A 57,671-nucleotide genomic window follows, 5' to 3' on the forward strand; every position below is an offset into this window, starting at 1 on the left:
ACCGAAGCCCTGTTGACCACCGTGAATGGCGGCGATGAACGCGCGGTCGAGCAAGCCGTTACTGCCGCAACCAACGCCTTCGCCGACTGGTCGAAAACCACTGGCGCCGAGCGCGGCGCGATCCTGCGCAAAATCGCTGCGGGCGTGCAGGCCGGTCGCGAACAGTTGATGCATCTGCAATCGAGCAACAACGGCAAACCGCTGTTTGAAGCGGCCATCGATGTCGACGACGTGATCGCCACCTTCGAGTACTACGCAGGTCTGGCCGAAGGCCTCGATGCCAAGCAAGACAGCAACGTCGAGCTGCCAACCGACGACTTCAGCGCTCGTGTACGCCGCGAGCCGTGCGGTGTCGTCGGCCTGATCGTGCCGTGGAACTTCCCGATGGTCACCACCGCCTGGAAACTCGCCCCGGCCCTGGCCGCCGGTTGCTGCGTGGTGCTCAAGCCGTCAGAAGTGACGCCTCTGCCGGAGCTGGAACTGGCAACGATCATCGCCGAGGCCGGCCTGCCCAAGGGCGTGTTCAACCTGGTCTGCGGCACGGGTCTGGCGGTTGGTGCGCCGTTGTCGGCCGACCCGCGCATCGCCAAGATTTCCTTCACCGGCAGCAACGCCGTCGGTGTTCAAGTCATGCAACGTGCCGCAGAAACCGTAAAGGGCGTGAGCCTGGAACTGGGCGGCAAATCCTCGCTGCTGGTGCTCAAAGATGCTGACATCGAGCTGGCCGTGGAAGTGGCCTGTGGCGGCGGTTTCTTCAACGCCGGGCAGATGTGTTCGGCCACCAGCCGCGTGCTGGTCGCCGATGAACTGGCGGACGAATTCCTCATCCGTTTGAAGGCCCGCGCCGAAGCCATTCGCGTGGCCGACCCGTTCGACCCGAACGTGGAAATGGGCGCACTGGTCAACCAAGCGCAATACCAGCGCGTGCTGGGGCACATCGATCGCGGTTTGAGTGCTGGCGCCAAACTGGTGTGCGGCGGCAATCGTCCGGCAGACCTGCCGCGCGGTTATTTTTTGCAGCCGACAATTTTCACGGACGTGCCCCCAGGCAGTGCGCTGTGGTGCGAAGAGATATTCGGCCCGGTGCTCTGCGTGCGCAGTTTTGCCAGCGAAGCCGAGGCGATTGCCCTGGCCAATGACAGCCAGTTCGGCCTGGTGGCCAGCGTGGTCACCCGCGACGCCGAAGCGGCAGATCGGGTCGCCAACGCCTTGCAGGCGGGGCTTGTGTGGATCAACGCGCCGCAAGTGATCTTCCCGCAGACCGCTTGGGGTGGCTACAAACAGAGCAGCATCGGCCGCGAATTGGGGCCTTGGGGCTTGCAGGCTTTCCAGGAAATCAAACACGTGATTCGGGCTGTCTGACGGCACGAAAAAGGTGAGCGCATGCCTCGTGATGAGGCATGCGCTGGCGTCATGGCTTCGATGAGTTTTTATCGATAGTCAGGTGTTTTACACGACCTCAGGATGAACTCGCTGGCTCAGCCAAACCCCCGAAAATACGGGGGCTAATGCTGAATCGGTCGCGCGGATGCAACAGTTTCGACCTGCCTTATACCTACAAAAACAAAGGGAGTCCGTAATGGGCGAACATGATCTGAACAGACGTCAATTCATCAAGACCGTAGGCGTAGCCTCGGTGGCAGCGGCCGCCATGAGCATGCCGTTCATCAAGGCCAATGCCAGCGACACACGCTTTGCGGGCAAGACCCTGCGTTTGCTGACCTGGTCCGATGACACCGGCCTGGCAGCCCTGCGCAATATCGCCGCGACCTTCGAAGACAAATACGGCTGCAAGGTCATCGCTGACCGCACCGGCAGCACCTCGGAAATGGTCGCCAAACTCAAGGCCGGCGGTGATCGTCCGCAGTACGACATCATCACCCTGGCCGGCGTCGGCGCCGAAGGTCTGGCCGCCGCCAACCTGCTGGAAAAACCCGACCTCAACCGCATTCCCAACCTGGTCGACGTGCCGGAGAAATACCGCACCGGCGCCAATGGCCACGGCATCGGTTACCTGCTCTGGTGCAACAGCCTGGTTTACAGCACGCGTACTCAGAAAGAAGCGCCGGACAGCTACGCCGCCCTGTGGGACGCGGACCTGGCACCGAACATCTTCCTGCCGCCGCCAAACTGGACCGAGGCCATGGACCTGATCATCATCGCCGCCAAACTGGCCGGTGGTGACGAACACAACATCGAACCGGGCTTCAAGAAACTCGCCGAGCTGAAAGATCGCGTAGTGACCCTGGGTGAAAACCCGAACCAGATCGCCGAACTGTTCCGCACCGGTTCGCTGGACATGGGCGGCCTGTACGCGCCGGCATTCTTCCCGAAACAGATCCGCGATCCAGCCTACGGTCTAAGTGCAACCTTTGGCATGAAGGAAGGTTTCTACACCGACTTGATGCAATCGGTGATGCCGAAGAACCGTCCGGGCGACACCGACATGGCCTACGCCTTCATCAACCACTCTCTGGACCCGTTGGTGCAGGGCAAGATGGCTGAAGACATCTACAACGGCCCGGTCAACGCCAAGGCGATCATCTCCGCCGAAGCGCGCAAGAGCCCGTTCATCCTCACGCCTGAGCAGATTGCCGAGAAGGCGATCATGCACGACAACGCCTTCCTGGCCACCGTGCATGACCAATGGATTCGTCGTTACACGGAAATCTTTTCTTCCTGATCGAGTGACGACCACAGGATCTTCAGCCACTGAAGATCCCCTGTGGGAGCGAGCCTGCTCGCGATTGCGGACTGACATTCACCGATGATGTTGGCTGACACACCGCTATCGCGAGCAGGCTCACTCCTACAGGGGGTCGATGTGGTTTCCAGGACTTGTGTTTGTCAGCTGCTTTCCATTGACGAGACCCTTTGCTATGGAACACCAACCTCTGACTCATCCGGTCGTCGCCGCTGCAGTGCGCACCAATCGGGGTGTTTCGCCGACGACGCGTGCCTGGATTTTCCTCTCGCCGTCGATGCTGTTTCTGGGCGTACTGATCGCCGCCAGCCTGCTGGTACTGCGCATGAGCGTGGGCACCAAAGGCGCGGAATGGACCGGGTTCAGCCTGGCCAGTTACGCCCAGCTGCTGGAACCGTACTACCTCAAATCCTTGCTGCTGACCCTGCGTCTGGCACTGATCAGCGCGGTGATCGCGGTCGTGTTGGCGATCCCGGTGGCCTACACCATGTCGCGGCTGACCTCGCCGTTCGTGCGGCGAATCTTCCTCGCCGCGGTGCTGTTGCCATTGCTGGTCAACCTGCTGCTGCAAAGCTATGGCTGGCTGGTAATTCTGGGACCTGGCGGGATGCTCAATCAGGCGCTGATGGGCCTGGGCCTGATCAAGCGTCCGATCATGCTGCTCTACAACCAGAACGGCGTACTGATGGGCCTGGTGCAAACCGCGTTCCCGTTGGCTGTGCTGCCGATTGCCAGCGCCATGCGCGGCGTTGCCCGTACCTATGAAGAAGCCGCTGCAACCCTGGGCGCCAGCCGTTTGCAGGTATTCCGTCAGGTGGTGCTGCCGATGAGCATGCCGGGGATCATTACCGGTGCGACGTTGGTATTCGCCTACAACGCCAGCAGCTTCGTGGTGCCCTTGCTGCTCGGTGGCCGACGCGTGCCGATGCTGGCCGTGATGGTCCATGACCAGATCGCCCCGCTGATGAACTGGCCCGCCGCCTCCGCTGCCGGTGTGGTGCTGATTGTCACCACGCTCGCAATCATGACCTTGTCTGAATACATCACTGGCCGTCGTCGGCGCATGCTGGAGGCTTCCCAATGAGCACCCTGATCAAGAAACGTTATGGGCTGCTGCCCGGCGAGACCGGCAAGTTTGCTGGCATCCTCTCGGGCTTCATCCTGCTGCTGGCGGTGTTGCCGATCCTGACCATGATTGTGATGTCGTTCAGCGGTGCGTCGAACCTCGACTTCCCGCCGAGCAGCTACAGCCTGCAATGGTACAAGGCTGCCTGGCACACCTTCGTGTCGCCGGATGCAAGCGATGTGCTGAGCCTCGGCAAAGCCATGACCACCAGCCTGATGGTGGCGTGCCTGACCATGGTGTTTGCCACGATTGTGGCGGTGCCGGCCGCTTACGCGCTGACCCGTTGCGAGTTCCGCGGCAAAGCCGTGGCGCTGCAACTGATGTCGCTGCCATTGGTGTTCCCGATGGTGGTGTTGGGGTTGGCGTTATTGCTGGTGTTTGACAGCCTGCCCTTTCAAATCACAACGTCGCGGCTGGTGATTGCCCACGTGATCCTGGCGCTGCCGTTCGTGGTGAAAAACTGCACCGCGGCGATGCTCTCCATCGGCAGCGAAGTCGAAGAAGCCGCGCAGATGCTGGGTGCTTCACCGACCCGGGCGATTATCGATGTGGTGGTGCCGTTGATGAAGTCGGGGATTCTGGCGGGGATGCTGCTGGCGTTCATCGTCTCGTTCAACGAATTCACCGTGACCTACTTCCTCTACACCATCGACGTCATGACCGTGCCGATCTGGATGTACAGCCGCACCGTGTCTTCGCTCGACCCAACCGTATTTTCGTTTGCCGTGCTGATCGTGCTGATCGACTTCGTGCTCATTTGGGCGCTGGAAAAGTTGGTTGGCGAAGGCGGCGTTTCGTTCTGATTTCTTGAGGTGATTCAAATGACTGGTCTGATTCTGGAAAACGTCGAGAAACATTACGGCTCGGCCTGCGCGGTAAAGGATGTAAACCTGCATTTGCCTGAGGGCAAACTGGTGTGTTTCCTCGGCCCGTCGGGCTGCGGCAAAACCACCTTGCTGCGAATGATTGCAGGGCTCGAAACCCTGAGCGGCGGCGAGATTCGCCTGGACGGTGAAGACATTGGCCACACGCCGGCGCATCAACGTAATTTCGGCATGGTGTTTCAATCCCTGGCGCTGTTCCCGCACATGACAGTGGGGGAGAACATCGCCTATCCGCTGAAACTGCGTGGTGTCAGCAAGGCTGATCAGCAGGCGCGGGTGGTGGAGTTGCTCGAACTGATTCAGCTGAGCGAGATGATTGATCGCCCGGTGGCCAAACTCTCCGGTGGTCAACGTCAGCGCGTTGCGATTGCCCGGGCGATTGCCTCGCGGCCGAAAATCCTGCTGCTGGATGAGCCGCTGTCGGCGCTCGACGCCAAGCTGCGCGAATCGATGCAGGTGGAAATCCGTCAGCTGCAACAACGCTTGAACATCACCACCATCATGGTGACCCACGACCAGCGTGAAGCCATGACCATGGCGGATATCGTTGTGGTGTTGGGTGAACATCGGGTGCAGCAAGTGGGCACGCCGATTGAGATTTATCGTCATCCAGCGAACGAGTTTGTTGCGGACTTTATTGGCTCGGGCAACATTTTCCCGGCCACCGCGTTGGGCAACGGCAAGATCGGGTTGCCGGGTGGCGATGCGCTGGAAGTGCCGATCTGCAGCAGCATTGTGGTCGGTGAGAAGGTGAAGATGCTGATTCGCCCTGAGGACCTGCAACTGTCGCATCCACAGGCGACGGCGGGGAATCGGCTGCTCGGTAAGGTGACGTTTGTGCGTGATATTGGCGCGACGATTGAAACGACCGTGGAGTGTTCCGGGGTGTCGTTTACGGCGTTGAGTACGCCGTGTCAGGGGTTTGGGTTGAGCATTGGCAATCCGGTGTCGGTGACATTGCCGGCTGAGGCGTGCCGAGTACTAAGCGCCTGACTTGCTGGCCCCATCGCGAGCAGGCTCGCTCCCACATTGGGTCTCCTGTGAACACTGGATTTGTGAACACCACTGATCCACTGTGGGAGCGAGCCTGCTCGCGATGAGGCCGGCACAAACAACACAAAATCAGCTCAAACCGTCAACCGCAACCGCGCCAAATCCCTTAACGGCGGAGCCCCGAACAATCGGCTGTACTCACGGCTGAATTGCGACGGACTTTCATACCCCACCCGATACCCCGCCGCCGAAGCCTCCAAGCCTTCCGCCAACATCAACCGTCGCGCTTCTTGCAGGCGCAGTTGCTTCTGATACTGCAACGGACTCATCGCCGTCATCGCCTTGAACCGGTGATGCAACGTCGACACGCTCAGGTTCACTTCCTTCGCCAGATCATCGATGCGCAACGGCTGTTCATAGTTGCCGTTGAGCCATTTGATCGCCTGGCTGATGCGATGGCTCTGGCTGTTGGCGATAGCGATTTCGTACAGCCGATGGCCCTGCTGACTGCGCAACAACCGATAAAGAATCTCCCGGCGAATCAGCGGCGCGAGCATGGCGATGTCTTTCGGCGTATCTAGCAAGCGTGCCAGACGCAGCACGGCGTCGAGCATCGCGGTGTCGATCCGTTCGACGTACAAACCGCGCCCCGTTGGCCGGGTGGGCACACCGAGAGGACCGGCATCGGCAATCAGCGCGGAGATTTCCGCCGGGTCGATATCCAGCCGCACCGCGAGGATCGGTTCTTCAGACGTGACGTTCACCACGCGTCCGCTCAATGGCATCGAGACAGAGACCACCAGGTAGTTCAGCGGATCGTAATTGAAGTACTCATCGGCCAACCTGACCTCTTTACGGCCTTGCGCCATGATGCACAGCGCGGGTTGCGCCAGTACCGGGGCAAACTCATGGGACTGGCTATGGCGAGACATGAAAAGCGAGCCGACGGCAGTGGCATAAGTGCCATCCTCCGCCGTGTTATGGCGAATGATAGCGGCCAGTTCCGCGCGCTGTTTCTCCATGTCGGCGTCCAGCGGGGCTTGAAAATGATCGAGCGACGACATGCAAGGCATCCTCGGTGGGGCGTCAGTAATGAGGTGAGCTTAAATTTGTGCAAGACGAAGCGGTAGACACATCCTGCCTCAACCTTGCCTGATTCTGCACGGAGTGAATTGACGGCACCTCTATGACAGGCCAACCCAAGGAAAACTTGCTTGAAAGCCCTGTTTCATTGGCACCAGAGCTTTAACTGGTTGTTACAGGTTTTTCGAGAAGCCGCGCAGGATTGTGCAATAAGCCGGCAGGAATCGACTAACCGCGCTTCCACCGGCGCGCTTAACCTTTGATCCTGTCGCAGCCCGTCCCACGGCTGCCACTCGAGTACCTGGGAGGGTTAACCATGTCTACGCAGATCCCCGTCAGTCATATGGCCTTTGTACGCGCCCGCGCCGGGCGTTCGGCGGAACTCGGTGCGCGCCTCAGCGCCTTGATCGAGCCGTCCCGCAGCGCACCGGGTTGCCTGAATTTTGCCCTGCAACATTCGCAGTGCGATCCGGAGTTGTGGCTGGTGTCCGGTTTCTGGATGAACCAGCAGGCCATGACCGCTTACTTCAGCACCCCGGCCATGCAGATTTTTGCCGGGTTGGTGCAAGACCTGGTGGTCAACAGCCTGGATTTTCATACCTTCAAGGACGTGTCGGCTGCCCAGGCGCAGGGGCAGTCCCAGTCGTGGGTACACAAAATGGCGGGTTGAGGGTTTAATGGCTCAATTCTCCATTCAGCAGGATCCGCGACATGGCACGCAAAGCCTTTGAAACCTTCGAAGCCGTATCGGCCGTAGTACCCCGTGAAGGCGGTTATAACGCCGCGATTGCCACCAAGGCCATCGGTGGTTCGGGTGCACCGCGCTTTCACAAGCTGCTCGAAGAGCAGACCTTCAAAACTGCCCGCGAGGCCGATGAAGCCGCCGCGCTGCAACTGACCCACCTCAAAGATGTCAGTGAAGACGGCGACCTGATCTGGTAATTACCTTTTCGCCCCCGGGCGATACATCTTGAACAACGCCTCAGGCCCCAGCTGGAAATAATCCGCTGGCCCGCCGCCGCGCAGAATCGGTTCTGCCGCGGCGGTGTCGTACACCCCATCCTTCAACAGCCACTTGGCGATATGCACGGCGACCACTTCTCCGAGAATCAGCCAGCTCGGCACCACTTCGCCGTTCGCCCGCTGCAACTGAATGATCTGCGTGACCTTGCACTCGAAGGACACCGGACTTTCGGCGACGCGCGGCACCTGGATGATTTTCGACGCTGCCGGGGTTAGCCCGGACAGCTCGAACTCGTTGACCTCAGACCCGACCATCGCAGAGCACTGGTTCATCTGCTCGGCCAGCGGACGGGTCGCCAGGTTCCAGGCGAACTCGCCGGTTCGCTCGATGTTATTCAGGCTGTCTTTGCGCCCGACACTGGAAAAACCAATGATCGGCGGAATGTAGTTGAAGGCGTTGAAGAAGCTGTAGGGCGCCAGGTTCAAGCGGCCATCGGCATCCTGAGAGGAAATCCAGCCAATGGGGCGCGGGCCGACGATGGCGTTGAACGGGTCATGCGGCAGGCCGTGGCCGTTGGCGGGTTCGTAGTAGTGGATGTCGTCGGGCATGGAAGGCTTTCCTGAGGCTTATTTGGAGATCGCGCCATAGTGCTGGGACGAATGGATAATTTCCAGCGATGAGATCCTAATAATGTGGGAGTGAGCCTGCTCGCGATAGCGGTGTGTCATTCAGCATTAATGTCGACTGACAAACCGCTATCGCGAGCAGGCTCACTCCCACAGGGGTTGGGTTGAGGCATTTAAAAAGGGGCAGACCGGTTAAGGTCTGCCCCTGTTTTTATTGCGCGGGCGGAATCAGTCCGTCTCGATCCGCGAATGCTTGCGGGTGTCTTTCATGGTCACGTAGACCAGCAACGACACGGCAATACACGCGGTGACATACCAGTAGTAACCGGTTTCCATGCCGATGCTCTTGAACCACAGTGCGATGTATTCAGCGGTGCCGCCGAAGATCGACACGGTCAGCGCGTACGGCAGGCCGACGCCCAGCGCGCGGATTTCGGTCGGGAACAATTCGGCTTTGACCACCGCGTTGATCGAGGTGTAGCCGCTGACGATGATCAGCGCTGCCATGATCAGGAAGAACGCGCCCCACCAGGTCTGCACGGTGTGCAGGGTGGTCAGGATCGGCACGGTGAACAGCGTCCCGAGAACACCAAAGGCAATCAGGATTGGCCGGCGACCGACTTTATCCGAGAGCCCGCCAATGATCGGTTGCAGGCACATGAACAAGAACAGCGTGGCAGCCGAAATAGTGGTGGAGTCGGAGATGCTCATGCCGACGGTGTTCACCAGGTATTTCTGCATGTACGTGGTGTAGGTGTAGAACGCCAGGGTGCCGCCCATGGTCAGGCCGACCACGGTCATCAGTTCCTTCGGATGGCGCAACAAGGTGCGCATCGCGCTTTCCTTGGCCTTCTCTTTCTTGGTGAACGACTCGGTTTCTTCCATGCCACGACGCAGGTACAGCGCGACCACGGCACACAGCGCGCCAATGGCGAACGGGATGCGCCAGCCCCAGGCATACAGCTGCTCGGTGGTCAGGGTCTGTTGCAGCACGATCAGCACTGCCAACGCGATGAGCTGGCCGGAGATCAGGGTCACGTACTGGAAGCTGGAGTAGAAGCCGCGACGATCCTTGGTCGCCATCTCGCTGAGGTACGTCGCCGAGGTGCCGTACTCGCCACCGACCGACAGGCCCTGCAGCAGGCGGGCGAAAATCAGCAGGATCGGTGCGCCAATGCCGATGGTTTCATAACCCGGGCTCAGGGCAATCAGCAGCGAGCCGAAGCACATCAGATACACCGAAGCCATCAGTGCTTTCTTGCGCCCGGCCTTGTCGGCGTAGAGGCCCATCAGCCAGCCACCGATCGGGCGCATCAGGAAGCCCACGGCGAAGATCGCGGCGGTGTTCAGCAGTTGCGCGGTGGTGTCGCCTTTGGGGAAAAAGGCCTTGGCAAAGTACAGGGAGAAGGCGGCGTAGACGTACCAGTCGTACCACTCGACCATGTTGCCGACGGAGCCGCTGAAGATCGATTTGATGCGACTGGCAGTGGTTCTTTCTTTGGCAGGCGAAGCTGCCGACCCAAGAGGCAGGGTTTGTGAGTTATCCATGACGGATCCTTCATTTAATTGTTTTTGTGGAGCGCGTTGAAACGCAGCCTGCTTGGGCTATAGCAGGAGATGTGCCAAGGGGAGGAGGGCCGGTTTAGAGGGGGTGGCGGGGTTTAGTGAGCGGAAATCCGCTTATTCTGGCTTGGTTGTAGGCGGAAATTTGCTTATTGCGGGAGAGCCACCCCTCACCCTAACCCTCTCCCCTGGGGGGAGAGGGGACTGACCGAGGTGTTCTCTCGAGGTACATCGACCTGGAAAATCGAGTCGAACTCAGGTTTGAAAAGCATGGAGATCGGCTCCCTTTCCCCCTCTCCCCGGTGGGGAGAGGGCTGGGGTGAGGGGATGGATTTCAGCATCACTGAAAATCCCGCGTGAAAACTCACTCCCTCAAAAACATCTCGCGGGTCAGGCCATGGCGCTGCATCTTTTCATTGAACGTCCGGCGCGGCAGTTGCAGTTCTTCCAATACCGCTTTCACATCGCCCTTATGCCGGGTCAACGCCGCACGCAAACAATGCGCTTCAAACGCTTCCTGCTGCGCCGCCAGCGACTGCCCGGAGTCGATCCCCATCGGTTCAGGCTCGCCCAGGCCCAACACTTGTCGCTCAGCGACGTTCGCCAATTCGCGCACATTGCCCGGCCAGTCATGGCTCAACAGATGGCTCAACTGCGGGCCGCTCAGCGGTGGAAACGTGCGCCCCAACCGCTCGGCGGCATTTTGCGCGAACGACTCGAACAACAACGGAATGTCTTCACGCCGCTCGCGTAACGGTGGCAGCCGCAACTCGGCCACGTTTAACCGATAGGCCAGATCCTCGCGAAAGCGTCCGGCCCGGGCTTCGTCCAGCAAGTCGGGTTTGGTCGCGGCGATGATTCGCAAATCCACGCGGATACTCTGATTGGAGCCCAACCGCTCCAGCTTCTGCTCCTGCAACACCCGCAGCAATTTCACCTGTTGGGCCAGCGGCATGCTTTCGATTTCATCGAGAAACAGCGTGCCGCCATCGGCGTATTCGAGCTTGCCGATGCGTTTGCCCGAGGCGCCGGTGAACGCGCCGCTCTCGTGGCCGAACAGCTCGGCCTCGAACAGCTGCTCGGGGATCGCCGCACAGTTCAACGCCACAAACGGTTTGTCGGCGCGCGGACCAAAGTCGTGCAGGCAACGGGCGACCAATTCCTTGCCGCTGCCGGTTTCACCGCGAATCAACACATTGACCGGCAGCGTCGCCAGGTCCAGCACTTGCCGACGCAGCGTCTGCAAACCACGGGACACGCCCAGCAACGTCGCATCGAGTTTGGCGCGGTTGTCCGCCTGCTCATGCAGGGCGCGGTTTTCCAGCACCAGCCGCCGCTTGTCCAGCGCACGACGCAGACTGCCGAGCAGGGTTTCGGGGCTGAAGGGTTTTTCAAGGAAGTCGTAGGCGCCATCGCGCATCGCTTCGACCGCCATCGGCACATCGCCGTGACCGGTCAGCAGAATCACCGGCAAGTCGGCATCGCGGCGCTGAACCTCGGCCAACAGTTCCAGGCCGGTCATGCCAGGCATGCGCACGTCGCTGAGGATCACCCCGGGGAAATGCTTCGGCAGCTGCGCCAGGCACTCATCGGCGCGGCTGAACAACTGCACCTCGAACCCCGACAGGCTCAGCCATTGTTCGACGGCACTGCGAATGCTGCTTTCGTCGTCGACCACCATCACTGAATTCAGCATGAGCCAGGAGCCTCCAGGTCGATGGGCAAGGTCACGGTGAACACCGCGCCGTTGGCATGATTGTCGGCGCTCAGGCGTCCGCCCGATTCGTGAACGATGGCAAAGGATACGGCCAGCCCGAGGCCCAGGCCATCACCCACCGGTTTGGTGGTGAAAAACGGATCAAACACGTTGGCCAAGTGCTCTTGGGCAATGCCGCCACCGTTGTCGGCGACCGTCAGGCGCCAGAGTTGTTCGTCGGCTTCGAGACGGATTTCCAGGCGTTTGCAGGGTTTGTCCTGCATGGCGTCCAGGGCATTGCGCAACAAATTGATCAGCACCTGCTCCAGGCGAATCGCATCGCCACGCACCCAGGCCGGGCGCGTCAGGTGCAGCACGGTGCTGATGCGCTCGTCACGCAGGCGGGCATCCAGCAACTGCAAGGATTGATCGACCACCGCCGCCAAATCCAGGCGTTCGCGCAAGCCGCTGGGGCTTTTGCGGGCGAAGGTTTTCAGGTGGCCGGTGAGGGCGGCCATGCGCGTCAGCATGTCATCCACCGGTTTGAGCGCCTTGTAAGCGTCGTCGACCCGGCCGTGATCGAGCAGCAGCCTCAGCGTAGCAAGCTGCATGCGCTGGGCGGTCAACGGCTGATTGATTTCATGGGCCAACGCGGCAGACATCTGGCCGAGGGCGGCGAGTTTGGCCGATTGCACCAGACCGTCCTGGGCGGTGCGCAGGTCGCGAGTGCGCTCCTCCACCAGTTGTTCGAGTTCTTCACGACTGCGCTGGCGCAGCTTGGCCAGACGCCAGCGCTGATTGAGGAACAGCAACAGAAACACCACCGCCAGCCACAACCCGGCAGCGGCGAGCCCGGCGTTGCGCCTGTCTTCGAACGCGATTTGCGGGCGACGCAGCAGGTGCAAGGTCCAGCCTTCGGTGCTCAGCGGCAGCGATTCCCACAGGTAATTGGCCGTCCCGTCCGGCCCCACGACCCGCGTCAGGTCACTGTTGTCGTCGAAGCGCCGCACCGATTGATATTCGAGCGGTGTCAGCGGTTGTTTGTCGTATTGGCGGGTGACCTTGAGTTCGGCGTGATCGCTGTCACTCAGCGGTTTCAACAGGCGATAGCGCCAGCCCGGCTGGTTGGCGATAAAAACAATTCCGCGTGCATCGCTGACCAGCAACGTGTCGCTGCCCTGACGCCACTCGCGCTCCAGTTCCGGGAACTCGAGTTTCACCACCATCGCGCCGAGGAACTGACCGTTGTCGCCGGTGACTGCACTGGACAGGAAGTAACCGGGAATCCCGCTGGTCACGCCCACCGCGTAAAAACGCCCGGTGCCCTGGGTGCGTGTCTCGCTGAAGTAGGGGCGAAAACCATAGTTGTGGCCGACATAACTGCTGGGCAAACGCCAATTGCTGGCGGCCACCGCCAGACCGGTGTGGTCGAGCAGTTCCAGGGTCGAGGATTGCGCAGCGCCGTTGATCTTTTCCAGTTTGCGGTTCAGTGCGTCCTGCTGTTCAGCGGATACCGAACCCTTGAGCGCGGCGCGTAACTCCGGGTCCAGCGCAAGGACTGCCGGCAGGGCGCGGTAGCGGTCGATCAGGGTGTGCAGGGAATTGGCGTAGAGCGCCAATTGCTGATTGGCGCGGGCGGCGTCTTCGACCAGCGCCTGGCGTTCGGTGTGGCGGATGGCAAGCACTGCCGCCAGCGCGGCACCGGCCAGGATCAGCAAGGTATACAACGTCAAACGCAAGGTACGAGAGGTCGGCAGCATGCTTGTCGCAAACGCATAGAAGGTCGGGGCCGGCACCATAACATGGAGTGACGGCGGCTAATCGGTCTATGCGATTGATTCGCTGTTTCTTCGCTGTAGCTTCTGTATCAGTTTCCTCGGTTTGGGAATCGGCCTCTCGGAAACAGGATTCGCGACTTCGTCAGCCAGTTGTGCCAGCCGCTGACTTGCACCCTCTGCCTCGCTTGGCCTCTCACCGATGGTTTGGGCTGTCTCCAGCACCTGAGTGATTGCCGCAAAAGGATCGATACCGATGCCGCTATTGAGCAGTTTCATCACGTCACGTTGTCTTTCGGAGGTGAGTTCCTCCAGCTGCTTGTAAAACAGGTCCTGCATTTGCGTTGGATAGGCATTGATGGTGTCTGCGAAATTCTTGATTTTGTCGATCAGGTCTTGGCCACCATTGGCAATGCTTTTTGCCCCGTCGATCACTTTATTCGTGGTGTCGACCGCTGTGTTCAGGCCATTTTTGATCTCTTGGGTATGCAGTGTCTCTGCCAGCTTCAGGCCTTTCTTGAAAAAGTAGTAGCGCAGTAGCGGCATCGCTATGGCGCCGACAAACATGCCGATCGCCGCGCCAATTCCGGTGCCGACACCGGGGACGACACTGCCGATCGCCGAGGCCACTGTGCTACCCGCAATCGCACCTTTCAAAATTGATTTGACGCCGTGTTTGGACAGAAGGAATTTACCCAGCGTCATGTTCTGCCGTACCTCGGCAATATCGGCGTCTTCGGGAACGAGGCCGTCGAATTCAGTGGCAAGGTTGTGTATCTGGTCGGCCGCGTTTTTGGCTTTACCGAGCACACCGACGAAATCCTTCGCCAGTTCAAACACCGCTTTTGATGTGCCTGACTTGTCGATGTACAGAAGCGGGTTATTTCCGACCATCGCATACAGGTTCAGGCCATCTACAGCCCCCGCCGGGTCGGCACTCACCCAACGCTGCAACCACGGCGCGTAGTAACGTGCACCGTAGTAATACAACCCGCTGTCATCCATTTCCTTGCCCGAATAGCGGATGGTTTTGTAGTCGACGTCCACCTCGCTGCCCCGCGCATACCAGGCCGTGGCGCCGAACGGGTAATAACCTTCCTGGCTGATCACTTGCGCCTGTTGATCGAGTTCCAGCGTGGAGGAACCCAGGTGGTCATCGAGGCTGTAGCGCACTTGATCGGCGGCGATGGTCGCGGGTTGGCCGCTGACCCAGTGCAGGCAACGCACACTGCCGTGCCCGCCGGGCAGGGTGATCACGTGCAGTTCTTCGCCGTTGTCGCGGGTGCGGATTTCCAGGCCAGGCAGGTAGATCACCTGCTGGAAGTGAGTCAGCGAGGAGGTGTGGGTTTCATGGCGTTTGAATATGCGCACGCCCTGGCTGTAGCGGTAGAACTCTTCGTCATTGGGGCCGTTGGTGCGTTTGACCAGCGTCACCGCCTCCAGCTGATCCAGGCTGTTCCAGTGCAAGGCTTGGCCCGGTTGCAAGTCCTGGAGGTTGCCATGAACGTCGAACAACGCGGGGAAAACCGGGGCAGGATCTCCCTCTTTCCAGCGCACACCACGGTTGCTGGCAGGGTCGATGAACATCGCGCGGGTGTGTGAGGCGCCCGCCCGCACGTGCCGCAGTTCGATCAAGTTGTTACCGGCGTCGTACTCGTAGTGTTGCGTGTAATTGAGACGATTGTTCGGATCCCCAGGCAGGGGCCGGCCCGGAACATCCGATGGCGGCGCATCGTCGTAACCGCTGGCGCGGGTCAGGCGGTACAGCGAGTCATAGGTGAAGTCGCGGTGGCCGTCGACCAGCTGGTTGGCGAAAAAGATCGGCTGGAAGGTGTGGTCTTCGAGACGGGTGATGTTGCCGATGCGATCGTAGAAATACTCCAGGTCCTGCAGCGCCGGCTCGGCGTTTTTTTGTGCCCGTTGCGTAGCCAGACGCCCATCGGCCGGGTCGTAGGTCCAGGTGCTGAGCACCTCGTTGCCAGCGCGTTGTTCGATGATCTGGCCGGCGGCGTTGTATTGCGCGTCTTTGAGCACCGGCTGCCAGTCGGGGCTGCCTTTGATCCGCAGCTCAACCTGTTTGAGCTGCCCGGCGATGTCGTAACGCGACTGTTGCTGGTGGTCAGCGGCATCAGTCTGGCTCAGCACCGTGCCGAGGGGGCCATAAATCCGGCTGCTGCGGTAGGGCTTGTCCTCGACCAGGGTTCGGGTTTCGCGCAGAGGTTGTCCGAGCAGGCTGTAGCTGTCGAAACTCAAGGTGCCGGAGCGGTCGAGTTGCCCGGTCAGTTGGCCACGCAGATTAAATGCGGGATCGGCGGAGTCATCGGCATAGGAGAAGGTTTCGACGTTCGGCGTATCAATTTCCTCGACGGCTATCGGACGCAACTGACGGTCGTAGGTGGTGCGCCAATGACTGCCACGTTGGTCCCAGCGCTGGAGCTCTTCCCCCGACAGCCCAGGCAGGCTCAAACGCCAACCGGCATCGACGGAATCGACTTTCAACGGCTCACCGGACAGGCGATAAACCGTAGCCATGTTGGGGGCGACACCGAACAGCCGCGGATCCCATTGTTCGAGCAGTCGCCCGGCAACGTCGTAGCGCTGGCGGCCGATCAGGGTTTCCACGGGGTCGGCAGCGACCTTGCGCAAGTACGCGACCTGGCGAATCGACAAGCCCCGACTATCGATGACCGTCAGGTTCGGGGTGCGCGTATGCAGGATCGGGTTCATGGCTCGGCGCTCAAGAGTTCGGCATCCGGCTGGAAAGTGCTTTGCACGAATCGTCCATCATTTTTTTGCATGTTGTCGTTGAGCACTGCGGGCTTGCTTTAACAAATATTGGTTGTCTGTCGTGCCCATTTCCTTGTAGTGCGCCAAGCCGCTTTTTGCTCGCCTTATCAGATCCTGAGTTTTGTTGTGCCGGTCTTTCAACACGCTGTGATGAATCGGCTCAAGCACGCTCGGGTCGGTCATGGCATTGACGTTGGGAAACAGGACGGCTGGGTAAATGAGATGAACCCCAGCGCCCTTAAAAGCTTTTTCGGCTTCGGCGTAGCGTTGATTGTCGATAGTTTCCCACTCGTCCAGCATTTTCTCGATTTTGGTGATCTTGACTGGATCAAGTCTGTTATTGATGTCCTCGGCCTCCTGGACCCTGGACCCCATGTTGAGTGCAGCTCCCACCGCAGGGACGACTGAGCCGACCACATTATTCAGGAAAATACCGATTCCGCTGCCAAGCCAGTCAGTGGATTCTTCAGCGAGGCCGAGCTGACGATCAATGGCTTCGATGCTCATTGCCGATGTCTGCGGTATCAAGGGTCGGATCAGGCTTGCTGTGGGAAGGATCGATCCAGCAACCGCGCCGGCCAGTTCGCCACCCATATTGCCGCCGGTCAAGCCTTCGGAAAAAGGAGGTCTGCCCTGCTTTATTAAATTGGCGAAATGTTTCGACTCAGGCAACAGCACCTCGCTTGCCTTCGCACCGTAGTACCCGCCCGCAAAGCCGATTGCTGCATTGATTGATTCGCCGGTGAGGTTTTTCAGCAGGTCCAAAGCGATGTTGGTTTGGTTGAAGACGTTGTCGAGTTGTTCAAGTGCCTGAGCGGCATGGCCTCCCAAAACCGAAATAAAATTCGAGTAGTTATAAATAACTGCTTCTGCGCTGGCCTCTCCGTTCTCATCCACATACTGCATCGGATTGTTCCCGACAAACCCATACAAATTCAGCCCATCTACATCCCCCGCCGGGTCGGCACTGACCCAACGCTGCAACCACGGCGCGTAATACCGCGCACCGTAGTAATACAGCCCGCTGTCATCCATTTCCTTGCCTGAATAACGGATGGTTTTGTAGTCGACGTCCACCTCGCTGCCCCGCGCATACCAGGCCGTGGCGCCGAACGGGTAATAACCTTCCTGGCTGATCACATGTGCCTGTTGATCGAGCTCCAGAGTGGAGGAACCCAAGTGATCATCGAGGCTGTAGCGCACTTGATCGTTGGCGACGTTGGCCGGTTGGCCGCTGACCCAGTGCAGGCAACGGACGCTGCCGTGCCCGCCGGGCAAGATGATCACGTGCAGTTCTTCGCCGTTGTCGCGGGTGCGGATTTCCAGGCCCGGCAGGTAGATCACTTCCTGGAAATGAGTCAGCGAAGGTGTGTGGGTTTCGTGGCGTTTGAACACGCGCACGCCCTGGCTGTAACGGTAGAACTCTTCGTCATTGGGGCCGTTGGTGCGTTTGACCAGCGTCACCGCCTCCAGCTGATCCAGGCTGTTCCAGTGCAAGGCTTGGCCCGGTTGCAAGTCCTGGAGGTTGCCATGAACGTCGAACAACGCGGGGAAAACCGGGGCAGGATCTCCCTCTTTCCAGCGCACACCACGGTTGCTGGCAGGGTCGATGAACATCGCGCGGGTGTGTGAGGCGCCCGCCCGCACGTGCCGCAGTTCGATCAAGTTGTTACCGGCGTCGTACTCGTAGTGTTGCGTGTAATTGAGACGATTGTTCGGATCCCCAGGCAGGGGCCGGCCCGGAACATCCGATGGCGGCGCATCGTCGTAACCGCTGGCGCGGGTCAGGCGGTACAGCGAGTCATAGGTGAAGTCGCGGTGGCCGTCGACCAGCTGGTTGGCGAAAAAGATCGGCTGGAAGGTGTGGTCTTCGAGACGGGTGATGTTGCCGATGCGATCGTAGAAATATTCCAGGTCCTGCAGCGCCGGCTCGGCGTTTTTTTGTGCCCGTTGCGTAGCCAGGCGCCCATCGGCCGGGTCGTAGGTCCAGGTGCTCAGCACCTCGTTGCCAGCGCGTTGTTCGATGATCTGGCCGGCGGCGTTGTATTGCGCGTCTTTGAGCACCGGCTGCCAGTCGGGGCTGCCTTTGATCCGCAGCTCAACCTGTTTGAGCTGCCCGGCGATGTCGTAACGCGACTGTTGCTGGTGGTCAGCGGCATCAGTCTGGCTCAGCACCGTGCCGAGGGGGCCATAAATCCGGCTGCTGCGGTAGGGCTTGTCCTCGGCCAGGGATCGGGTTTCGCGCAAGGGTTGTCCGAGCAGGCTGTAGCTGTCGAAACTCAAGGTGCCGGAGCGGTCGAGTTGCCCGGTCAATTGGCCGCGCCGGTTAAACGCGGGATCGGCGGAGTCATCGGCATAGGAGAAGGTTTCGACGTTCGGCGTATCAATTTCCTCGACGACTATCGGACGCAACTGACGGTCGTAGGTGGTGCGCCAATGACTGCCGCGTTGGTCCCAGCGCTGGAGCTCTTCCCCCGACAGCCCAGGCAGGCTCAAACGCCAACCGGCGTCGACGGAATCGACCTTCAACGGCTCACCGGACAGGCGATAAACCGTAGCCATGTTGGGGACGACACCGAACAGTCGCGGATCCCATTGCTCCAGCAGTCGCCCGGCAACGTCGTAGCGCTGGCGGCCGATCAGGGTTTCCACGGGGGCGGCAGCGACCTTGCGCAAGTACGCGACCTGGCGAATCGACAAGCCCCGACTATCGATGACCGTCAGGTTCGGGGTGCGCCAATGAACCGAGGTCGTCATGGCTTGCCTGCCTTCAGCTCACCTTCAGGCGGCGCAACGTAGGTGTCGTTGAAATCCAGGCTGGTGGTGTACCAGGGATGGATGATCTCGAGCGCGACATCTCCTTTGGCGTTGATGACTTTGTACAGGCGACCCAGCACGTCGTAAAAGTTCTGATCGTGATGACCGAACTCCCGGAAGGAATGGTCATTGATATAGCAATGTCTATCGGCGAAATAAGGGCGAAATACCCGAACGGCCGACCCCTTGTTGTTGTATTCCACACGTTCGCTGACGCGCCAGCGTGGGTCGGCGTGCGCAACCTTGGGCTTGCCGTCTTCAATCACCAGCTCACCGTTTTCCACCACAAAAGCCAGCCCTGGCTCGACCAACTGTTTGGTCTGCAGCGTCCGGCCGAAACCGTCCACAAAGACTTTGACGATCTGGATTTGTTGCAGCTCATCATCCCAATAGCGGTCAGCGGTGAGGACGACGCTGTGCACCGGTTCGCGGGGCACCGTGCGGATCAGGTCGAGCAGTGCTTGTTCAGGCGCGGTCAGGGACTTGAGCCGGGACAGGCGACGGCGGGCGCTGGCGCAAATGTGCAGGCTGGGTAGCACGTAACCCTGGTCGATCCAGGTGGCCAGCCAGTCAGGTGTCTGGCTGACGGACGGGGGGAGTTCGCCCATCCAGCTGAACAGGTCCTTGCGCAATACGCTGGCTGCTTTTTGCAGGGCGCCTTTGGGATCTTCGATGGCCGGGTCTGGACGATGGTCAATGGGACGTTCGTGTTCGTCGAGGGGGCGAAAACCAACTTTTTCGCCGCCTTCAGTGCCATAAAAACTGATGGCAAGGGGTTGTCCGGACGGCTCGTAAAGGGCTTCCTCGACATTGTCATTGGCATCGAAGCTGCGCATGAGTTGCAGCGCGTGGTAGTCATATTCGAAACGGGCTTCGCACAAGTCCGGCTGGGTGATGCTTTTCGGCAGCAGACAGTAGGCGTCGTATTGGGCTTTCGTGATGCCGTAACTGGGCGTTTCGTTGTACTCCATCACTTTGTAAAAGCTATCGAGCTTGCCGTATTTGGCAAAACCGTACCGGGACGACCATAGATTTCTCTCCTCGTCCTCTTCCCGGTCTGCCGCCGGGTTTATCCCCAGCACCAGAGGCATGGCCGAATAACCGATTTTTCCCAGTTCGTCCCGAATATCCAGCGACTCCACCGTGTCATAGGCTTGCAGTGCGATCTTGTCCAGTTGGGCAATTTCCAGCGGCGCCCGCAGTGCCTCGAAATCGGCCTCGCCGTCGGCAAGCAGTGCCCGGCCGTCAGTCTTGACGTAGCGATAGACCGACTGCGTGGTCAGTAGCCGCTGAGCGACCCATTCGGGCGAGGCGTACAGTTCGAGCAAGCCCTCATAAGAAATGTCTGCGGGAGCGAGCCCCCCGGCGGCTGGCTTCTTGGGCAGTACCAACGCATTGCCCCGTTGCAGATAGGGCAGACCCAGTCGCCAGCCTTGCCAGTCCTCCAACTTCTGCAAATGAATGAACTTGGCGCGGGTTTCGTTCAGGTAATAAGACTGTTGCGCCGGGTCATGGGCATCAAGCCACCATTTCTGTTCATCGACGTCGTCAAAGGGCGGTTCATCCTGCTCGGTCTGGCGCCGCGCATAGCTGACCGTGATGGCATGCACAGGCAGACCGAACTCGTCGTGGCTCAAGGTGATTTCATGTCGGCACAGCGGGTCATTCTCGAAGCGTTCGTACTGGTAGCTGATCGTTTCCAGTTGCAAGGGGAGCATGACCGGGTACGCGTCATGGTCTGCCTTTTTGCGCAGTTCGCGAACCTTGTAACGGCTTTCCTCCACCGCGAACGGCACCGCCGTGGCCAGGTCATCGTCGGCGGCGTAGGTCTCCACGCGCAACACCGAACCGGCCAGGGCGTGGGCGATGGCGTGGGCGGTGGCTTCATCGGGCGGCGGGATCGGCTCATCGAAAGCGTCGTTGCGGTGATACTGGCAGAACAATGTGGGTTTTAAATCACAGGCTTCGGAGTCACGGTTGAAATAGCCATCGCGTGGCAAGTCGATTTGCCGTCCGGTATGAAACCAGGTGCAGACCAGCGCCGGGGCGGTAAAACCGGTGTCATCTGCCCGTGTGGCCGTTTCGCTGTCGGTCTGGCGCAGCAGGCCAAAGCCGCGAAATTCGCGGTTCCGGCCATCGTAATAACCCTGCAAATACTGGAAAAACTGGTTCAGGCAGTTGCTGGTGATTTCATCGAGCTGGCTTTGTTGCTTGACCACGGGCACCGGGAACGGCAAGTAGGAAATCGGCAGACGTTTGAACTTGAGTATCCGATTTTTTTCATCCAGCCATTCCTGCGCCGAACTGCGATACACCACCTGGGTGCTGCAGCCCATGTTGTTATTACTGGCGACCAGCATGTACGGCTTGGCACTGACGAAATCGTAGCGCCAGTGCCGCGGTTTCATGTGCGGCACGGTCAAGATCAGGCTCGCGCACCCCAAGCCCTGCAAGTCGGCGAGGGTGACCTGGCACAAGTTGTCGTAGCGGATTGCTTCGGGCCAAGGGACCGTTACCGGGGTTTGCTCCAGACCATTGCCGCCGTGATTGAAATAGATCTCGAAACAGTCGGACTTCAGATAAATCAGTGCCGGTGCACCGGAGCCGTCCAGGTCGGCAATCCGCACCCGCGCCGCGTCGAATGTCGCGTAGTCGAAGGGCAGGGCACTCATGACAAAGCCTTTGCCGAACCGACCGTGCCCGAGGTTTGGCCAGCATTTGATTTCGTCGTGCCGGATGCGGCACAGCTCGGTCATGTCGCTGCCCAGTAAATTACCGAGCAACACCAGTTCGCTGCGAGCGTTGCTGAACAGCGGCAGGCGATCGGTGTCCGGTGTGTGCTCGACATCCTGGCCCGGCGCGAAACCTTCCTCACGCCGATTGGCGTACAGGCGCACGCTGCGCGGGCCGATCAGCGCCATCGAGCTGAGCCCGTCGCCCATCAAATCGCCAGACTGTGTAAGCGTTTGGAAAAACTCCACCGGGAATGCTGTAAAGGGAATGAACCCTGACCAGCTGCGATCGGGGTTGAGGGTGTGGAAACCGCTCGCACCGGGGGACGCGAGGATCCAGTCCAGCCGACCGTCGCCGGTCTGGTCGGTCAACGCCTGATAGGTCGGTTGATTGCGATCGGCCACGGGGATTCGGGACAGTTCTGTCCACGGACCGTAGTGGATGTCATCGGCCCCTGTCAGCGCGCGCAAGGGTTCGCGGTAATACCAGCTCTGGTCGTAACGACAGAGAAACCCCGGCACACCTTCACCGAACAGATCAACGCATTGGTGGAGCGCACCGTCCTCGATGCCGGGCATGTTTTCGAACGGGAAAAACGGGCTCGACTGCTTGTTCAGTTCGAACTCTGAATAGTCGAACTCTATTGGCGGCATGTTTTCCACGGCGCCGCTGGCGTCGTATGACTGATAGTGCGCCTCACACAGTTGGGTGTACTCCAGCGCAGTCGGCTGGTACTTGAGCAACAATCGCCGAACCAGCGCCGGTTTTGCGCCCAGCTCTGGAAAGTGATGAAACATCAAGACCTGATGGCACCGGCGGCGGGTCCCTAGTTCAAATCCGTAGGTGTAGCTGTGGAAGGGATCGCTGCGCAATTGCCACTCACCATGACCATCGCCGGGAGCATCAAAGGGCGGGCCGTAGATCGGCTTCTTTTCACGGTCGAGAGTGCGTTCGCCGTAGTCGAACAGCAGGTGGAAATGCCACGAAGGGGGTGCCAGTTTCAGTACATTCCAGCCATACAAGTGGCTGCTTGCCTCGAAATTGCCATACAGCACGCGCTGCAAGTAACGCTGAGCGCTGTAGTCATGTGCATTGTCTGGATCATGAGGTTCTTCTGGCTTGTACTCGAAGCAAATGTGCTCGCCATGAGCATTCATGCTTTCCTGCAGAAGCCAAGCGCCCACCCGGTCTTCGGCCTGAGGGTCTGCTCGACGGGATGCCGCAGTTTTGCCATAAAGATGCAGGTTTCCGTCGGCACCATGCACTAGCCAGAATCCTTGAGGGGTGACGTCAGAACGCCACAGCTCGATCAGATCGAACGAACTCTCGACCCGTGGCCAGTAGCGCACCACGCTGTGCTCGCCAATGGGAAGCCCGCGGTAGTGGGTTTCGATCCTGGTCTTTGGCTTGCCCTCGGCATCCAGTTCGGGCATCAACTCCTCGCCACCTGGGCCGACCATGATGTCGGTGGCGAGGTAATCGGGCACGCCCTTGCTGGTCTGGCGAGTGATGGCACTGGAGCCCAAACGCCAGCCAATGCCGAACGGACCGTTACCGCCCTGGCTGTCATAGCGCAGCGTCATGGCGGGGTCGAAACCGCGCCCTGCTGAAAGGGGCAGCGGCAATTCGAATGAAGCACTGCCCGTTACGCCGACCGAACCCCAGCTTTTGCCGATCGTGGCAATGGAAGCACTCTTGGCGATCGAGGGTTCAGTGATGCTCAGGGACGCTTGCTCTTCCATGGGGCTGATCCTGTATCGGCTTTGCGCTCTCCCATAGCAATGGAGTCGCGTGATAGAGCGACGCTAACAAAATCATAGGAAGGTGTGACCTGTCACATCTGACAGGTAGGGCGGGGTTTTCTAGACCGAATAGGTTGAAAAACGCTGTGCGTTATAGCGAGTGGTAAAAGTGGCGCACAAAAAAACGGCCGGGGCATCTGAAAGACGACCCGGCCGTATAGGCAAGCTGAAGCGTTTACTGCACTTCTACCGCCAGGCTTTCACTGATCTTTTTCTGCCAGATGGCAGGACCGGTGATGTGTACCGACTCACCCTTGCTGTCTACTGCAACAGTCACTGGCATGTCCTTGACGTCGAACTCGTAGATCGCTTCCATGCCCAGTTCGGCGAAAGCCACCACGCGGGATTTCTTGATGGCTTGTGCCACCAGATAAGCCGCGCCGCCAACAGCCATCAGGTAAACGGCTTTGTGGTCCTTGATCGCTTCGATCGCAGTCGGGCCGCGCTCGGATTTGCCGATCATGCCCAACAGGCCGGTTTGCTCGAGAATCTGACGGGTGAACTTGTCCATCCGCGTCGCGGTAGTCGGACCGGCAGGGCCCACCACTTCTTCGCGCACCGGATCAACCGGGCCGACGTAGTAGATGAAGCGACCCTTGAGGTCCACCGGCAGGGTTTCACCCTTGTTCAGCATCTCGACCATGCGCTTGTGCGCCGCGTCGCGACCGGTGAGCATCTTGCCGTTGAGCAGGACGGTTTCGCCCGGCTTCCAGCTCTGCACGTCTTCAGGCGTCAGGGTATCGAGGTTGACGCGACGGGCCGACGGGCCGGCTTCCCAGACGATTTCCGGGTAGGCGTCCAGCGGCGGCGCTTCCAGGGAGGCCGGTCCGGAACCGTCGAGCACGAAATGCGCGTGACGGGTGGCGGCGCAGTTGGGGATCATGCACACCGGCAACGAAGCGGCGTGGGTCGGGTAATCCATGATCTTTACGTCGAGCACGGTGGTCAGGCCACCCAGGCCCTGGGCGCCGATGCCCAGTTGGTTGACCTTCTCGAACAGCTCCAGGCGCATTTCTTCGATACGGTTGGACGGGCCGCGCTTTTTCAGCTCGTGAATGTCGATGGATTCCATCAACACTTCCTTGGCCATCACCGCGGCTTTCTCGGCGGTGCCGCCGATGCCAATGCCGAGCATGCCCGGTGGGCACCAGCCGGCGCCCATTTCCGGAACGGTTTTCAGCACCCAGTCAACAATCGAGTCGGACGGGTTGAGCATGGCCATTTTCGACTTGTTCTCGGAACCGCCGCCCTTGGCCGCCACGTCCACTTCCACGGTGTTACCCGGAACGATGGAGTAGTGGATAACGGCCGGGGTGTTGTCCTTGGTGTTTTTACGAGCGCCCGCCGGGTCGGCGAGGATCGAGGCACGCAGAACGTTTTCCGGCAGGTTGTAAGCCCGGCGCACGCCTTCGTTGATCATGTCGTCCAGGCCCATGGTGGCGCCATCCCAACGTACGTCCATGCCCACGCGAACGAAGACGGTAACGATGCCGGTGTCCTGGCAGATCGGGCGGTGGCCGGTGGCGCACATCCGCGAGTTGATCAGGATTTGCGCCATGGAGTCACGGGCCGCTGGCGATTCTTCGCGCAGGTAGGCTTCGTGCATCGCCTGGATGAAGTCAACGGGGTGGTAATAGGAAATGAATTGCAGGGCGTCGGCAACGCTCTGAATCAGGTCGTCTTGCTTGATCACGGTCATGAGTCGCGCTCCTCTAAAAGACGGGAACATTCAATAAGGTGCTTGCAGCTTGGGTGCATCGGTCGGTTGCAAGCACCTTTACAAGGCACGCCGGGGCTGCTGGCGCGACGCTAAAAAGGCGCGGCAGTATAACGCGCCTCGGTTCCGGGCACACCCGCCGGTAGTCAATCTCGTGGCGAGGGGATTTATCTGTGGTGAGGTGGATTCAACTGTGGTGAGGTGGATTCAACTGTGGTGAGGGATTTATCTGCGGCGAGGGATTTATCTGTGGCGAGGGGATTTATCCCCGTTCGACTGCGAAGCAGTCGTCAATCCGACACACGCGGTATACCTGAACCAACCGGGGTGCAGGTTTGGGGGCGGCTTCGCCACCCAACGGGGATAAATCCCCTCGCCACAGATAAATCCCTCATACCAGATAAATCCCTCATTCCAGATAAGTCCACTCATCACAGGTATTGCACTTGGCGATAAACAGGGATCGGGAGGTCATGCCTTTGACGCCAGTTTTTCGCCCTAAAAATTGAATGGTCATTTATCAGGCACGCAACTAAAGTGGCATTCGGTCTGTAGAGTAGGACACTCAAGCAGCCTCCCTTCGCACGGTGAGTCAACGATTGACCCATAACGCCATCCAGCGCTTGTTGCTCAAACGCTTCGCCCTCGCAGCCGGCACCTACGCCCTGGCTCTGTTGCTGTTGTGGCTGGCGTTTTTTACCGGTCATTACGATGAATCCCTGTCCAACGTGGTCATCGGCAGTGCGCTGGTGGTCATCAGCCAGGCCGCGTTGTTTGCGGTGTTTTACAGCGGCTGCAACCTGCGTTTTTCCGATCCCAGCCTGACCGAAGCGCAAGTGTTGCTGGGGCTGGGTTGGCAAACCTGGCTGATCGCCCATCTGGACGAAGCACGCGGCGCGTTCCTGGTGTTCTACGTGCTGATTCTGCTGTTCGGCTTGTTTCACCTTTCGCGCTTTGCCTTCTTGCGGTGCGCGCTGTTGGTGTTCGTCAGTTTCAGCGCGATCACGCTGTGGGAGGGCTACCACTTCCAGTTGCCCGACCCGGCACTGGCCGCGTTGCAGGTGTGCGTGCTGCTCATCGTGCTGGTCTGGCTGGAGCTTTATGCCCGTCACGTCCAGGCTTCCCGTCAACGCATGCGCCAGCGTCGATTTGCCTTGCAGGCGCATCAGGACACCCTGCGCGGGATGATGCGCCAGCTCGAAGACCTGGTGGCCACCGACGAGCTGACCGGGCTGTTCAATCGCCGGCATTTCCTGCGCCTGGCCTCCCGGGAGCTGAGGGCCATGGACGCCGATGTCATGCATGGCCTTGCGCTGATCGACCTCGACCATTTCAAACGCATCAACGACGTGCACGGCCATGCCGCCGGTGATCAGGTGCTGCAAGCCTTTGCCGCCGTGGCCACCGCCTGCTTGCGCGATGGCGATGTTCTGGCCCGTTACGGTGGCGAAGAATTCGTCGTGCTGTTGCCCGATTGCAACCCCGAGCGCTTGACCTCCTGCTGCGAGCGTCTGCGCATTGCGTTCACCGATGTACAACTGATCGGACTCGACGTCGCCCATCTCAGCTTGTCGGCGGGCATGACATTGCTCGAAGTGGGCGATGATCTCGACGAAGCCTTGCAGCGCGCCGATCAGGCGCTTTATCGCGCCAAGCGTGACGGCCGCAATCGTTGCGCGGCCGCGTGGGAGAACGTCGATGCCTGAGTTACGCGTCGGCGAACGCCAATGGTCGGTGGCGGCGGGCAGCAACCTGCTCGATGTGTTGAATCAGAACGGCGTGTCGGTGCCCTACAGCTGTCGCGCCGGCAGTTGCCATGCCTGTCTGGTGCAATGTGTCCAAGGGCTGCCGAGCGACAGCCGCCCCGACGACCTCAGCGCAGAGCAACGACACCAAGGCTGGCGCCTGGCGTGTCAGTGCCAGGTGGTCGAGGACTTGCAAGTCCACACGTTCGATCCGCTACAGGACGGCCGCCCGGCCGAAGTGGCGGCTGTCGATTGGTTAAGCGCCAACGTGTTGCGTTTGCGCCTGATCCCCGAGCGTCCGTTGCGCTACAGCGCCGGGCAGCATCTGGTGTTGTGGGCAGGCAATGTGGCGCGCCCGTATTCATTGGCCAGCCTGCCGGAAGAAGACCGTTTTCTGGAGTTCCACCTCGATTGTCGCCAGCCTGGGGAATTCAGCGACGCGGCCCGTCAGCTGAAAATCGGTGATGCGATCCGCCTCGGCGAATTGCGCGGCGGAGCGCTGCATTACGACCCGGACTGGAACACCCGACCACTTTGGCTGCTGGCCGCCGGCACGGGGTTGGGCCCGTTGTTCGGCATCTTGCGAGAAGCGTTACGGCAAGATCACCAAGGTGCCATTCGCGTCATTCACCTGGCCCATGATGCCGAGGCGCATTACCTGGCCAAACCCCTGCAAGCCATGGCCGCCAGCCGCCCTAACCTGAGCATTGAGCTGTGGACAGCGGCCGAGTTGCCCGAGGCTTTGGCGCAACTGCGGCTTGTTTCACGGCAAACCCTGGCCTTACTCTGCGGGGCCCCTGACAGCGTGGACGCCTTTGCCCGGCGCTTGTACCTGGCGGGATTGCCGCGCAATCAACTGCTGGCGGACGTCTTTGTTCTGCGCGGTTGAGCGCTGATTTTTCAGACGCGAGACCGACCATGAGTGATGCCATCCAGTTTGAACGCGAGCGCGGCCTGCTGACCCTGCGCTTCAACCGCCCAGACAAGAAAAACGCCCTGACCCGCGCCATGTACAGCCACTTGGCCGAAGCGCTGCAACTGGCGGATACCGACCCTGAAATCAATGCCGTGCTGATCACCGGGACTGCCGAGTGCTTCACCGCCGGCAACGACATCGCCGACTTCATCCAGCAACCACCGAGCAACCTCGACAGCCCGGTGTTTCAGTTCATGCTCACCTTGCTCGAATGCCGTAAACCGGTGATTGCCGCCGTGGCCGGTGCAGCCGTGGGCATTGGCACGACGATGTTGCTGCATTGCGATCTGGTGTTTGTCAGCCGCGATGCGCGCCTGCGCATGCCGTTCGTGAACCTCGGGTTATGTCCGGAATTTGGTTCCAGCCTGATCCTGCCACGACTGCTCGGGCAGGCCAAAGCGGCGCAATTGTTACTGCTGGGTGAAAGCTTCAGCGGTGAACAAGCCGCGCAGTGGGGGATTGCGACCGAAGCCCTGGACAGTGGCGAAGCTACGTTGGCCAAGGCGCGGGAGGTGGCGTTGCGTTTCGAGTCGCTGCCGCCGGAAGCGGTGCGCATCAGCAAGCAATTGATGAAAGCCGCGGACCGCGAACAACTGCGCAAGGCCATAGAAGAAGAGAGCGCACAGTTCACCCAACGGCTGCGCTCGGCGGAAGCGATTGCGGCGTTGACCGGGTTCATCAAACGGCATTGATTCGGCGGTGGCTGGGCGGGCCTCATCGCGAGCAGGCTCACTCCCACATTGATCTGTGGCGTACACAAAACCCGAGGCCAGTTCAACCAAACCCCTGTGGGAGCGAGCCTGCTCGCGATGAGGCCTGGTCAGGCAATACACATCCCGGATCAAAAACCAAAAAGCCCCGCCATTCACATGGCGGGGCTTTTTGCGTATGTGCGCCCAAAAACTGAAAAAACACGGGCCGTCTACTGTCAAGTCTGACAGTAGACGGCCCCCACCTTCACTGTTCAGATGCTTTGACCCGGCACAGTCTTTAAAACACCCGGTGATCATTCATTTTTTGAAGGAGAACACTATGTCAGCACAAGACCTGCTCTCTGGCACGCTCGATCCTGCCTTTGGGGTAAACGGCAAGGTCCACCTTGACTTCGACGCAGCGACAAGCGCCACCATCAAGGGACTGACCGTGGCGACCGATGGAAAAATCTATTTCACCGGGAGTTACATCGCTAACGAACAGGCCGGGTACATGCTCGGACGCCTTAATGCCGATGGATCGCCTGACCCGACATTCGGCACCCATGGTCTTGTCATTGACTCGTTCGCAGGTGAACCCGACTCAGCTGGCAGTACCATTACCCTTCTTGAAAACGGGAGCATTCTTCTTCAGGCCTCAACCCGTGTAGATCAGTACCCCGCGTACGTCCCGGCGTTGGCCCGCTACAACCACAACGGCAGCCTTGATCCAGATTTTGGCACTGGGGGGAAAGTCATCATCGACACCCCGCTTGCCACTGCCATTGACCCACCGGGTCAAACGGCAATGACCACGACAAGCCCGGCATCAGACATTGCCCAGGTACTTCCCGACGGTAAAATCCTGGTCTGCACCTATCGTCCCCGGGTAGGAGCGATTTTCAGACTCCAGAGCAACGGTTCACTTGATCTGAGTTTCAACGGTGTTGGCTACATTACCTTGAGCCACCCTGACGCACCTGCTCAGCCGGTATTGATCGACAATGTATTGCTTCAAGCAGACGGCCAGTACCTGGCCTGTGGCAGTTTTAACCAATCAAAAAATGCGTTTGTCGCTCGTTACAACACTGACGGCAGCCTGGATCGCACCTTTGGTAAAGAGGGCTTCGTTCTCGTTGCTTCCTCTCCCTCTGACGACAAACGCCTGCGCTTCACACAGATGTCGATGCAACCTAATCAACGAATTCTCGCTATTGGCGAAGTTATCTCCAGCCCCTCTGAAGGCGTGATGGTGAGTCTTGAGCCTGATGGAAGTCCAAACATTCAGTTCAATGGCGCGCGCCCGGTTTACACGCAACTGGATGACAAACCGACCAGCTGGGTAGGTGCTGCGATGCAAACCGACGGGAAGATCGTCGTGGCGGGAGCCATACAGGGTTCAGACGCCATTCACTTCGACGGCGTTGTCGCTCGTTTCCAGAGCAATGGCACCTTGGATCCTGTGTTCAACGGATCGGGTTGGACCCGTACCGGTTTCGACAAAGGTGATGGTGTCACTGCGATGACGCTGCAGACCGACAATAAGACGCTGCTCGCGGCTGACGATCAATCGCAAAAATCAGCCATCCTGCGTTACCTGGCGTAGCCCTTCACCCGGGCCCGAAAGGGCTCGGGCACGATTGTCATCATCCTCAGTCGGGAGAGCAGGACCATGTCCAACGTACACAACCAGTCACCTTTAGCTTCTGGCGATCTAGATCCCGGCTTCGGCGATGGCGGCCGAATTTACCTGAGTGTTGAGGGCTATGGCGAAACTGTAAAAATACAACCCGACAATAAAATCGTCGTTGGATTTCGCACTGGTCCCGGCTTCGGGCTGGCTCGTCTCCAGCCAGATGGCTCGCCAGACATGACCTTTGGTATCGATGGATACGTCATTGGAGAGTTCGGCCAGGATAACGAGATCACCCCGGTGACTGATCTGCACCTGCTGCGCGATGGTCGAATTCTACTCGTCGCAGAGAAGACGACATCAATGGGCACGTACCCGGCACTGGCCATGTTCCATCGCAATGGCAGTGCAGATACGACCTTTGGCCAGAACGGACAACAAATCGTCCAGCTCAAACCTGCCGGACAAGACGAGTTGCAAACAGGATTCTGCCGCCATTCAACGGTGTTGGCCGGCGATAAAATACTCCTGACACTCACCCCCCAAAGGATATTGAACGACCGATACGAGGGATTGCTGATTCGACTGGAACCCGATGGTTCGCTGGACACCACATTTAATAGCCGAGGCTATGTCCCTGTCCCTTACAAAGACACTGGGCTGACGACGCTTGAAGGTGTTGCCGTGCAAGCCGATGGCCGTTACCTGGTCGCCGGTACGACGCGAATACGTACACACACGTTCAGTTTTATGACACGAGTTCATGAGAACGGGGGCATCGACGCGACATTCGGAGAGCTAGGTTATGCCACGGTCGAGATACCAGGGGTAAACACTTATCTGGGACCGATAGCCCTCACCCAGGACGGCAAAACGGTCGGCGCAGGACATCTGGGCGGGGCGTGGTATACCGGCCGTGGGCTTCTATCGGTTATCGACACCGAAGGCCAACCGGATGCGCAGTTCAACAATGGAATGCCTGCCCTGCTATCCATCCCGCAAATGGATGTGATGTGGCGCGATGTCATCGTCCAGAATCAACACCTCACACTGGTCGGCGGCGGTCAAACATCGGAAGGCATAACCCGGTATGCCATCGCCCGCTACCTGCCCTCCGGACAATTGGATAGCCGTTTTGGACAAGAGGGCGTTATCCGAGGGGAACCCAGGGTATCTATCGCTGCTGCAACGCTACGACAGCACGACGCGAATATCATCACCGTCGGTACCACTGAAGGTAACGGTGAACGTGTGACGGTCAGTTGTTATTCAGGATGAGCCGGCCATAGAAGAAGAGAGCGCACAGATCACCCAGCAGCTGCGCTCGGCGGAAGCGATTGCGGCGTTGACCGGGTTCATCAAGCGGCATTGATTCTGCGGTGCTGGGCGGGCCTCATCGCGAGCAGGCTCACTCCCACATTGATCTGTGGCGTACACAAAACCCTGTGGGAGCGAGCCTGCTCGCGATGAGGCCAGGTCAGGCAATACACATCCCGGATCAGAAGCCGGTCACTCCCACATTGGAACTGTGGCGCACACAAAACCCTGTGGGAGCGAGCCTGCTCGCGATGAGGCCAGGTCAGGCAATACACATCCCGGATCAGAAACCAAAAAGCCCCGCCATTCACATGGCGGGGCTTTTGTTTTTCAGCAACCGATCACTCAGACCATCTTGTCGCCAACGTGCAGGATTTTCATCCCGTTGGTGCCGCCGATGGTGTGGTAGCTGTCGCCCTTGGTCAGGATCACCCAGTCGCCTTTTTCGACGACACCGCGCTTGAGCAACTCGTCGATCGCGGCCTGGCTGACTTGCTCAGGCGGCAGCGATGCCGGGTCGAACGGCACGGTGTAGACGCCACGGAACATGGCAGCCCGAGCCTGGGTTTCGCGGTGCGGGGAGAACGCGTAGATCGGGATCGAGGAACGGATGCGCGACATGATCAACGGCGTGTAGCCACTTTCGGTCAGCGCGATGATCGCTTTAACGCCCGGGAAGTGGTTGGCGGTGTACATGGCCGCCAGCGCGATGCTCTGGTCGCAGCTTTCGAAGACCTTGCCGATGCGGTGGCTGGAGGTCTTGCTGGTCGGGTGCTTTTCAGCGCCGATGCAGATGCGCGCCATGGCTTGCACCGCTTCCAGCGGGTACAGGCCGGCAGCACTTTCCGCCGAGAGCATCACGGCGTCGGTGTAGTCGAGCACGGCGTTGGCTACGTCGGACACTTCAGCGCGAGTCGGCATCGGGTTCTGGATCATCGACTCCATCATCTGGGTCGCCACGATCACAGCCTTGTTGTGGCGGCGTGCGTGCAGAATGATTTTCTTCTGAATGCCCACCAGCTCGGCGTCGCCGATTTCCACACCCAGGTCACCACGGGCCACCATGACGGCGTCGGAAGCCTTGATCAGCGCGTCGAGGGTTTCGTCGTCAGCCACGGCTTCGGCGCGTTCGATCTTCGCCACCAGCCAAGCGGTACCGCCGGCTTCGTCGCGCAATTGACGGGCGTATTCCATGTCGGCGGCGTCACGCGGGAAGGACACGGCGAGGTAGTCGACCTGCATTTCCGCGGCGAGCTTGATATCGGCCTTGTCTTTTTCAGTCAGGGCCGGAGCGGTCAGGCCGCCACCGCGACGGTTGATGCCTTTATGGTCGGACAGCGGGCCGCCGATCAGTACGGTGCAATTGAGTTCGGTGGCATTGGCGGTATCAACGCGCATCACCACACGGCCGTCGTCGAGCAGCAGCTCGTCGCCCACGCCGCAGTCTTTAACCAGGTCCGGGTAGTCGATGCCGACGACGGTCTGGGTGCCTTCGGTCAGAGGATGGCTGGTGGAGAAGGTGAATTGATCACCGATCTTCAGCTCGATCTTCTTGTTGGCGAATTTGGCGATACGGATTTTCGGGCCTTGCAGGTCACCCAGCAGGGCGACGAAGCGGCCGTGCTTGGCAGCGAGGTCACGCACCAGCTTGGCGCGAGCCTTGTGCTCGTCGGGGGTGCCATGGGAAAAGTTCAGGCGGGCGACGTCCAGGCCAGCCAGAATCAGCTGTTCGAGAACTTCCGGCGAGTTACTGGCCGGGCCAAGGGTAGCGACGATTTTGGTGCGACGGACGGACATGCATAGACTCCTGAGTTCAAGCGCTGGGTGAGGCTACTATGGTCTCTGGTTGTAGTCATTGTTCGTTTGCACTACTTATTCGTTTGTTTCTTGAAACGAACAATCCTGAAGATTTCCGCCAACGGGTCGATATAGAGCTCAAGACAGGAGAACCCCCATGCGATTCGTGCTCATTGCCGCCCTTGCCCTCAGCGTCACGGGCTGCACCCGTTGGTCGATGAACCATCATTTGAATAACGCCTACAGCGCCTACGACCGTGGCAATTGCGAGCAGGTGATGCTCGAACTGTCCAAAGTCGAACGCGCCAGCCGAGCGCGGCCTTACGTGTGGCCGGAAGCATCGATGATGCGCGGCTTGTGCCTGGAACGGCAGAAACTGTTTGTCGATGCGGCGCAAACCTACCAGTTCATCATCGCCTCGTACCCGCAAAGTGAATACGCCTACCGCGCCCGCGCCCGCCTGGAAACCTTGCAGTCGCTGGGCCACTATCCGCTGCGCAGTGCGGCTGCGGTCGTGCGCCCGACGCAGTTCTGATTGTCCTGATCGTTCAAAGGCTGGCTCACCGGCGGTGGTGAGCTATAGTCGAATAGATCGATTCAGAGCCTTGCCTCTGATCGACGCAACACCTGTGATCGGCAGGCGTAAGCGGCAGCGGCGTTATGGACTGTCGCACCGGGATCGGGGAGAGCGCGCCCATGCCTCTGTATAAAAGAAGCCGGCCCGTTCCGAAGCATTAGTGCGGCTCTGCTGAAGAGCCTTGCTGGGCCATTTGCGCATGTTTACTGACCGCCGGATCGAGCGGCATCAACTGCCGTATTTTCTAAGAGTGTTCAACAGCGTCACCGACAAACCCATCGGCTTTCTGGGCAATGTGTCCGAAGACGGGCTGATGCTGATCAGCCAGCTGCCGATGATGATCGGCGCCGATTTCGATTTGCGTCTGAAAATCCCCGACAGCGATGGCTGCATGCAGGTCATCGATCTTCAGGGGTGTTGTTTGTGGTGCCATGAAGACACGACCCCTCACCATTACGACGCCGGGTTCAGCCTGCAACGGGCACCGCCGGAGTATGGGCAACTGGTCAGCGCCTTGAAGCAATACTTCAGTTTTCAGCCGCTGCCTGCCTCAGCCTGAATTCACAACCTGTAGCAGCTACGCTGTGGCGAGGGGATTTATCCCCGTTCGGCTGCGAAGCAGTCGTAAAATCAGCGCTCACGGTGAAGCAGGCAAACCGCGTGCGCCGAATATGCGACTGCTTCGCAGCCGAACGGGGATAAATCCCCTCGCCACAGCGCCTGCTGCTACATGGGTTTAGATCGTCTTGATCGCCGCCTCGTTCGCCAGCGACCGTTCCACCAGCATCAACCCCAACTCACTCAACTGGTAAATCGCCATCGCCAGATGCCGCGGCTTGTCCTCCAGGCTTTCGGCCAGGTCGAGCAGCAGAATGCTGACCGAGGAAAAGGTTTCGTAGGTCTGGATGGTCAGGGCTTCGGGGTTTGCATCGGGGACGACGGTGAACATTTCCATGGCACGGTCCTGGGATGAAGGGAGGCGGTTGATGTGGGGTTTGAGGTAATGGTCCAGCGCCTTGTTGGCGGCGGCGTTGAGCTTTTTTGAATGGAGGGTGGAATAGGGGGAAACCGGGTCGGCTTCGGGGGGATTGGGTGTTGCCTTGAACATGATCATTGTTCCTTTTAGTGAAGCTGCCACCGTCTCGCGACTAAACGAGGGGTGGCGGCTGGACGCAGGTTAGTCGACCGGGAGGAACATGAAAAAACCGGCGCGCCCGAGGGCGCCCTGCGCACAGCCACCATTGAGTGCGGGGATAGGGAATACCCGACTGAATGACGCTTATGCACCTTCATGTTACCTACCGGGCGACTAAACCCGATCGCTGATTGGCAGCGACGCGGATCAAGTTACGGGGCAAGACCAAGGCGCACAAGCCGGCGGATTCTGGCGGATCTGTAGGCAAAGGCGCAAGGCGCTGTAGCCGCGAACTGAAGGGTTGAAAACATTAGGAAAAGTGACGAGGTAGAGGGTTGCCGTTCGTCGGTACTGTCATATCTGACAGGTAGAAGGTGTGTGAGGAATGGCATAGAAATAAACCTGAGTCGTTTATCTCTAGAGAAATTAACTTAGGGGGTGTTGTATGTCAGGCAACTCGGACGAGAAAGAGTCTGCTGTGGGGGGCGTGGATTCTGCCAGTAAAGAGGCGCGTAATCTTGAAGACCCTTTGTCTGGAAATACCTCGCAAGCCCCCGCCGAAATCACGGTTGCTGGGGAATTTGAATCGCCTGGTCCATTAGTGGGTGGGTTGCAAATTCTTCTGCCAACACATAAATCTATCGTCAATCAAACAGACGGTTTTATACAGTTTAATGTTGCACAGCAAGGTAGTCATCGGGTCTTTATTTACTATGTAGTGGATAATTCAACAATCATTTCACATGAGAACGTGTTGTATGAAGGACGCAAATGGAACTTCTTATACAGCACTAGTCCACGTCCTGGCAGGGGGTTTTACACGACATGGTGGTATTATGGCGGGACGAAATCTGACATTGTTGATAGGCATGTCTATGTAAGTGATTTACCTGTCATCGATTTTCCGGCTAATAATGCCGTAATCTCCACCCGCAGACCGAGAATTTCAGGCACGGGAGGGGGAGATTGCTCCCTGAAAGTTGTATTCAATCGAGAGGGATACTTTTTTGGCAACTTTAGTGCGGCCAGTGATCAGTGGTATACATATCCCCTCAATGATTTGCCATATGGGCAACACTCATTTCAAATTGAGCAATCCAAGAGCGAATTTATTTCTCGTAATTCTGCAGTTCGAACATTCAAATTGTACGGTGCAACGCTATTAAAACCGCGCGCGGGTGAAGTACTGCTCCAGGACAATATCATTTTCAAGGGGGAATCCGTTGCAGGTGCTACTGTTCAGATAGTCAATGCGGATGATCATGATGTTGTGTTCAGCCCTCCGATTACTGTTCCAAGTTCCGGTGATTGGGAAGTGTTGCCGGATCCAGTGCTGCCAATTGGAAAACTTAAGGTACAGGTTCGATGGCGAGTGCCTGAGGGGAACTCCAACTATTCGGACGCCGTGACTTTTTTAGTGGCCGGTGTGCCGCCGGTCATTACCAGTCCCGTGAGTAGTAGTACTCAGGAACAAACCTTTACCCTAAGCGGCCACACCGGATTGGCAGGTGCCACCGTCGAGATTCTTAAGGAACAGGGCGACCACAACGTTCTTGGCACCGATCCAGTGAAGGCTAACGGAAGCTGGGACGTCACTGTCACCGTACCACCGGGACCTATTTCCCTGGTGGCGGAGCAGTTCATTGGCAGCGGTGAGCATTCCCCGCGGAGTGTGGCGCGCGGCTTTAAAATCCGCCCACCTAAATTGGCGAATATCAAAACGGAATTTCCGACCACACCTGTAGGAAACGTGAAATTTTCAGGTGCTGGTCATGATGGCGCCACCGTCGAGATCACCATTAAAGAACCTGAAGAAACGGCACCACCGCCCGTTGTACAGGTGAGAAACGGCCAATGGGAAACCACGGCGACGAACTGGACCTTTGGTACGTACAAGCTGACCGCGGTTCAGAAGGTGCCCGACAATGCCAATGGCTGGATACCTTCCCTGTCGCTCGATTTCGACGTTGTCAGGAAAGTACCGACGCCCACTGATGTGAAGTACACCGTGGACAACCGCACGCCGATGTTCAGCGGTAATGGCGTGAATGGGGCAACGATTGTCATTACGGGCGTTGCTGGCAGCCCTGTGAATGTTCCGAATGCTTCCGTCGCCGCCGGAACCTGGTCAACCCGTGCCACGGCACCTTGGGAGCCGGTGAACTCGCGAACCATCAACGTGGTGCAGAAAATCGGAACGGAGACCTCTGATCCCGTTCAGATCAGGGTCACCATCGAAAATCTTGCGCCACCGACCGAGGTGGACTATAGCGTCTCGGACTACACGCCAACCTTTACCGGCAAAGGCATTGTCGGGGCGACGATTCACGTTCTGGACGCGGGCGGTAATGATGTCGTTCCCCCCCTTCTGCTGACCACCTCGAACTGGACAATCCGTGCGTCGAGTCTGTGGGGGCCGATCAAGTCGCTAAAAGTCACCGTTGTGCATAAACAGGGTGGGCTGTCTTCTACGCCTGTTGAACTGAATGTGACCAACCCGTTGCTGGCACCTGACATCTCCCGTGTCACCGTCGATGAGTTACAGGCAGAAGTAGCCGGCACGTGCTGGGCCGGGGCGGTGCTCACCCTAAAGTTCAGCGACAGCGCCGATTTGCATCAGCCTGTTGTCAGCAACGGCACCTGGGTCTTTGAACGCCCGACTCCGTTCACCCCGGGTGGAGATTACACGGTCACTGCATGGCAGGATTATGCCGGGCTGGAGCCATCACCCGTTGCCTCGAAAGCCTTTACGATCAAATTGCCAACACCGCGCATTACCGGTCCGAGAGATAAGGCAGAGGTGTGGCGCGACTTCACCGTAACGGGTGACAAGGGTTACAAGGACTCGACGATGCAACTGCGCGACGCTCAATTCGGCAATGATCTGGGCCAGCCCAAGGTATTGACCGAGAACGGTGAATGGTCAATCGATCTCACTGGGCTGGACTTTCGTGGTTACACCATTGACGCGCAGCAATCGCTTGGTCAGCGGGAGTCCGAGCGCAGCGAATTCCGTGCATTCGAGGTGGTGCTGGTGCCCCCGATCATTGAGGTGCCGATGGAAAACGGCGATCTGCCGCGAACCTCGACCCTGTCGGGATGGGGCGCGCCGGGGGGGAGGGTAGAGGTTTGGTTGAAGGACACTGCCGAGCCTTTGCTTGAAAATATTGAAGTGGATGATGACTGCTGCTGGAAAGCCGAGGTGACCTTGCCGGTCGGAGCCAAAACCATCCGGGCCAGGCAAACCTTTGGGGGGCGAACATCCAAGGACAGCCAGCCTCTGAATTACAACGTCGTGCCAGCGGCCCCGGTTATCGAAACCCCTGTTACGGGCGAGCGCATCGGCCGGCGGGTGGTGGTGTCAGGCTTCGGTGTTGCGGGGGACAGCGTGGCGGTGAGGCTCGGCGATGTCGCACAGACGGTGCTGGGGCGAAGCCCGGTGCTGGAGGACCGCACCTGGTCGGTAACTGTGGAATTCGATCAGCCCGACGGGCGCTACCCACTGTTGGCTGTAGCGTCGAGCGAGGGGTTCGACTCGGCAGATTCCGCCATACGCCAGGTGGTGTTGGGTACTTATCGGCCCTCTGTCGATGTGCCTGCGCAAGGACAGTGGGTCAGTCACCCGGTCGAGTTCAAAGGCCAGGGCAGGCCGGGCGTCGGGCAAGTGGTGAGCTGGTTCAATCCGGATCACGTATGGGCACCCGATCTTCCCGTCACGGGTGGAGGCTGGCAGGGGGACGCTCAGCAATCGCTGCCCCGGGGTGGCCAATGGTGCCGGTTCAGGCAAAGCCTCAGTGACAGTGCCGATGGCGCGACGGTTTCCGACTGGGTCGAAAGTAAACGCTTTGAAAGCGAGCCGCCGACAGCGGAGTCCTGACACTCGATTTCCGATGAGTGGTCACAAAGACTGTCATTTATGACAGTAGACGATGACCGCCTTCGGAGGCCAAATCTCTTCAGTCGAACGCACGGCCTGCGAATTTCGTCGGGCCGTTCAGGACGCTTATCCACTCAAGGAACCTGACCATGTCTGACCCTCGCCCTGCTTCACAACTGCTGAGCCAAGTATTCAGTGAAGAAAAACTCACAGAGTACCCCGACCTCGCGACCTACCTGGAAGAAGGCGGGTCTATCTTTCCTTTGGTGGAGAAGGGCGTTCAAGGGCTGGTGAAGGAATTCAAGGTTAGCCCCGATGATGCGCGCCTGTTTTTGCGTCGGGCCAACAGCATGGCTGTCTACCTGCGGCGCCAGTTCATCGAGCACAGCCTGCACGGTAAAAATACCGAAAGCGCCGCACCGCGCAGCGGTTTGTTGTCGATGGTCGAGGGGCCCAGTTTCGAGCGTTTGTTCGATCCCCGTTTCGACAGTCTGTGCCCCCCGGATGCTATCGAGTCTCTTGCTTCGTCTGCGGCGTATTTGGTTGAAATGGTGAGGTGGGTCATAGACCGCATCGAGCATTTTTCAACCGGTCCGGTTCCTCTGCGACTGCGTGAGCGCCGCAAAGACCTGATGAATCTGTCCGTCGACTTCAATGCGATACATCGACCAGTGTCTGCGGTCGACATCATCGTACCGGTGCTTGAAACATTCATCAGGGAACACAAGGATCCAGATCAAGCGGATCCAACGGATCTTGAGTTGGCGATGATCAATGCGCGATATCCCAACGGGCTTCCGTACTACCAGCACTGGGTTACCCTGGATGCGGTCGCCCGTCACCATGGCCTGTCGGTGGGCAATTTTGCGCATATGGTGGATCTCTCCTTTCCCTACTTTTTGCAAGATCAGGCGTGGGACGAGGATGCGGGTCGAGCCCTGGCCCACGCGTCGCGGCTGGGACCTTATCAACGACAATTGCTGACCGAGGATCCGCCGGCATATGCAAACCGGGAAGAATTTTACGCACTGAATTTCGGTACCGATAACTCTTCGATGTATCAGAACCTCAATCAAGTTCGATTCTTCGGCGAGCGAACCAAACTCGATACCCCAGGGCTCGAGGCGCTGCTGTCGGTTCGCAGCTTCGCCCCTCTGCGCTCGCCCAATGTGACGGACACGGAAACAATGCCTGTGGGGCCAGAAAGCTGGCGCTCCGGTTCGGTTTATCTCAATGCCCACACCCACCCTGCCGTCAGCATTACGGGTGAAGAAGTGGAGGAAGTGTTTCTGCATCGGTTGTCAGCCCTCCCCGACAGTGCCGATGATTTTGAGCGATATGACCGAATGAACCGCAAGTTGCGCCTGGATCAGTGGCTGGAGCTGCCCAGCGATCAGGTGGATGCGCTGTTAGCGGCAGCCATAAGGGCTGAAGTGCGCGGTGGTGCGCAGGCCAATGCGTGGGAAATCACGGAAAGAGTCGTGCACGCATTGGGCCTGTTTCAATCATTGCGTGAGCGCTATGGGTGCACGGCGCAAGACTTCGCAGTGTTTATCGATGAGTTGTCGATTTACGGTCGTGGTGAAGCGCGCTCGCAGTTCGATCAGGTTTTCAATGAGGAGGGCGAATATTCTCAAGCCTTGCTGCTCGATGGCGGCACGTTTCCGGTGATTCCGACACAGGGCGTGTCCGATTTGACGGTCGCCCGGATATGCAATGCTTTTACGATCGATTTGCAGACTTACAGTGTTCTGGCTCAGGCGATTGCCGAAGCACAGGATGTCACGAACAACCAGTTGCCGCGTAACGCGGCGACCTTGTCCAGTTTTTACCGTCTTGTGAAGCTGCCGGGCCTGTTGGGTATGTCGCCGGTCGATGGCATCAAGATGCTGACATTGTTGGGTGGAACATCTTGGGTCAATGGCCTGGCGGGTGCTCCCCGGATCAGTCTGACCCCACATAATACGGCCATAGTCAATACGCCGGATGTGTTGAACCTCATCTATGCGATGCACTCCTGCGCGGGGTGGTGTGCCGACCGCGGCATTGGGGTGCCCTGGATGCTGCAGCAGGTTTCACCGCCGAAGACGTTGGTCGTCTCTGAAAAGGAGCTCGAGTTATTCAAGCAGGTACGCAATCTGTTGCCTGGTGCACTGTTCACCGACGCGGCGTTGTTGATGGCCGGTGTGCCAGCGCTGCCGGGTGCCAACTGGCTGGACCTGTTGACGGTGCTGGTCGATCCCGACGGCTTGATCAAGGCCCCAGCGGGAACGGAGGCCGACTATCTGGACTTTGCACGCGAAAAGTTTGATCAAGCGGTGAGGGATGGCTTGGGTGAAAGCAATGCAAGCGTGCGTGCTGTTATCGTCGAAAAAATGCTCACCGTGCTCTTGCAGGTTAGAGAGGCTCAGGCATCGGTGGTCAAGGAGTGCCTGGTGGTACATACGGGCCTTAATGCCGAGCAGGCATTATTGGTTCTGGCCTGGGCCAATGCGACGGTGTATCGGTTGTTGCGTCAGGTGCTCGAGCATACGGGACTGGGGCTCGACGAGTCTGTAAGGGGGCGCAACGAACAACCTGACCCATTGCTCGCGCTGTTGGCCGACGTACGCCGCCGTAGCGCGGTGGTCCTGGAACTGGGGCTTGGCGCCGAGCTGTTGCGGGACTATCTCGATTATGGCTACAAGGCCTGGATGGACCTGGACGACAAGCACGCGTTTACGGTGAAGACGCTTTATTACTTGACGACACTTACCCGGGCGTTTGGGATGAGTGCGCAACCCCCGCAGAAGTTGCTCGATTATTTGCGCGAGGTCAACGCACTGCCTTCCTCGCTAGGCGCGGATGCAACGCATTTGGCCCAACAAGCGGCATCGATCCGGCTGGCCGAGTTTTTCAACTGGAGCGTTCAGGAGGTGCGCGAGTGCCTCGGCCGCGTGTCTCCAGAACTCAGAATCCTCAAAAACCTGACCGAGTTGGATCTGTTCATGCGCGTTCGGGTTCTGGCGACGCACACCGGTATGGATGCCCTGACGATCTTTCTGATCGGCACGTTGCCGGAGGTTGTCGATAGGCAGAGGTACGAGGTTGCCGCAGAGCGTGCTTTGCTGAGTCTGTCCGAATCCCCTGAGCCTGCGCTTGCCTTTTCCGAGGATCTGAAACAGATCGTCACCTCGACCTGTACTGTCGACAACAGCACGGTCGTTGCCGGCAACCCAGAAGGAAAAATCACCTTCACCGTGACCCTCAAGGACAGCGGCGGACAACCGTTGAGAGGTGTGAACGTTTATTGGAGCGCCACCTTGGGCAGCATTGCTACCGAGGAAACAGATGTCTATGGGGTGGTGCAAGCAGAGTTCATACCCGGCAAGGTCATGGGTACGGATACCCCGCAGTTCTGGCTGGATCTGTTCGAGCCGGAGTACGCGCCTACCATCAACGTCATCGCAGACCACGCTACCTTGAGATTTCCGCCACCGCTCATGGCGCAAGTGCCGTTGCGGACCGTGGCGTTCGGTGAGGAAATCGAACTCTACGCCACGGTGAAGGATAGATACGGAAATCTTGGGAAAAACAGCCTCGTACAGTGGTTTTTCAACTCATCGCAGTCCGGTATCGAGCAACCTGGGCTGGTCATTCGCCCGAGCCAGGCTTTCACGAACCAGGAAGGCCAGGCGCGCGTGTTCGTCTCCAGCCCTACCGGTGGAGAGTTCGAGATCAGCATCCTGGCACAAGGAAGTGAGACGACCGCCTATTTTGAGCCAATCACCTTCGCCGCCGAAGAGCCTGAATGATGAACTGCATCGATGGCTGGTCGTGTGTTCCCGGTTCAAACCCTCTGGAGGAAAGATCATGGCACTGAACAATATGGCTGGATTGCTCGAAAAACGACGTAATGCGTTGGTCGAGTACTGCATCGGGCAAATCGGAAAAAAAGGCGATAATCCCCCGTACGCCTTCCTGCGAACCCCGGCAGACCTGTTCGAATTGCTGCGCATGGACCCGCTGGACAGCTACCCGGTTCAGAGTTCCTGGGTCGCCGAAGCGACGAGCTGTGCCCAGCAGTTCATTCATGCCGCGTACCGCAAGCTCGAACCGGGCTATGAGACGATTGAATTCGACAAGCGGGATCTGGCCACCTGGGAGCTTTACAGCAATTACCCGGATTGGGCAGCGCTACAGCTGATAGCACTTTATCCGGAAAACTTCATTAACCCTTTTGTGCGGCAGCGCAAGACCAGCCTGTTCAAAACCCTTGAAAACAACCTGAACCAGACCCAGTTGAACAGCGACTCCGTTCAGCGCGCTTTGGGGGAGTACCTGCAAACGTTCGAGCAGACCTGCAACCTGGATGTGATCAGCAGTTACATGGACGGAGCTTCGCCCACGCGTGCCGATTATTACTTTGTCGGTCGCGAGCGTTCGTCTGCCCCACGGTACTTCTGGCGCAAGGCCGAGGTGGAGCTCTCGGCAGGCGATGTTGCCATCAATCCGGCGGCATGGAGTGAGTGGCAGCTGGCGGATGTTCCCGTGGGGGCGAAGGTGCTGGACATGCGTCCGGTGTTCTGGAACGGGCGGTTGTGCCTGGTGTGGGCCGAGTGGCGCGACAAGGTGGCGGGGCAGGAACCTGACAAGTTTTTGCCGCATCAACTGGACATCAACGTGGCTTTCATGGCGCAGAATGGCCAATGGTTGGCGCCGTTGAGCCTGCACAGTTCCACCCCTCCCAATGACTCCCCAGCAGGAGCCCGGCTGATTGCGACCGTATGGGCTGATTATCAAAACCCCAAAGGCAAGCTTGGCGTCTTGTTGACTAATGGCACTACCCTCAACGAGTACGTAGTGCGTGATGTGCTGTTACGACCATTGACCGGCGATGATGGCAGCTGGCTGATTTACGCGGCACAGCATCGCTTTATCGCTGCCGAGACGGTTCAGCATCCGCTGATGAATCAGCCGAGCGTTGTGCCCACTGTCCAGACAGCGGGCACCTTGACGTCTTACCTGGATCTGCAGGCTCTGGCGTTTCGCCAAGGTGACAAAGATGTTCTTTTCGTCCGCGGCATTTGCAGGCCTACAGGGCTGACCGGCAGCGACGTCGAGCTCGAGCTGACGTATGAAGGTCATGGCGGTGGAGATCCGGCTCCAATTAAAAAATCCTTCCCGCTAGCTGGCGGTTGGAGCACTGATTGGCAGACCTTCAGTCGCGATGAAGGTACATGGCCGCAGCCGTCCACTTTTTTCTTTGGCGGGGCAGCAGGCACTTCCCAAGGACGCATGAAGTTTGAGTTGACGATCATCAACGTGACGGACTTCATTGCACCAAGGTTGCACAAGAACAGCCGCGATGCGGCACAGTTTCTAGAACTGAGACAGCCAAACCTGACGCTCCAATTCACCCGTCTGAACTCACTGTTCGGCCCGGAACTGGTGCAGCGTTCGAACATTTCCGTCGATGCCGTACTGGATTGGGACACACAGTTTCTGCAAGAACCACCTCCGGCTTCAGCGTCTTTCAACGAGCCGAACGGTGCATTCGATGGCGCCAACGGATTGTTTTTCTGGGAGCTGTTTTTCCATGTGCCTCATCTGATCGCGACGCGTCTACGGGCAGAGGATCGTTACCTGGAGGCGCAAAAATGGCTGCATTATCTGTTTGATCCGCAGGCGCCGGCGGATCCGGAAACCCCCTCAAGGCTGAATCCAAAACCCGCGTATTGGCGCTGCCGTCCATTGAACGTCAAAGGCAATGTGGGCTGTGAAACCCGAGCCCCGACCGATCCAGACGCTATTGGCTATTCCGCGCCCTATCACTTCAAGGTTCTGGTGTTCACGGATTACGTCAAGAATCTGGTGGCCTGGGGGGACTGGTACTACCGACAACTCACCCGCGATAGCCTGGTGGCGGCAAAGCTGTGCTATGTCCAGGCTGAATTCCTGATGGGCCAACCGCCGTTGGTGCGAACGGCGAACCGTTGGCAAGCAGACACGCTGAGCAATCTGTTAAACAACAGTACTTCACGACCGGCGCTCGAGCGGTTCGAAAAAACCTTCGAGTACAGCCTGGCGGATTTTCCCGCCGCCACCGAGGCGCCGCTCGAACTCGGGCTACTGGCAAACGAACCGTTCACCTGTCCGATCAATGAGCAGTTGCTTGCACTGTATGACTTGCCGAATCAACGTTTGCATAACCTGCGCCACAATCTGACCCTGGATGGCAAACCACTGGATATACCGCTCTTCAGCCCACCCACGGATCCCAATCAACTGTTGCGTGATCTTGCGTCTGGAGGCGTGGGCGGACCAAGGCCGATGGGGGGGCGCCTGGTGGTCGGTGCGTTCCGTTGGCGCGTGACGTTTGATGTCGCGTTGCGTGCAGTGCAGGTCCTGCAGGAGTACGGCAATCAGGTGCTGCGCCTGCTTGAACAACGGGATCGCGCCGAACAGGAAGAAATGCAGCAATCCCATTTGGTGGAGCTCGGAACCTACGCCAAGACCGTACAGGAGCAAGCCATCGCCCAAATGCGAGCGAACGTGACAGCGCTGGAGCAAAGCCGGGCAGTCGCGCAGGAACGGGCTGATGACTATGCACAACGCTATGACGAGAATGTGTCGGCGGTTGAATACGAGGTCATGGAAAATCTGTATCTGTCAAAACAATTGTCGTTGGCCGCCGCAAGCATCAAACCCGCCGGCGCGGTTCTTGCCTCTTTGCCTAACATTTTCGGTTTTTCGAATGGTGGGCATCGCCTCGATAAAATTGTTGATGGGGTTGTCTTCGGATTGGGCGTCGGCTCGTCGGTGGTGCAAATGGACGCAGACAAACAGGCCGCCACCGAAGGCTACCGCCGTCGCCGCAAGGATTGGCAGTTGCAACGCGATCAGGCGTTGGCGGAAGTCCGCGCAATTAATGCGCAAATCGTCGCCCAGAACTACGCCGTACAAGCTGCGCAAACCAGCCTGGAGCAAACCCTCAAGGCCAATAGTCAGTCGTTGACGGTTTACAACTTCCTCAAGAAGCGTGCGACCAATGCTGAACTGTTCGGCTGGTTGCTCGGCCAGTTCAAGGCGTTGCACTACCAGGCGTACGATGCGGTTGTCAGTTTGTGCCTCAGCGCCCAGGCGTCGCTGAGCGCCGAAACAGGCGATTACGATTCTCAGATTCCATTGCCCCAGGTCTGGCTGGACAACCGCCACGGCCTGACCGCAGGCGACCACCTGCGCTCTTATTTGCTGCGCATGGAATGTGAGTATCTGCAACGGTATGAGCGGCGGCTGGAACTGGTCAAAACCGTTTCGCTTCGGCAATTGTTCGAGGACACGATCGAGCCGCAGCCGGGGGTTACCACCTGGCAGGAGGCGTTGGATCGGTTGACGAGTAAAGGAACATTGGAGTTCAGGCTCACGCAATTGCTTTTTGATCGTGATTATCCAGGGCATTTCTGCCGGCAAATCAGCTCGGTCGAGGTCGATTTGCCGGTGCTGACCGGGCCTTACCAGGACGTGCGGGCCACCTTGTTGCAGATCAGCAGCATGACCGCAACCAAGGCATCGACAGCGTCGGTGAGGTATTTGCACAAGCCGGATGGCGCTGTGGCTCCATCCGACGTGCAAATCAATCTGCGCAGTGGTCAGCAAATAGCGTTGTCGATGGGCATTGCAGACAACGGCTTGACGGCGATGAAACCTGATGAAGGTTTGCTCAACCCCTTCGAAAACACCGGGGTGGTCTCTCAGTGGAGGGTGCACTTCCCTTGGCCGAACAAAGAACCGCAGTCCTCCCTGCTCGCTTCTTTGACAGACGTCATTGTGCGCGTCCGCTACACGGCCAAAGCCGGGGAGCCGACCTTCATTCGAACCGTGGAAGACTTGGTGACCAGAGCCGAGACGATTGCCAATACACCCAATACCAAAGGAGCTGGCAGCCATGAATGAACCGATTGTCCTGGCCAATGAGAGCCTTGTGCTCAATGGTGATTTCGAGGAAGGCCTCAGCCACTGGAAAAAGGGGCCGGTCAATGCGGATTGGCTGGGCACTGTGGATGAAGTCTATGGGGGTATCCCGATTCGTTTACTGGAGGCCGGTAATCAGGCTTCGGTCAGCCAGGCGCTGAAGATTCCCCAAGACCCTGGCGCTCAAGCTCGGTATGTCATCAGTTTTCTGTGCGAGATGCGGCATACCGAAGCGGGCAGGCTGGTCATCAGTATCGAGGGGGGGGTAGATAAGCTGGAGATCCCCTTGCGGCCGGGTAAACTCCGGGATCTGGAGGAGGATCAGGCGCGTCTTAAGAGTGGGCAGCCGCTGGCGTTCAATCCGATCGAGTACGAAGTCGACCTGGATCTGCCGTTCCACAGTCAAGACACCATCACCGTCAGCGTGTTCAGCCCGGCCAACGAGATTGGGGACGACTGGTCGCGGGTGTGTATTACCCGGATCAAGCTTCAATTGCATCTGGAGCCGGCGGTAATGCAACGGCTGACGCTTGATGAGGAGCAGGTGTCACCGTCGCAGACTTTGCACTTATGCCTGGGGGCATCTGCGAGCTTTGCTCACAAGCTGAAATTCGACCTCACGCCGGGCAACGCCTGGCTGGGTACCAAAGCCGCGTTGACCAGCGACGATAACCCGATAGGTGCAATTGTCGCGAAGCCTGCCTGGGGCGTGGATCACCCGCTTGAGGATCAATGGCAACTTGATTGCCCGTGGATCGGGGATGAGGGGCCCTACTTCTTCTCGATGAAGCTGCATAACCAGTACACCGCCGAGCCTTACCCGGTAAACGTATCCCTCGGGCATCATCGGTTGGTGTTCAGAGAGGCGATCGAGGCGGCCTATTATCCGGTGCTTGAATACGGTCAGAGTGTTCGTCTGGGGGTCAAGGTGGCGTCTTATTACACCGCGCAGTCTCTCAGCGGGCGGACGGTGAACTGGACGCTTGCGGGACAAGGGGTGAGAGCGGCCGTCGTTACCAATGATGAAGGCTGGGCGTACTTTGACTATCAGCCGACGGAGCAAGGCGAATTCGACATAGAGGCATCGGTTGAGAGTCTGTATTACGTCGCGGGTGTCGTGACTCAAACATTTGCGGTCCGAGTGTTGGAGACGGACCCGTGGAAGGACGTATTGGTGGTCGCCGATGGGGGGGAGACGCGCTGGGAGGAAAAAACCGGTTACCCCAATCGCGGGGCGGATTATCCCGTCAAAATAAAACTGGCGTCGGGCAGCCCATTGTCGGGGACGGAGTTGTCATTGCATTGGAGTGGTGACTCCCATCAGCAACTGGGGGTTGCCGTCAGTCCTGCGCTAGAGCATCCGGTGCCGGTAACTGGCACTGAATCGGTATGGAGCTTGACGAGCAAAGACCGACTGGACGGCCGGTTCGATCTGTCGCTGGCTTGCTCGAAACTGTTGCTGCCTTCGCCGAAAAAACGCATGTCGCTGGCGCGCAATCTGGTCAAGGTCGGTCAGGTGCGTGAAGCCAACAAGTCTCCAGTGGTGGATGAACAGGAAAGTGTGTTGTTGCGGGTGCAGGTGGTGCATGTCATTGCCAGCGGTGATGGTGGTGCGGTGGTCAATGCATTGGTCGACTGGAAGACTCCCCTTGGAACTGTTCCTACTGTTACCGGGGCTGGTGGCTGGGCCAGTTTGCTGTATACGCCCAATAGCGCCGGGGATCTGATTGTCACGGCCAGCATCAAGGCCCACGCGGAGGCCGTTGCGGTTGAGCCGCATGTTTTCGAGGTGAAGGCTATTGCGACCAGTCCCTGGAAAAGAGAGGTCAGGATCTTCCTGGACGGGATGGAAGTCGATCGGGCTACGCTCGGCGTGCTCTGCCGACGTGGTCAAACACATACCTTGAAGGTTGTGCCTGTCACCGGCAGTGGGTGGATTGGTAAAAGCATCAGTTTGCACTGGCGCGGTGCGGCACCGAATATCGGGCTGGTGCCCAGTGATTTAGGGACGCCCAAGCTTCTAGAGGCAGCAGGTGCGGAATGGAAACTCGTCTCACAGGCGAATAACAGCATCAGCAGTCTGTTTGAGCTGGAGCTACGCCTGGACGGCATTACAACCGTTCGAGAACTGTCTGGGCGATTGGTATCGGTAGATCTGGCAGAAGAATTAAGCCTGATGCTCGATCAGATACCGGCAGCGCTGGACGGGGAAATGCTCCATCCCTGTCTGGAAGCCTGCCACCGCTTTAGCGTATTGCCCAATGCGCTGAGCCCGCTGGTGGGGTTGATGTCAACGTTGACATGGACGGGAGAAAAACTGGGGGCAACCGTCGAACCTGATTTGAACCTTCCTCAGGTCATCAGCGACGGAGGCGCGATCTGGAAGCTGGATTTTACTGAAAGTGTGCAACCGGGCGAGTTTGCCCTGACGTTGGCATTGCCTCAGCTGGACTTTGCCGCTACTGCAAAGCCGATGGCGCTGGCGCATAACAAAGTCAGGATTGGAGCGTGGCGCGAATCGACGGTGGATCCGGTCGTGGGGCAGGATCCTGCGTGGATGTGGGTTCAGGTGTTCTCCCATTTCACCGGTCACGCCGTGGATCAGGTGCCGGTGACCTGGTCGGCATCGGGCATTCCGAGCGTGGTGAAAACCGATGCTGATGGTTGGTCCGGCTTTGCCTTTGCACCCGCTGATGCTCATTCTGAGCATCAGGTGGAGGCGTTGGTGGAGAGTCCTTACGACGGTTATTCAGAGAAACACACCATGACGGCCACCGCGCTGGAGAGCGATCCGTGGGAGGGGATGATGGTCAGTTTTGACAAGCAACCGTTCCAGCCATGGGGCCAAAAGACCTACTTTCCGCGCCGCAAGGGAGAGCACACGATCGATCTGATGGCGCCAAGTAATAGCCCACTGTTAGATCATGAATTGATGCTGGGAATGACCGGAACCGGACCTTCCGAACTGGGTATCAGCTTTTTGTCGGACGGGCTTGGGGTGCCACGGCCGTTCTACGAAGGAGTGGGGTTGCAATACTTATTCAAGGTGGGCGATCTGAAGGACGGCAGTTTTGCGTTGCGCCTGTCGTCGCAGCGCCTGGCAAGCTTGTCCCCGGCGAGCGCGATGTCCTTGGGCGAAGGCTCACAGGTGCTGAAAATTATCGCGAGCAACAGCGTTAATCAGACATTGGACTGGGGGCAGGAACTTGTCGAAAAGGTAAGTGTGGTATCGACCATCAGTGGCAAGCCAATGGTAGGGGTGACGGTGACCTGGCGCAGTCCCGACCTCGGGATTGCGACCTCTGTGACAGACTTTTACGGTGTGGCGAAAGTGCGCTTTGTTCCAATCATGCCCGGTGTGGCTGAGCTGACCGCGACGGTGGGGAGTGAGCTGAATTCGGATTCCGTTTCCTTGAGCTTTACGCTGAACGAACCTCGCAAAGTAAAAGAACTAATTAGCGTTGGGCCTCCGGGTTATCCAGAACAAGAGTTCTCTGCGCTAGCAACCATCGTTTCCGCCAGGACAGGCGAGCCATTGCCGAATGTATGGGTGAAGTGGGATTTTCCGGGTGTATCGATAGCCCCGAGCAAGACAAACTCGAACGGTATCGCCGGTGCAACGTTCAAACTTCCCTTCGTAAAACAAGGCTTGCTGGAGGCTGTTGTAGAGGGCGGAATCGGTGGTTGGGATGCGAAGTTATTGGTCGTTACATTGGATAGTCTTCAGGTGCGGCGACTGGTGTCAAACGGTGGTGACGTTGTGACGGTTGGGGGAACGGTGTACGCCTATGCCATTATCGTTTCTTCAGCAACTGACAAACCTGTTGATGGCGTAGAGGTATTTTGGTTTAAAGGTGGTATTGAGCAAGGCTTACCGACGAAAACCAACACAGACGGTTTGACTTATAAAAATCTTTCCGCCGACGTCGTTGGCGACATGAGAATCGAGGCGCAGGTCCGCGACCTGCATGGCACGCCAATTGACACCAAGTTATTGATAGTCTCGGTTATTCCCCGTTAACGTTTAAATATGTAAGAAGACACTACAGCATCCCGGCTCTTTTCCAGCTCAAATACCGCGTCACCAACTCAGCCCCCAACTCCCCGGGCCGAGCGTCCAGCATCTGAACCCCGTGAGCACTCAACCGCTCATGGAGTTCCGCCCGTTCATTCAAATAATCCACCGTCCCGCAGTAGGCCAGCGCCTCCTGCAAGGTCTGCACCGGTGTGTGTCGCAGCGTGTCGAGCAAGTTTTCGCGCAGGCTCGCCACCAGTACTCGATGCTGCTTGCCCAGGCGTTTGACCGCGTTGAGCAGGTCATCGTCGTCTTCATCCCGCAAGTTAGTCACCAGCACCACCAGTGCCCGGCGTTTCTGTCGGGCCAGCAGTTGGTTGGTGGCGACTTGATAATCGGCTGGGCGCTGGGTGCTGTTGAGGTCATAGACAGCGTTGAGCAAGACCTTGAGTTGCTCGGTGCCTTTGACCGGCGCAAGGTAATGCGGTCGGTCTCCGGCGAAGGTGCTCAGGCCTACCGCATCGCCTTGGCGCAGTGCGACGTAGCTGAGCAGCAGGCAGGCATTGAGGGCATGGTCGAAGTGCGACAGTTCATCATCCTGGCTGCGCATGCGTCGGCCGCAGTCGAGCATGAAGATGATCTGCTGGTCGCGCTCGTCCTGATACTCGCGGGCAATTGGAGTGCGCTGGCGGGCGGTGGCTTTCCAGTCGATCTGGCGCAGGCTGTCGCCCTCGCGAAATTCACGCAGTTGATGAAATTCCAGACCCAGGCCGCGACGCTGGCGTTGGCGTACGCCGAGTTGGCTGAGCCAGTTGTCCACCGCCAATAATTGGCCGCCGTAGAGGCGGGCGAAGTCGGGGTAGACGCGGGCGTTATCGGTCACGCTGAGCAGGCGTTTGTCAGACCACAGGCCCAATGGGCTCGGCAGGTTGATTTCGCAGTGTTCGAAGGTGAAATGACCGCGTTTTAGCGGGCGCAGCCGATAGCCGATCTGGCTGTGCTGGCCGGGTTGCAGTTCGACCGATAGGGGCAGGTTTTCGAAGCTCAGGCCGTGCGGCACATGGTCGAAAATCTGTATGTTCAGTGGTTGGGCAAAATCATGCTCGACCTCCAGTCGCACTTCACCCCATCGACCGAGTGCAAGGCTGCCGGGCATTTGTCGGTGGAGTCGGGGCGAGGGCAGTCGTTTGAGACGGACGGCGTCGAGTATCACCAGGGCCAGCAGCGCCAATAACAATCCCCAGTGGATCGACAACAGGCTCGATGGAACCTCGATGTCCAATGCCCGCAACGCGCCCAGCACGATGCCGATGGCCAGCAATACTGCCAGCCAGATCAGCAGCAGGCGCGAGGGTTTCACAGGCGTGGCGCCGGCACTTGATCGAGCAGTTGCTTGAGCACTTGATCGACCTCCAGCCCTTCGATGTCCAGCTCCGGGGCAATGCGCACCCGGTGGCGCAGTACCGACAGTGCGCAGCCCTTGATGTCATCGGGTATCACAAAATCGCCGCCACGCAACAAGGCGCGGGCGCGGGCGCAACGTACCAGCGCGATGGACGCCCGAGGCCCGGCGCCGAGGGTCAAGCCCGGCCACGTGCGCGTGGTGCGGGCCAGGCGCACGGCGTAATCGAGCACCTGATCGTCCAGCGGCAAGTCGCTGGCGATGCGCTGCAAGGCCAGCACGTCCTTGGCTTGCAGGACGGTTCGCAACGGCTGCACGTCGAGCATGTCGGCGCGTGTCGAGCGGCTGACCTGGCGCACCATGTTCAGTTCCTGATCGACGTCGGGGTAGTCCATGCGCACCTTGAGCATGAAGCGATCGAGCTCGGCTTCCGGCAACGGGTAAGTGCCTTCCTGTTCGATGGGGTTTTGCGTGGCGAGCACCATGAACGGTTGCGCAATCGGCAGGGCGCGGCCTTCGAGGGTGACTTGGCGTTCCTGCATGGCTTCGAGCAGTGCGGCCTGGGTTTTCGCCGGGGCGCGATTGATCTCGTCGGCCAGCAGCAGGTTGGTGAACAACGGCCCTTTGCGCAGTTTGAATTGCTCGGTTTGCAAGTCGTACACCGCATGCCCGGTGACATCGCTGGGCATCAGGTCCGGGGTGAACTGGATGCGCGCGAATTCACCGCCGAAGCAGCGAGCGAGGGCACGGACCAACAATGTCTTGCCCAACCCCGGCACGCCTTCGAGCAGTACGTGGCCGCCGGCGATCAGGGCGGTGAGCACATCGTCGATCACGCTGTTTTGGCCGATCACGGCTTTTTGCAATTCAGTTCTTACCGCCTGGGCCAGCTGGCTGGCGCGCTGACGTTGCTGCGCAGCGTGGTTCAGTGTGCCGGGCTCGATCTCACTCATAAGGCATTCCTCAAGGTTTGCAGGTGGGCGACCTGACGGCTGAATTCAGCGTTGGACAGCCGCTGCTTCGGTCGCGGGCTCATGGCCTGGCTGATAGCGCGTGTGGGTTGGCCGGTCAGGCGTGCGAGCACCAGCCATTGTTCGGCAACGCCGAGTTGTTCAAAACCGGGATGACGGCGCCGCACACGACGCAAGATGTCGTGCTGCAAGGCGTGCAACAGGTGCTGCTGACCGTTGCGGCGCAACATGAAATCGGCGCTGGCGCGCAGGTGTTCCTGAAGTTGACGGCGGGCTCTTGGGGCTGGTTCCAGCAGCGGACCCTGGCGCACGCCGACGTGCCAGAAGCCAAGGCCGATCAGGGCAAAAAGGGCGACCAGTGCCTGGGGGAAATAGCGCAGGAGCAAGGTCAGCAGACTGTCGTGATCGGTGTTGAACAGCAGGGTCACGTTCGTGTCCGCGGTCAGGTACCAGAGCAGCCAGGCGTTGTCGTACTGGTCGATCGTCGGGGTTTTCCACAGGTCGGCGTCGGTGACCACGATGATTGAACCGAGCCCGTGATTGAGCTGCATCATGTGCGTGGCCTTGCCGCTGTTGGCCCAGGCTTGCGCGAGGTTTATCGGGTCTTCGAGATGGAACGCGGTATCGAAGCTGGCGTAGGCCGGCGCGTTTTCGTCTTCCAGATACAGCTTGGTCAACTTGGGGTAAGGATCGTCGTCGATAGCGGGCGGCGGGTCCTTGAGGTCTTTGCTCAGCGACTGGTGCAGCTGCACCCGGTCGAGCAACAGGTCGTTGCTTTGGCCGGTCTGTTCATCCCACAGCGACTGGGCAACAAACAAAAGTCGCCCGCCGGCCCGGGTCCAGTTCAACAGCTGATCGACCTGGCGCGGAGTCATGTTGTCGCGGTCTCCGAGCAATAACAGGCTGTGCTGATGCGGCTCCAGGGTGGGCAGAATGTCGAGGCTGTTGGCGTGGTTCACCGACAAGCCCTGTTTGCGCAGGAAATGCTCGGCGGCGAGATAGGGGTTGGCTTGGGCTTCAGGCGAGGGGCCGTGATCGATGTCTGTCTGATAGGGCGTCGCCTTGACGTACAGATAAACACTCAGCGCGATCAATAGCACGGCGATGAACACGCCGATCGCCAGCCCGCGTTGCCGGTTCAACGCGACGCTCCCGGGCCGAACAGGGCTCGCCAGCCGTCACAGAGTTCCTGTTGCAAATGCGCGGGAGGCAGGCGATGCCCGTAGGCCATGTTCTGCCAGTGCCCGGTCAGGCTTTTACTGAAGGCCAGCAAGGCAGGTTGTTGCAATTGTTCAATGCGCTCCAAGACCTGGCCTTCGGTGTCGGCGGGCTTGAGCAACAGGTTGAAGTCGTGCAGCAAATGGCTGAGCAGACCGCGATAGAGCAATCCGAGGGCCTCGCGAGGGTGGGTTTGCCAGAGGCGTTCGGCGCTGGCGGCGATGTCGGCGGGCAGGGTTTCGCGGTTGAGGTCCAGGCCGAAAGCCTGTTGCGGTAACGGCCGCGTGACCTTGCTGTTCAAGGCCGGTCGACGCCTGACGAAGGCTTGCATCCAGTCACGGTAATGCCAGATCAATAAACCGATGGCACCGATCACGACACCCCACAACACCACTTCAATCAGGGTGGCCGCTGCGCCGAAGCGTTGGTTGTCCAGAAGCTTGAGCAGCGCCTCCAGCCATCCGGTTGTTGGGGCATCGTCCGCCGTGTCGGCGGCGGGTTGGTCCTCGCCAAAACGATAGCGCGTGACCGATTCCTTATTCTTGAACGGAGGCTGATCAAGGATCGCCTTGATGCTGTCCCGGGAGGCCTGACTGGTCAGTGGCTGGTCCAGCAGACGCGGGGTGTCGGGTGAAATGACTGGCTCGGCGGCCCACACGGTTTGTGCTGTCGGCAGCAACAGGAATGCTGCCAGCAGCACGGGGACGGCGGCGCTGCTCAAGCGTTGGCGCATGCGGCGGAACACCAGCTCGATATCCCAGGCCTCCAGCACCGTGCGCCGGTTCAGATAAAGGCTGAAGCCGCAGGCGACATACACCGGTTCCCAGACAATCAGCACCAGTGCGTAAAAGGCGTTGGTCAGGTGTTCCAGCCATCGCCAGTCCTGTGTGGCGGCGGTGATCAAGGTCTGCCAGCTCCAGTCGAGTTCGACCTGTTGCGGCAAGAACATGTAGAACAGCACCATCAGGCCGATCCAAAGCGCGGTTTCCAGATGTACGCCGATGATCGTCAGCCAACGCGCGGCACCGGCGTTGCGCTGCAACAGCACCTGCAAGCGCTGTTGTCGTGGCTCACCACTGAGCCCTTCGAGTTGCACCACCGGCATCAGGAAACTGCGACTCAGGCTCAGGCGTCGCCAGGTCAGGCTCACCAACAGTTGCGGTTGGAGCAGCCGTGGAAATTGGCGCAACGCCTGCTTCAGCGTGGGCGTTTCGCCGAACATGGCTTTGGACAGGATGTACAGCGGCAGGCGGTCGAACGCCGGTTTCAGCCACCAGAAAATGAACACGGCGAGGGAGGGCGAATCCCACAGCGCCCAGCTGAGCAGGGCGAACACCGGCAAGGTCACGATGGCCCAACTGGTCATCAGCAGACGCCGGTGTCGCTGGCTCAGCAGGACGCCCAGGTCCATGGCTTCCCAGGTGGTGCGCGGGCGGATGACAGCGGTGGCGTCACTCAGGCGCATGGCGGGTCCGTCCGGCAAACAGCAGATAAACCGCCACCAACAACCAGAGCGCTGCGCCGACCAGGTATTTGGTCATGGGCGCGACCCCGATCGTGGACGACCAGTAAGCTTCGATAAACGCCGCAATCAGCAGAAACAGCATGACCCCGCAAATCAGCAGCACGCTCTTGCGTGCCGCCAATCGCAGGGTTTCGGAGCGGGGCAGGCGTCCCGGCGCGATCAAGGCCCAACCCAGTTGCAGGCCGGCGGCACCGGCCAGGGCGATGGCACTCAGTTCAAAGGCGCCGTGGCCAACCACGAATGACCAGAAGGTTTGCCCGTAGCCGATGTGCGTCAGGTGCCCGGCCACCGCACCAATCATCAAACCGTTGAAGAACAGGAAAAACGCGCTGCCCAGGCCAAACAGCAAACCGCTGGCGAAGGTCTGAAAGGCGATGCCGATGTTGTGCATGATGTAGTAACCGAACATCACCCAGTCTTCGCTGGCCGCCCGTTCTGCCGAACGCCCCAGGTGGCCGGCCTCGGGGTCGTACATGCCTTGCATCTCGCTGACCTGCTCGGCCGGGATCAGGTTGTAGACCAGGTCGGGGAACAGATACACCAGCAACGCGAAGCCAATCAGGCTGCCAAAAAACATCAGGCTGGCGGCGAGCACGAAACGCCACTGTTCGCGCACCAGTCGCGGGAAGTCAGCCAGGATGAAGCCCAGCACGTTGGCACCCAGTCGACTGCGGTGGCGATAAAGCTGTTGATGCCCGCGCAGTACTTGTTGCTGTAATGAATCGATCAGAAAGCTGCTGTAACCCCGTTCCTGGGCCAGCGCCAGATGCTGGCAGAGACGACGATAATCGCTGGGAAAACCGGCGACTCGCTGTGCTTCCTTGCCTTGCTCCAGCTGTTCAAGCACAAGGGAAAATTGCTCCCATTCGGCCTTGTGGCGAGTTTCGAAAAGGCTTTGCTTCATGTCGGGCCCAACAAGCCGCGGGCGATGCCATTGAGTTCGTCCACGGCCCCTGACGCCGACACCTGCAACGGTTGCGCGAGTATCGCCGCCAGCTCTTTGACCCGTGCTTCAGAGAGTTCACCCTGACGCTCGGCAAACCCGAGGATGGCGCGTTGTTCGGTCAGCGTCAGCGCAAAGGCCGGGCGCCGGGGCTGGATGTCAGGCAGTTGTGGTCGGGCGAGCGGTTGTTCACGGTAGATCACCAGCGTGCCGGCGGCCAGATCGCCGAGGCGCTTGAAGGTGGGATGTTGCAGGCAACTGATGGCGCCGAGGAAATAGCCGAACGGCAGCATGTCGACAAATCGCAGCAGGTTGCGCAGCAGCGAAGCAGACCAGCCGATCGGTGTGCCATCGTCCTGCACCACCCGCAGGCCCATCCATTGCTTGCCTGGCGAACGACCCTGGTTGAGCACTTCGAACAGCACCATGTACCACCAGCTCACCACGAACAACAGAATCGAGCCGAGCCCGGCACCGAGTTTTCCGAGGAACGCCAGGACAATGAACAGCAGGCCAACGATCAACCCGCGCAGCCCGAGATCGATGGCGAACGCCAACGCACGAACCATCAACCCGGCCGGGCGCAGTGGCAGGTCGATGCCTTCCGGCGTTTCGACTTGATACC

General features: G+C 59.0%; 35 protein-coding genes (2 of these 35 cut by a window edge). 18 read left to right on the forward strand and 17 right to left on the reverse strand.

Annotated elements, in window-relative coordinates:
- The 5 genes from IB252_RS22740 to IB252_RS22760 all read left to right on the forward strand — a co-directional run.
- A protein-coding gene (locus tag IB252_RS22740) for an aldehyde dehydrogenase family protein (protein ID WP_192410321.1) crosses the window boundary here: on the forward strand, positions 1 to 1,362 show its 3' portion. 87 nt of this gene lie to the left of the window's left edge; the window shows 1,362 of its 1,449 coding nt (coding positions 88-1,449); its start codon lies off the left edge, out of view; its stop codon occupies positions 1,360 to 1,362.
- A gap of 217 nt (positions 1,363 to 1,579) precedes the next feature.
- Positions 1,580 to 2,683 (forward strand): extracellular solute-binding protein, encoded by a 1,104-nt coding sequence (locus tag IB252_RS22745; RefSeq protein WP_111451950.1) that lies wholly within the window; start codon positions 1,580 to 1,582, stop codon positions 2,681 to 2,683.
- 196 nt (positions 2,684 to 2,879) lie between these two features.
- Positions 2,880 to 3,788, forward strand: coding sequence for an ABC transporter permease (locus IB252_RS22750; protein WP_111451948.1), 909 nt, complete (start codon positions 2,880 to 2,882; stop codon positions 3,786 to 3,788).
- Positions 3,785 to 4,633, forward strand: coding sequence for an ABC transporter permease (locus IB252_RS22755; RefSeq protein WP_033057537.1), 849 nt, complete (start codon positions 3,785 to 3,787; stop codon positions 4,631 to 4,633). The genes IB252_RS22750 and IB252_RS22755 overlap by 4 nt, the downstream gene beginning before the upstream one ends.
- Before the next feature lie 18 nt (positions 4,634 to 4,651).
- On the forward strand, positions 4,652 to 5,707 hold the full coding sequence (locus tag IB252_RS22760) for an ABC transporter ATP-binding protein (RefSeq protein ID WP_140676924.1): 1,056 nt from the start codon (positions 4,652 to 4,654) through the stop codon (positions 5,705 to 5,707).
- Positions 5,708 to 5,841: 134 nt separating this feature from the next.
- Here IB252_RS22760 and IB252_RS22765 read toward each other — a convergent pair whose 3' ends face one another.
- The gene (locus tag IB252_RS22765; RefSeq protein WP_192410322.1) at positions 5,842 to 6,771 is read right to left on the reverse strand and encodes an AraC family transcriptional regulator; all 930 of its coding nucleotides are present in this window, start codon (positions 6,769 to 6,771) and stop codon (positions 5,842 to 5,844) included.
- Positions 6,772 to 7,106: 335 nt separating this feature from the next.
- Here IB252_RS22765 and IB252_RS22770 point away from each other — a divergent pair, with 335 nt between their 5' ends.
- Positions 7,107 to 7,460: a putative quinol monooxygenase gene (locus IB252_RS22770; RefSeq protein ID WP_192410323.1), complete on the forward strand. Its 354-nt coding sequence runs from the start codon at positions 7,107 to 7,109 to the stop codon at positions 7,458 to 7,460.
- A gap of 41 nt (positions 7,461 to 7,501) precedes the next feature.
- On the forward strand, positions 7,502 to 7,732 hold the full coding sequence (locus tag IB252_RS22775; RefSeq protein WP_033057544.1) for a hypothetical protein: 231 nt from the start codon (positions 7,502 to 7,504) through the stop codon (positions 7,730 to 7,732).
- Here the strand turns inward: IB252_RS22775 and IB252_RS22780 are convergent, their stop codons facing one another.
- From IB252_RS22780 to IB252_RS22815, 8 genes are all read right to left on the reverse strand, one after another.
- Entirely contained in the window at positions 7,733 to 8,362 is a 630-nt protein-coding gene (locus IB252_RS22780; protein WP_192410324.1) for a flavin reductase family protein, read from the reverse strand. It abuts the gene before it with no gap.
- A gap of 246 nt (positions 8,363 to 8,608) precedes the next feature.
- Positions 8,609 to 9,928: an MFS transporter gene (locus IB252_RS22785; RefSeq protein WP_192410325.1), complete on the reverse strand. Its 1,320-nt coding sequence runs from the start codon at positions 9,926 to 9,928 to the stop codon at positions 8,609 to 8,611.
- A gap of 379 nt (positions 9,929 to 10,307) precedes the next feature.
- The gene (locus tag IB252_RS22790; protein ID WP_192410326.1) at positions 10,308 to 11,639 is read right to left on the reverse strand and encodes a sigma-54-dependent transcriptional regulator; all 1,332 of its coding nucleotides are present in this window, start codon (positions 11,637 to 11,639) and stop codon (positions 10,308 to 10,310) included.
- Positions 11,633 to 13,399, reverse strand: coding sequence for a sensor histidine kinase (locus IB252_RS22795; protein ID WP_192410327.1), 1,767 nt, complete (start codon positions 13,397 to 13,399; stop codon positions 11,633 to 11,635). The genes IB252_RS22790 and IB252_RS22795 overlap by 7 nt, the downstream gene beginning before the upstream one ends.
- A gap of 66 nt (positions 13,400 to 13,465) precedes the next feature.
- A complete protein-coding gene (locus tag IB252_RS22800) occupies positions 13,466 to 16,141 on the reverse strand; it encodes an RHS repeat-associated core domain-containing protein (RefSeq protein WP_192410328.1) in 2,676 nt (891 codons plus the stop codon).
- Positions 16,142 to 16,198: 57 nt separating this feature from the next.
- A complete protein-coding gene (locus IB252_RS22805) occupies positions 16,199 to 18,958 on the reverse strand; it encodes an RHS repeat domain-containing protein (RefSeq protein WP_192410329.1) in 2,760 nt (919 codons plus the stop codon).
- Complete coding sequence (locus tag IB252_RS22810; protein ID WP_192410330.1) at positions 18,955 to 23,493, reverse strand: SpvB/TcaC N-terminal domain-containing protein; 4,539 nt, start codon at positions 23,491 to 23,493, stop codon at positions 18,955 to 18,957. The genes IB252_RS22805 and IB252_RS22810 overlap by 4 nt, the downstream gene beginning before the upstream one ends.
- Before the next feature lie 235 nt (positions 23,494 to 23,728).
- Complete coding sequence (locus tag IB252_RS22815; protein WP_008156025.1) at positions 23,729 to 25,252, reverse strand: fumarate hydratase; 1,524 nt, start codon at positions 25,250 to 25,252, stop codon at positions 23,729 to 23,731.
- A gap of 617 nt (positions 25,253 to 25,869) precedes the next feature.
- Between IB252_RS22815 and IB252_RS22820 the strand changes: the two genes are divergently transcribed.
- The 5 genes from IB252_RS22820 to IB252_RS22840 all read left to right on the forward strand — a co-directional run bounded on the left by IB252_RS22820 (position 25,870) and on the right by IB252_RS22840 (position 31,594).
- Positions 25,870 to 26,976 carry a GGDEF domain-containing protein gene (locus IB252_RS22820; RefSeq protein ID WP_111451937.1) on the forward strand — a complete coding sequence of 369 codons (1,107 nt, stop codon included), beginning with the start codon at positions 25,870 to 25,872 and terminating at the stop codon, positions 26,974 to 26,976.
- Positions 26,969 to 27,904, forward strand: coding sequence for an iron-sulfur-binding ferredoxin reductase (locus IB252_RS22825; RefSeq protein ID WP_192410331.1), 936 nt, complete (start codon positions 26,969 to 26,971; stop codon positions 27,902 to 27,904). The genes IB252_RS22820 and IB252_RS22825 overlap by 8 nt, the downstream gene beginning before the upstream one ends.
- A gap of 29 nt (positions 27,905 to 27,933) precedes the next feature.
- Positions 27,934 to 28,683, forward strand: coding sequence for an enoyl-CoA hydratase-related protein (locus IB252_RS22830; protein ID WP_192410332.1), 750 nt, complete (start codon positions 27,934 to 27,936; stop codon positions 28,681 to 28,683).
- A gap of 340 nt (positions 28,684 to 29,023) precedes the next feature.
- Positions 29,024 to 30,289 carry a delta-60 repeat domain-containing protein gene (locus IB252_RS22835; RefSeq protein WP_192410333.1) on the forward strand — a complete coding sequence of 422 codons (1,266 nt, stop codon included), beginning with the start codon at positions 29,024 to 29,026 and terminating at the stop codon, positions 30,287 to 30,289.
- Positions 30,290 to 30,355: 66 nt separating this feature from the next.
- A complete protein-coding gene (locus IB252_RS22840; RefSeq protein ID WP_192410334.1) occupies positions 30,356 to 31,594 on the forward strand; it encodes a hypothetical protein in 1,239 nt (412 codons plus the stop codon).
- Between the two features lie 384 nt (positions 31,595 to 31,978).
- Here IB252_RS22840 and pyk read toward each other — a convergent pair whose 3' ends face one another.
- A complete protein-coding gene (gene pyk, locus IB252_RS22845; protein ID WP_111451931.1) occupies positions 31,979 to 33,430 on the reverse strand; it encodes a pyruvate kinase in 1,452 nt (483 codons plus the stop codon).
- 157 nt (positions 33,431 to 33,587) lie between these two features.
- On the opposite strand from pyk, the gene IB252_RS22850 reads away from it, so the two are divergent.
- Together IB252_RS22850 and IB252_RS22855 are read left to right on the forward strand one after the other, a co-directional pair.
- A complete protein-coding gene (locus IB252_RS22850; RefSeq protein WP_192410335.1) occupies positions 33,588 to 33,965 on the forward strand; it encodes a tetratricopeptide repeat protein in 378 nt (125 codons plus the stop codon).
- 241 nt (positions 33,966 to 34,206) lie between these two features.
- Entirely contained in the window at positions 34,207 to 34,566 is a 360-nt protein-coding gene (locus IB252_RS22855; RefSeq protein ID WP_074879553.1) for a PilZ domain-containing protein, read from the forward strand.
- Positions 34,567 to 34,743: 177 nt separating this feature from the next.
- On the opposite strand, the gene IB252_RS22860 is transcribed toward IB252_RS22855, so the two are convergent.
- The gene (locus IB252_RS22860; protein WP_192410336.1) at positions 34,744 to 35,115 is read right to left on the reverse strand and encodes a DUF6124 family protein; all 372 of its coding nucleotides are present in this window, start codon (positions 35,113 to 35,115) and stop codon (positions 34,744 to 34,746) included.
- Between the two features lie 472 nt (positions 35,116 to 35,587).
- Between IB252_RS22860 and IB252_RS22865 the strand changes: the two genes are divergently transcribed.
- The 4 genes from IB252_RS22865 to IB252_RS22880 all read left to right on the forward strand — a co-directional run bounded on the left by IB252_RS22865 (position 35,588) and on the right by IB252_RS22880 (position 50,993).
- Positions 35,588 to 39,019 carry a hypothetical protein gene (locus IB252_RS22865; protein ID WP_192410337.1) on the forward strand — a complete coding sequence of 1,144 codons (3,432 nt, stop codon included), beginning with the start codon at positions 35,588 to 35,590 and terminating at the stop codon, positions 39,017 to 39,019.
- A 149-nt stretch (positions 39,020 to 39,168) separates the two neighbouring features.
- Positions 39,169 to 42,813, forward strand: a complete 3,645-nt coding sequence (locus tag IB252_RS22870) for a Tc toxin subunit A (protein ID WP_192410338.1) — start codon at positions 39,169 to 39,171, stop codon at positions 42,811 to 42,813.
- Between the two features lie 58 nt (positions 42,814 to 42,871).
- Complete coding sequence (locus IB252_RS22875; protein ID WP_192410339.1) at positions 42,872 to 46,954, forward strand: neuraminidase-like domain-containing protein; 4,083 nt, start codon at positions 42,872 to 42,874, stop codon at positions 46,952 to 46,954.
- Complete coding sequence (locus tag IB252_RS22880) at positions 46,947 to 50,993, forward strand: hypothetical protein (protein WP_192410340.1); 4,047 nt, start codon at positions 46,947 to 46,949, stop codon at positions 50,991 to 50,993. The genes IB252_RS22875 and IB252_RS22880 overlap by 8 nt, the downstream gene beginning before the upstream one ends.
- A 22-nt stretch (positions 50,994 to 51,015) precedes the next feature.
- Here the strand turns inward: IB252_RS22880 and IB252_RS22885 are convergent, their stop codons facing one another.
- The 6 genes in view from IB252_RS22885 to IB252_RS22910 are tightly spaced (each overlapping or abutting the next) and all read right to left on the reverse strand, a layout consistent with a single transcriptional unit that may run on beyond the window.
- Positions 51,016 to 52,347: a DUF58 domain-containing protein gene (locus tag IB252_RS22885; protein ID WP_192410341.1), complete on the reverse strand. Its 1,332-nt coding sequence runs from the start codon at positions 52,345 to 52,347 to the stop codon at positions 51,016 to 51,018.
- Positions 52,344 to 53,342, reverse strand: a complete 999-nt coding sequence (locus IB252_RS22890) for an AAA family ATPase (protein WP_192410342.1) — start codon at positions 53,340 to 53,342, stop codon at positions 52,344 to 52,346. Before IB252_RS22890 ends, IB252_RS22885 begins: the two co-directional genes overlap by 4 nt.
- Positions 53,339 to 54,502: a DUF4350 domain-containing protein gene (locus IB252_RS22895; RefSeq protein WP_192410343.1), complete on the reverse strand. Its 1,164-nt coding sequence runs from the start codon at positions 54,500 to 54,502 to the stop codon at positions 53,339 to 53,341. The genes IB252_RS22890 and IB252_RS22895 overlap by 4 nt, the downstream gene beginning before the upstream one ends.
- Entirely contained in the window at positions 54,499 to 56,043 is a 1,545-nt protein-coding gene (locus IB252_RS22900; RefSeq protein ID WP_192410344.1) for a DUF4129 domain-containing protein, read from the reverse strand. Before IB252_RS22900 ends, IB252_RS22895 begins: the two co-directional genes overlap by 4 nt.
- The gene (locus tag IB252_RS22905; protein ID WP_192410345.1) at positions 56,030 to 57,007 is read right to left on the reverse strand and encodes a stage II sporulation protein M; all 978 of its coding nucleotides are present in this window, start codon (positions 57,005 to 57,007) and stop codon (positions 56,030 to 56,032) included. Before IB252_RS22905 ends, IB252_RS22900 begins: the two co-directional genes overlap by 14 nt.
- A protein-coding gene (locus tag IB252_RS22910; RefSeq protein ID WP_192410346.1) for an RDD family protein crosses the window boundary here: on the reverse strand, positions 57,004 to 57,671 show its 3' portion. 58 nt of this gene lie beyond the right edge of the window; only the last 668 of its 726 coding nucleotides appear in the window; its start codon lies off the right edge, out of view; the stop codon is at positions 57,004 to 57,006. Before IB252_RS22910 ends, IB252_RS22905 begins: the two co-directional genes overlap by 4 nt.

It is taken from the genome of Pseudomonas sp. PDM10, assembly GCF_014852295.1.
In the GTDB taxonomy this organism is placed as follows: Bacteria; Pseudomonadota; Gammaproteobacteria; order Pseudomonadales; family Pseudomonadaceae; genus Aquipseudomonas.

Excerpts from the sequence above, each read along its gene's own strand:
- IB252_RS22745 (WP_111451950.1), top strand. The coding sequence starts at position 1,580 with ATGGGCGAACATGATCTGAACAGACGTCAATTCATCAAGACCGTAGGC.
- IB252_RS22750 (WP_111451948.1), top strand. The coding sequence starts at position 2,880 with ATGGAACACCAACCTCTGACTCATCCGGTCGTCGCCGCTGCAGTGCGC.
- IB252_RS22755 (WP_033057537.1), top strand. The coding sequence starts at position 3,785 with ATGAGCACCCTGATCAAGAAACGTTATGGGCTGCTGCCCGGCGAGACC.
- IB252_RS22760 (WP_140676924.1), top strand. The coding sequence starts at position 4,652 with ATGACTGGTCTGATTCTGGAAAACGTCGAGAAACATTACGGCTCGGCC.
- IB252_RS22765 (WP_192410322.1), bottom strand. The coding sequence starts at position 6,771 with ATGTCGTCGCTCGATCATTTTCAAGCCCCGCTGGACGCCGACATGGAG.
- IB252_RS22770 (WP_192410323.1), top strand. The coding sequence starts at position 7,107 with ATGTCTACGCAGATCCCCGTCAGTCATATGGCCTTTGTACGCGCCCGC.
- IB252_RS22775 (WP_033057544.1), top strand. The coding sequence starts at position 7,502 with ATGGCACGCAAAGCCTTTGAAACCTTCGAAGCCGTATCGGCCGTAGTA.
- IB252_RS22780 (WP_192410324.1), bottom strand. The coding sequence starts at position 8,362 with ATGCCCGACGACATCCACTACTACGAACCCGCCAACGGCCACGGCCTG.
- IB252_RS22785 (WP_192410325.1), bottom strand. The coding sequence starts at position 9,928 with ATGGATAACTCACAAACCCTGCCTCTTGGGTCGGCAGCTTCGCCTGCC.
- IB252_RS22790 (WP_192410326.1), bottom strand. The coding sequence starts at position 11,639 with ATGCTGAATTCAGTGATGGTGGTCGACGACGAAAGCAGCATTCGCAGT.
- IB252_RS22795 (WP_192410327.1), bottom strand. The coding sequence starts at position 13,399 with ATGCTGCCGACCTCTCGTACCTTGCGTTTGACGTTGTATACCTTGCTG.
- IB252_RS22800 (WP_192410328.1), bottom strand. The coding sequence starts at position 16,141 with ATGAACCCGATCCTGCATACGCGCACCCCGAACCTGACGGTCATCGAT.
- IB252_RS22805 (WP_192410329.1), bottom strand. The coding sequence starts at position 18,958 with ATGACGACCTCGGTTCATTGGCGCACCCCGAACCTGACGGTCATCGAT.
- IB252_RS22810 (WP_192410330.1), bottom strand. The coding sequence starts at position 23,493 with ATGGAAGAGCAAGCGTCCCTGAGCATCACTGAACCCTCGATCGCCAAG.
- IB252_RS22815 (WP_008156025.1), bottom strand. The coding sequence starts at position 25,252 with ATGACCGTGATCAAGCAAGACGACCTGATTCAGAGCGTTGCCGACGCC.
- IB252_RS22825 (WP_192410331.1), top strand. The coding sequence starts at position 26,969 with ATGCCTGAGTTACGCGTCGGCGAACGCCAATGGTCGGTGGCGGCGGGC.
- IB252_RS22830 (WP_192410332.1), top strand. The coding sequence starts at position 27,934 with ATGAGTGATGCCATCCAGTTTGAACGCGAGCGCGGCCTGCTGACCCTG.
- IB252_RS22835 (WP_192410333.1), top strand. The coding sequence starts at position 29,024 with ATGTCAGCACAAGACCTGCTCTCTGGCACGCTCGATCCTGCCTTTGGG.
- IB252_RS22840 (WP_192410334.1), top strand. The coding sequence starts at position 30,356 with ATGTCCAACGTACACAACCAGTCACCTTTAGCTTCTGGCGATCTAGAT.
- pyk (WP_111451931.1), bottom strand. The coding sequence starts at position 33,430 with ATGTCCGTCCGTCGCACCAAAATCGTCGCTACCCTTGGCCCGGCCAGT.
- IB252_RS22850 (WP_192410335.1), top strand. The coding sequence starts at position 33,588 with ATGCGATTCGTGCTCATTGCCGCCCTTGCCCTCAGCGTCACGGGCTGC.
- IB252_RS22855 (WP_074879553.1), top strand. The coding sequence starts at position 34,207 with ATGTTTACTGACCGCCGGATCGAGCGGCATCAACTGCCGTATTTTCTA.
- IB252_RS22860 (WP_192410336.1), bottom strand. The coding sequence starts at position 35,115 with ATGTTCAAGGCAACACCCAATCCCCCCGAAGCCGACCCGGTTTCCCCC.
- IB252_RS22865 (WP_192410337.1), top strand. The coding sequence starts at position 35,588 with ATGTCAGGCAACTCGGACGAGAAAGAGTCTGCTGTGGGGGGCGTGGAT.
- IB252_RS22870 (WP_192410338.1), top strand. The coding sequence starts at position 39,169 with ATGTCTGACCCTCGCCCTGCTTCACAACTGCTGAGCCAAGTATTCAGT.
- IB252_RS22875 (WP_192410339.1), top strand. The coding sequence starts at position 42,872 with ATGGCACTGAACAATATGGCTGGATTGCTCGAAAAACGACGTAATGCG.
- IB252_RS22880 (WP_192410340.1), top strand. The coding sequence starts at position 46,947 with ATGAATGAACCGATTGTCCTGGCCAATGAGAGCCTTGTGCTCAATGGT.
- IB252_RS22890 (WP_192410342.1), bottom strand. The coding sequence starts at position 53,342 with ATGAGTGAGATCGAGCCCGGCACACTGAACCACGCTGCGCAGCAACGT.
- IB252_RS22900 (WP_192410344.1), bottom strand. The coding sequence starts at position 56,043 with ATGCGCCTGAGTGACGCCACCGCTGTCATCCGCCCGCGCACCACCTGG.
- IB252_RS22905 (WP_192410345.1), bottom strand. The coding sequence starts at position 57,007 with ATGAAGCAAAGCCTTTTCGAAACTCGCCACAAGGCCGAATGGGAGCAA.